The organism is Nocardia sp., assembly GCF_025465275.1.
Classification (GTDB): domain Bacteria; phylum Actinomycetota; class Actinomycetes; order Mycobacteriales; family Mycobacteriaceae; genus Nocardia.
The window spans coordinates 1-43228 of sequence record NZ_JAODNK010000058.1; the positions used below are offsets into that span (position 1 = coordinate 1).

Genomic DNA, 43228 nt, shown 5'->3' on the forward strand with positions numbered 1-43228 from the left:
GACGTCTTCCTGCGCCAGGACACCGGCACCCCCGCCGAGCGCCTCGAAAGCGCCCTCACCCGTTTGCGTCTCGCCGCCGAAGCCGGCGCCGACGTCCTCTACCCGGTGGGCCGCCACGACCCCGAAACCCTCCGCATCCTCTGCACCGACCTCCCCCTCCCGATCAACGCCATCGGCATCCCCGCCGAAGCCAACCGCGCTGCCCTCGCCGAATCCGGCGTAGCCCGAGTAAGTTTCGGCCCCTTCCTGCAGAACGCCCTCACCGAACACGCCAACACCCTCATCGCCCCCTGGCGTTGATCTGCAGCCGGGTCCCTTATGGGCCCGGCACTTTCGGCCCATCGGCCACGCACCTACCTAGCTGGTGCCGCTGTCGGAAGTCGTGCCCGGAACTGGTCTTCTTAACGTCGCCCAGAGCGCGGCATCGAGTAGTCCGGTCATGTCACGTCCGGTGTGATTCGAAGCATCCGCACAACATGACCCGAAGACCAACCGCCCGAGATCATCTCGCGTCGTTCTGGAGGCACCGAAACGTCCGCCACGGCCGAGTGCTGACGGGAATCAGTCCCCGCGGTTGAGCAGTCCCTGAAAGCGCGCCGCATTGTGTGTCAGCTAGGGCCTCAGCACGATTTTGCCGTGGGTGTGTCTGCGTTCGAGTTCGGTGTAGGCCTGACGAACCTGCGTCAACGGGTAGACGTTCGCGATCGGGACTTCGAGGTGTCCGTCGGCGATCAGGCCGGCCAGTTCGGCGAGCACCTCGACGCCCGGCCTGCCGTTGGGCCCGGGTTCGGTTTTGACCCCGTGCTTTGCGGCTGCCGGGAAATCGATGGTGGTGTCGATCCGCTCGATTGCGACGCCGAGAGCGAGGGCCAGTTCGACATAGCCGTCGCCGTAGGTGTCGATGAAGGCGTGGATGCCGCCCGGTGCGACGGCCTTGATCCGGTCCGTGACGCCGTCACCGTATGCGACGGGGACCACGCCGTGGCTTTGCAGCCACTCGTGGTTGCCCTCGCTCGCCAGTCCGATGACCGTCGCTCCGGCGCGGCGGGCGAGCTGAACGGCGATCGAGCCGACTCCTCCGGCCGCTCCGGACACGACGACGCTCTCGCCCCGCTCGAGTTGTACGGAATGCACTGCCCCCCAGGCAGTTACGCCCGCGACGTATAGGCTGCCCGCCACCTCCCATGGGGCGTTCTTCGGTTTGGGGGTGAGGTTGTCGACGTCGACGAGGACCAGCTCGGCCTGGGCGGCCCGCTTCTCGGAGAATCCGATCACCTCGTCGCCGGGCGAGAATCGGTCGGCTCCGGCGCCGATCTCGACGACAACTCCGGCGAGATCGCTGCCCTGCCCGGACGGAAAGGTGGAGGGAAAGATGTCCGCCATCGCGCCGGCGCGTAATGCCGCCTCACCGGGGTTGAGGCCTGCCGCTCTCACCTGCACGAGGACCTGCCCTTCCCCGGGCACGGGGCGGTCGACCTCCTCGATCCGCAGGACGTCGATTCCGCCGAATTCGTCGTACCTGACTGCCTTTGTCATTGCCTTGCTTCTCCTCCGGCGTGCGATGCGCGGCTGGCTTCGGGAACGGGAATGGTTCGCACCGGTGTGCCCGTCACCAGGGCACTGTTCCGGCGTCGTCGAAGAATCCGCCGGTCGGTCCGTCGTCGGGCAGGGTCGCGAGGTGAATCGCGATCGCCGCCCCCTGTTGTGGTGTGCGGACGCCTTGGAAGGCGTTGAGGTCGGTGGCGGTGAAACCGGGGCAGCCGGAGTTGATCAGGATGTTGGTATCACCCAGTTCCTTGACGTACTGGATGGTGACAGCGTTGAGGAAGGTCTTCGAGGCCAAGTAGGCGGCGGGAACCGGGCCCAGGTCGATGCCGGGTGTGGTTTGCAGGGCGAGCGAGCCGACGCTGCTGGACATATTGACGATTCGCGGTGCTGCCGAGCCGCGCAGCATGGGCAGCATCGCGTTGGTGACCCGGATGACCCCGATCACGTTGGTTTCCACGACATCTCGCACGGTCGCGGGATCGACCGTGGTCGGTGTCTGCGGCATACCGCCGACGATCGCGGCATTGTTGACCAGAACATCGAGCCCTCCGGCATGGTCGGCGATCAGCTCGGCCGCCGCGGCCACACTTGCGTCGTCGGTCACGTCGAGCGGCACGCCGAACGCATCGATCCCGGCCGCGCGCAGCTTCTCCACCGCGGTCTCGCGGCGTTGTTGATCCCTCGCGCCCACACCGATTCGCCAGCCGAGGGCGCCCAGCCCCGCCGCGATCTCGTATCCAATTCCCTTGTTCGCGCCGGTCACCAGCGCGATCGTCTGTTCACTCATGCCGTTGATCATGTTGCGGACTCGGGTGGGGCGTCCAAGACCGATCGGGTGGGCGGCGATACCGCACGGGTATCGGTAGTGGTGAGCGCCGGATACCATGACATGGTGGAGACGCGGGAGTTGCGATATTTCGTCGCCGTCGCCGAGGAATTGCACTTCGGGCGGGCGGCACAACGGCTTGCGATGGCGCAACCACCGCTGTCGCGGGCGATCCAGCAGCTGGAACGGCGGCTCGGAGTTGTTCTGCTGCACCGCAATTCTCGCGCGATCACGTTGACCGAGGCCGGGTCGGTGCTGCTGCGTGAGGCCCGGCTCGCTCTCGAAGCGGTCGAAGCCGCCGAGCGCCGCACCCGCCGAGCCGCTGCCGACCTGCCCGGTCTGGTGCTGGCCACCAAGGCAGGAGCGTCCAGCGAACTGTTGTCGAAGCTGCTGGACGCCTACGCCGCCGAACCCTGCGCTGTCGCAGTCGAGGTGATGCTGTGCGGGCCCGGCGAACCGGAAAGGTTGCTACGCAACGGGAGTGCCGACGTTGCTCTGCTCCACCGGCCCTACGACACGACGGCCGGATTCGACACCGAGGACCTGCACACCGAACAGCAGATCGTGGTCCTGCCCGCGGGGCACCCTCTAGCCAACCGACCCCACATGTCGATGGCCGAGGTCAACGCCCTGACAGACCTGCCCCTGCCGCGCTGGCCTCGACCGGATGGAAGTTATCCGGACGGCCCCGGCCCGCAGGTTCGCGACCATACCCAGTTGACCCAGCTGATCATGCTCGGACGGGCCTGTGCGGTCATGCCCGAGTCACTCCGAACCCAACTACGCCACGATCACGCCATCGTGCCGGTGCCGGACGCACCGGCCGTCACGACCGTCATCGCCTGGCCGCCACACAGCAGATCCAAAGCCATCGCCGACCTCGTCCGTACGGCGATACGCCTCTAGCCGACAACATCCGCAAATGCCTGCGGTCTCAGGCGGTCATCGCAACACTTCCCGCGCTGGTGCAAAGACTGATTGATGTGGTTCGGAGCGTGGATGCCGAGGCGGTGATCGTACCGGGCATCGAGCATTTGGGTGGGCAGGCATCGAATGAGCTGCTGGCGGTGGCCGATACGATCATCGTCGATACGCAGGAGACGTTCTCGCGCTGGATCGTTCCGCCGGATACGCCTGCCGATCTGGGCTCCCGCTGATTCTCGGACGGAACGAATCAGCGGTCGCTCGACCCCAGGAACCAGTCGAGGATTTCCTCTCCGGCTCGGATGCCGGCGGCGCTGGTGATGGTGAGGTTGGGGTGGGTCCAGGCGAGTTCTTCGAGTTCGCCGTGGCGTGGACGGATCGCGGCGTCCGAGGCGCGCAGCATTTCGGCGTCGAGTGCGCCATCTCCTGCCGAGAGCAGCCGGGCGGCGGGGTCCAGGTCACCCGAATCCTCCAGGCGGCGGCGGACTTCCGCGACCGTCCGGCTCTTACAGACCGAGAGGGGCATGGTGTAGATCTTGCGGCCCTGTTGGGAGGCAGACCAGCCGCGTGGGCGGCACCAAGCGTCCCATTCCGCGAGGAAGTCGGCGGGTAGCGCTTCGAGATTCACCACCAGGTAGCAGAACAGGTCGTCGGCGACCCGATATTTCAAGACAAAGGAATCGTCTGTGCGCGAATGTAATTCGGCACCGACCTCGGCGAGCGATGCGCTGGTGGCGCGGACGTCGGCGGCCAGGCTCGCACGCCACTGCGGGTCCGGCCGGCCGTTGTCGAGAATATTGCCACCGTTGGTGGTGACGGCGTATCGCCAGGGAGCACCGGGCAGCTGAATTCTGTTGAACTGCTCGATCGTTCGGGTGGTGGTCGGAACGACCACCGCCAGTTCGGTCAGTGCCTTCAGGCTGTCGGCGGCATCGGCGGTCATATAAGACAGCGGTTCGCCGTCCAGATGTTCCACACAGACCGTGGACAGTTCCGGTACCGGACCGAAAGCGTTGCGGGAGTAAATCATGGTGCGATCGAGATCGGTCGCGACCAGGGTTCGCCTCGGCGGTCGATGGTCAGCCACTACTGGTTCACATCCTTGATCAGTCCCATGCAGGCGTAGGCCAGATCGGGAACCACCTCGACCGGTACATCACGGGCGGCGGCCAGCATTCGGATGTGTTCGTGCTCGGGTGCGTCGGCATCGCGCACCAGTACCCGCCACGGGAGTCGGCGCAGCAGCACCCTGGTCGTCTCTCCCACACCGGGTTTCACGAAATTGACACTGGATATGCCGTACGCTTCGCGCACCTTCTCGACCGATGCCCATCCGACCCAGGTGGGTGTCCGATCGGATTGCTGGATCTCGGCGACCCGGTCGGCGACCCAGGGCCGAACCGTATCGAAGCAGGAGCTGACCTCGTCCACCAGTCGACCGGAGACGTCCGCACCCGCCAGCTCCCGGTAGAACTTCGCACCGTGGAAGTCGCGCTGACCGATCAGGGCATCATTCAGTACAGTCCGTGAAACCAGGCCGGAGACAGTGGAATTCAAACAGGCCGAGGCGATCAGGAAGTCGTCACGCGTACCGTACGTGCGGACGCAGCTACCCGGATCGGCGAGTACGACGAGCTCGTCATTGAAACGAGCGCCGCCCGCGCGATGGTAGGCATCGAGGGCTTCGCTGAGTTCCCTGGTGATCGCCCCCTTTCCGGTCCAGCCGTCCACGAATACGATGCTCGCCGGATCGTGCTGCTGGGCAAGATAATCCAGCGCCACCGCGTCGATACCGCGATCCCGCACGATCGATACCGCATAGTGCGGCACATCTATTCCGCGAGTGCGCAGCCACCGGCGCATGAGCAGACCGATCGGCGTTCCTGCCCGTGCCAGCGACACCAGGACGATGTCCCGGCCACGTTCCGCGACAACCAATTCCGCTACGGTGGCCACCGCCAGCGCCAACCGCTGTGCGCTCTCCGCGAGCACCTTGTCGAACAGTTCTCGGTACGCGGCATCCGGTTGGTATTCCACGGGCAGCGACTCCGCATAGTGTGCGGTTCCGGCCTGGATGCGCCGTTCCCGGTCCACCACATCGGCTTCCAGATCCGCCGCCGAAAGATCCTTCAGCAACCACGCCACTTCATCCGGGGCGTATGAGCCGAATTCCGGTCCGCGCAACGCCGGCGGGAGTGGCAGCGTCCTCGATGTGCTCAGGTTCGAGCCACTGGAATAGTCGTGGGCCGCCGCGCGGACCGCCGCTAGTCGGCGCGGGTCGGCGCCCCGGAGCACGGCGAGCACAACATCGGCTCCGGCGGCAGTCAGGACATCCAGCAGTCCACCGTCCACCGTCATCCGATCGGTGTCGGCTGGTTCATCGGCGATCACCAGGATGATCGGGGCGGGCGCACCCGGCTCCGGCCAATGAGCGTTGTACAGGTAGCGGGGCGATTCTTCACCGGATTCCGGCGCCGTGAAACGGAATCCGCGCCGCAGCGGATAACCGGGTTCATCCAGCACATAGGCCGGCGAGCGCGTGGTGGTCTGATAGCGCGTGGGTACGCCGCCATCTGCGAGGGCTCCGGCCAGGCGCAGCGGAAGGTACATGAATTCTTCGTGCCCGAGCACGACCACCGGGCGTTGCTCGAATTCCCGCTCCGAGGCGCTGCTGACCGCGCCATTCCCGGTCCGCGCCACGAGCCCCCAGGGCAGCGTGTCCAGTTCCCGTCGCAGCAGTTCGGCGGCGTTCGAGAGCGCGGTTTCGAATCCCGCGAAATCGGTGTGCAGAATTCCGTGCCGACCGCCCTCGGGAATCGCTTCCGGCCAGGGTAGTTCGATCCGGGCGGTTCGGCCGCGTACCGCAGCGCTGGGATTGAGTTTCGGCTCGGGAAGCGCCGCAACGGATTCGACCAGATCATTGGGAAGAAGCGTCTCACCCGAGGCCAAGCACACAGTGTCGATGCGCACACCCAATTCGCGGGCCCCGGCATCGAATGCCGCCCGGTCGGCCTCGGTGCGCATGTCCACCAGCGAGGCAAGCACATAGTGCGGGCGCGGAGTGAACGCGTGCAGCGCCCTGATCGCATCGAGTGCTGTTGCGCCGGTCGAGATCTCATCGTCCACCAGCACCATCGGCAGCTCGTTGCGGAAGATTTCCGCAGGCATCGGCTGCAGCATGTGCGAGGTGGCGTGTGAGTGCCCCTCCTCGAATCGGGTGAGCGTCTCGGCTCTGGGCACCACACGGCGAGTCGAGTGCAGGTAGCACTCAGCCTGGATGCGCGCAGCCACGCAGTGGCCCAATCCGGTTGCGGTTTCCGCGAAGCCGAGCACGATGACCGGACCATCGAATAGATCGCGGACTCGATCACCGAGCCGGTTTCCGGCCTCGATCACTAGGTGCGGATCGGTCGGCAGGTGCTTGCCGAGAACAGTGGAAACCAGCAGATGGCCGCGCCGTGGGTTACGGCGCAGACCGGGTTCGAGCAACGTCGAGATATGCCACTGGTCGGCCGGCGGATAGGACTCGCCGTGCCGCAGTCCGAGTCCGAGTTCACGCGTCGCCCAGGGCGCGGAAGTCACGATGCCACCAGTACTTTCAGTAGATCCACGAAGGACACACCGGTATTGGTGACCCCGAATACCCGGGCGCGCAGCAGTGTCTGCCGGGCCCAGCTGCGGTGCGGCCGCATCTCGTTCATCTTGTTGCGGTACTCGGAGGCGGCGACGCCACCGGCGTCCTCGCGCAGAATGTCGAGGGCATCCAGGTACTCCTCGTGCGTCACCACCGAAAGCGCGTGCACCACAGCCACATGCGAGGGATGGATGACGGTCTTGCCCTGGATACCGTTGGCGCGGTCCAGCGTGATCTCCCGCAGCAGCCCGTCCAGATCGCGGCTGACCAGGTACTGCCGGAACGGCACCGCGTCGACCTCGGCGAACGGCGAGGTGCGCAGCAGCGGCCGGAACATGCGCTCGTGGTCGGCGAAGTACTCCCATACCGGGCCGGTGATGGTGAATCCCGTTCCGTCCGTGCGCCCGAGGTAGTTCACGATATCGGCGATGACGTCGGCGACCACCCGCACGTCATAGATGGTGAGATCGCGATCGCGGCGAATACCGAAGGTGGAGCACATATCCGTGGCCCCGATGCGCACCGCGAGCACCTGTTCCCGGCATGCGGAGAGCATCGATTGGATGCGGTGCAGTTCGGTATCGCGGGTCTGCCGGTGCACCAGCGACGGCGATTCCAGCACGGGCATGCCGAAGAGCGTGCGGCCCAGGCGTTCCGAGGCGGCGTCGAGCGCGGCGAGGTAGTCCGGGCCGGAGACACTGTCGAATTTCGGGAAGACGAATCCGGTGAGCGCCACGGCCCCGGGTCCGAGGCATTCGATGATTTCGCCGACGGTGGCGGCGTCGCGCACCCGCACGAACAGCAGCGGATACGGATCCACACCCGCGCCCAGCTCCTCGATGGTGAGGGCGGCCTGCTTCTTCGCGAATTCCAGATCGTGGTCGGCGACCGCGTCCTCGAGGTCGATGACCATGGAGCACACGCCGCGTTCGGCACGCCGCACGATGGTGGCGGTGAGATCGGGCCGGGTGGCGGGCACGTACAGCGTGGCCCCGAGCGCCATGGACAGCAGCTCGCGGTCGGTGGAGCCGCCGAAGGGTTCGGGCAGCTGATGGAAGAGCAGTCGCAGCTCAGGCCCGGGGACCTGCCGGAAGTGCCGCATCGGGAACCGTTTTCGGAGCGATATGGGCGCGAATCCCGGGTAAGTGGTGATAACTCCGGTCATCGGCCCTCGTTCCTCCTACTGTTCGGTCGGCTATCTATCGGTTTTTCGCATGCGGTCGACTACACCCGTCAGAAACCCGGAGATGGCATCGAGTTCGGAAATGTAGGCCCAGTAGTCCGGATGTGGTCCGACGAGCCCGCCCGCCGCCCGTTCGAGGCGTTCGGCCTGGGCATCCAGTACCGAACCCCACTGGGTGACAAGTCCGTTGTTCACCGCCAGCATCTGCGCGTCACGCAGTTTGAATCGGACGGTTTTGGCCTTCTCCTGCGGCTGCGCTCGCACCTCGCGCAGCAGGCTCAGCCGGTCGGTGACGGCGTCGGCCTGCTCCTCGGCGGTGGCGAGGAGGCCGCGGGCGGATGTGGTCAACTCAAGCGTTTGCTCCGGGTCGTTGTTCTGCAGGGCGGCCCGGGCTTTGGACAGTTCCGCAGCTGCGGCGTCGATGGCTCGGTGGGCTTGGCGCTCATTGTTCGCCAAATCCGCCGAACTTGCAGCGTTGAACTCTCGGAGCAGCGCAGACCGCGCCGGCGCGAGGCGTTCGGTACGGGTCTGCACGGCGGATAATCGGGTCCCCGCGGAGGCGAGTGCGGTACTTGCCGAATGCTGTTTGCCCGGAGCCTCTTCCAGGGCCCTTGACAGCGATCGGGTATGGGTCTCCAATTCGGTCGCAGCCTGCCGCACCACCCCCACGCCACCACCCGCGACGGCCGCCTCGAGTGTGACGAGAGCCTCATCCACATTCGCCGCATATTGCCGCACCGAGGGGTATCCGGCGTACGGGGAGGCGTCGGCGGCCTGCCGGGCCTGCTGCGCCGCGGACCGCACCTGCGCCACCAGCTGCGGCACCGTCGACAACAGCGCCACCGCATGCTCGAGGTGCGCCTGATTGGCGTGATAGAACTCGTCGACCCCGCGCGCGGCCTCCGCGAGCCTGCGCACCTGGGAGTCGATCTCGGGTTGCGGCACCGTGATTCCGTCACGTTCGGCCTGGTCCAGCCGCTCGTTCAAGGCCAGGTAGGCGCCCGCCGCGTCATAGCAGCGGGCGCGCACCCGCTCCCACTGCGCGGGCATGCCGCGCTCCGGAGCGATCTGCGCGGACGCCGCGACGGCGTTCTCGGCAATGCTCTGCCGGGTGTCCATGTCCAGGAAGGCAGCCGTCAGCGCCTGCCGGGCCTGCTGCACCCATGCCGTGTCCCTCGCCGGGGTCCGGAACCATCCACGCTTACGGCCTGCCACGCCCCGATGTTAGGTGGCCGTTCACATCCTGGGCGACTGTGACGATGAACCCGGTGACATGTCGTGAGACAGGGTTGTCCCCCGCGATGTCCTCGGTTTGTTCGTGCGCTGGGCAGGTGTGAGCTACTAGGGTCGTACTTGCGGACTCCGGCAATTCGGACATGCCGCTGTAAAGCAGCTCTACCACAAGGCTTGAAAGCTTTCGAACGGAAGGGATTCCCGCATGGGTGTCAGTTTGTCCAAGGGCGGCAATGTTTCGCTGACCAAGCAGGCTCCGAACCTGACCGCAGTGGCCGTGGCGCTGGGCTGGGATGTGCGGACCACCACCGGGACCGATTTCGATCTGGACGCGAGCGCCATCGCGACCGGTGCCGACAAGAAGGTGCTGTCGGACAAGCACTTCATCTTCTTCAACAACCTGCAGTCCCCGGAGGGCACCATCGTGCACACCGGCGACAACCTCACCGGCGAGGGCGAAGGTGACGACGAGACCATCAATGTCGATCTCGCCAACACCCCGGCCACCATCGAGTCCATCGTCTTCCCGGTCTCGATCTACGAAGCCGATTCGCGCGGCCAGAGCTTCGGCCAGGTCCGCAATGCCTACATCCGGGTCCTTGACCGGTCCAACGGCGCCGAGCTGGCCCGCTACGACCTCACCGAGGACGCCTCCACCGAGACCGCCATGGTCTTCGGTGAGCTGTACCGCAATGGGGCCGAGTGGAAGTTCCGCGCCATCGGCCAGGGCTACGCCTCCGGGTTGTCGGGCATCGCGCGCGACTTCGGCGTGAACGTCTAACCGAACAAAGTTCCACGCATCAGGGGCTCGGGCACCCGAGCCCCTCCTTGTGCGGGTCATGTTCCGAACCGAATCGATACCGGCACTAAGAAAGGCCCTCAGGGTGCGTATTTTCGGCCTCTCCATGATCGTCTCGGTGGTGGCTCTCATAGCGGCATTCGTCTACGGCGGTGTCACCGGACTGGCTCTGTGCGCCATCCTGGGTGTCCTCGAGGTCTCACTGTCGTTCGACAATGCGGTCATCAATGCCAGTGTGCTGCAACGGATGAGCGAGTTCTGGCAGAAGATCTTCCTGACCATCGGTGTGCTCATCGCCGTCTTCGGCATGCGCCTGGTGTTCCCGCTGGGCATCGTGTGGGTCACCGCCGGCCTGGACCCGAAGCGGGCCTTCGACCTGGCGCTGAACCCGCCCGCCGACGGCGCGCTCACCTTCGCGGACGGCAGCCCCTCCTACGAGAAGCTGCTCACCGACGCGCATCCGCAGATCGCCGCCTTCGGTGGCGCCTTCCTGCTGCTGCTGTTCCTGAACTTCATTCTGGAGGAGCACGAGGTCACCTGGCTCGGCTGGCTGGAACGGCCACTGGCCAAACTCGGCAAGCTGGACATGCTTTCGGTGGTCCTGACCCTCGGCGCGATCATCATCGCCGCGGAATTCATTGCGGACAGCGATGATCGGGGCACCGTACTGCTGTCGGGTGTGCTGGGTGTGATCACCTACATCCTCGTGGACGGGCTCGGCTCCATGTTCCACACCGAGGAAGAAGAGGGTGAATCCTCAGGACCGTCCGAGGCTGTGAAAATTGCGGGCAAGGCAGGCTTCTTCCTGTTCCTCTACCTGGAAGTACTCGACGCCTCGTTCTCCTTCGACGGCGTGATCGGCGCGTTCGCCATCACCTCCGACCCGATCCTGATCGCCTTGGGCCTGGGTCTGATCGGCGCCATGTTCGTCCGTTCCATCACCGTATTCCTGGTCCGCAAGGGCACGCTTTCGGAGTACGTGTACCTGGAGCACGGCGCGCACTGGGCCATCGGCGCACTGTCGATCATCCTGCTGGTCTCGATCGGCGTGCACGTCAACGAGGTCGTCACCGGCCTGGTGGGTGTGGCATTCATCGGAGCGGCGTTCATTACCAGCATCATTCGCAATCGCCGGGCGGACGATGACGACCAGTCCAAAAGTGTGAGCACCACCGAGCCCACACCGGTCGGCTGATACCGGTTCACAGCATGCGGTGCGGTGCGGCCAGATGTCTGGCCCGCCGCACCGAAATGCGTGACCACACCGACTGCTGAATCGCGAGCGTGGCCCAGCCCGCCAGGGCCATTCCGGCCACATTAAGCAGCAACTGCGCGACGCTCCCCCAGATGGTCGAGCCATTGCCGAAGGCCACACCCAGCGCGATATTGCCCGCGGCGGGGACGGTGGTCACCGAGATGAAAACGCCTGCCATGCCTACCGATTTCGACGAGGTCATCGACAGCACGCCGGCCGCGCCGGCGATCACCGCCACGATGAACGACCATTTGTCGGGCGTGTAGATGAATGCGGTGCCGGGGCGGGGGCCGATCACATCGTCGAGAGTGATCCAGCCCAGCGCGCGGCCGATGAGCGCCAGCACGATGGTGAGTGCGATCGAGACCACAAAACCCAGCACCAAAGTGCGAATCGCAAGCTGTAGCAAGACGAAACGCCGGCGCACCAGGGCCACGCCCAGTGCGGCGATGGGACCGAACTCGGGTCCGAGCACCATGGCTCCGACGGTCAGAATCTGCGAATCCGTCACGATGGCAATGCTCGCTATGACGGTCGCCAGCGTCAGGAAGCTCAGGAATGTCCAGTTGAGCTCGGTCTCGTCGTAGGACCGCTGCGTTACCTCGGCCCACACCACGGAATCGGCGCTACTGCCCGGGGTGTGCAGTTCGGCTTCGAATCCGCTGCGCGACAACCAGGTTCCGACCTGTTCGATCTCGATACTGCCCTCTTGATGCACCTGCAGGACGCGCAGCCTGTCCACCACATCATTGGCGGCCTCCCGCGCCACCTGCGCGGTGATCACATCGCCCGGCGGCCGGATCGCGGCGCCGCGGAAAACGGCGAGGCCGGTGACCGCCTCATCGTGCTCCAGGGCGGCCAGCACGCCCTCGGTCATGGTGCCGGGAGCCATAATCCGCAGGTGCAGCATGCGCACAGTCTGCCGTGCGGCCACCTCTGGGAGAGGCCACCGACACGGTCCGCGCATGAATGAGCGCGGCATCCGGGTGGGTGCCGCGCTCGGTCGATCAGGCCCGTGCCAGCTGTGGCAGCGCATCGGGCACCGTGGGTGCGGGCTGCGCCGTGGGTGCGGGCTGCGCGGCCGGTTCGGGCTGAGCAGGCCGAGCCGGGGCCCTGCGGGAGGCCAGCACCATACCGATCACACCCACGCCGAGTCCGGTAATGGTCAAGGGGTGCAGGGGTTGTGCGATGAACAGCCAGGCCAGCACCGCGGTGGTGACGGGGGTGGCGAAGAAGAGCTTGCCGACCCGGGTCGCGTCCCAGCGCCGCAGCATGGCGTTGAGCAGTAGGAACGCGCCCATGGAATTCATCAGCACCATCCAGGTCAGCGATACCCCGAACCGGCCGGGATCGCTGATGTGGAAGTTGCCGCTCAGCAGTACGAGCATTGCCGCGAAGGGGGCACTGGCCAGTTGGTGCACAGCCGTGGCGGCACGGCTGTCCACGGTGGGGGTGAACTTCTTCTGGTACACCGTGCCGAGGCTCAGGCCGAGCAGGCCGATGACGCACAGCAGCAGGCCCATCCACGAGAAGGCCGACTGATCACTGACGGCGAGGGCGACGCCGATGCCACCGATGCCGAAGCCGACCCACTGCCGACGGGTGATGTGCTCACCGAGGACACCCGAGAAGAGCGCGATGACAACAGGATTCAGCCCCTGCATCAGGGCGATCACCACGGCCGGCACATGCTCGCCCATGGCGGTGTAGAAGGCCCCGAACTGCACGATCTGCATAAGCAGTCCGGCGACGATCACATGCCGCAGCTCCCGACCGCGCGGCCAGACCGCATGCACCGCAAGGCCGTACAGCACCAGCAGCGGACCGGCGAAGGCGTACCGGGCGAACAGCACCACCATCGGCGGGGCCGCGCCGACGCCGATGATTCCGACGATGAACGCGCTGCTCCACATGAGAACGAAGGCGGGTTGTGCGACACCGTCCATGAGCCGATTCTTCATCGCGACCTCTCGAGTAACCCCTTGATGTGGTTACTACCTTCCACTCCTTTCGGTAACCAGTCAAGGGGGTTATTGTGGGAAGTATGTTCACCTTCGTCAGCGGCAACCTCGCACTGGACTTCATCGGGACGGTGCAGTCTCGGCGCACCGAGTTCACCGATCTCCTCGAGACCCCCGGCGACCTGGTCGAATGGACTGTCGAGGCCGCCCTCCTCGACAGCGCCCCCGCGGCCGATACCGGCGCGCTGGCCGATGCCACGCGATTGCGCGAAGCCACCTACCGGCTGGCACTGGCCGTCACCCACGGTGAATCACTCGCCGCGGCGGACCGGCAACTGGTCAACAATCTCGCCCGGGGCGCGCTTCCGGAGCTCACGGTCGAGGCCAGCGGCTCGGTAAAACGCAGCGGCACAATCGAAACCGCGCTCGCCGCCATCGCGCGCTCGGCCGTCGAACTGATCGGCGGCGCGGATCGGGGCCGGATCAAGGAGTGCGGGCGCGAGGATTGCACGCGCCTCTACGTCGATACCTCACGCGCGGGTTCACGGCGCTGGTGCGATATGACGGTGTGCGGAAACCGGGCCAAGAGCGCGGCATTCCGGGCCCGGAACACCGAAACCGACACGCATGCCGTGCATTAGAGCGCGGAGTACGCCAGTACCGGCTGCACGGGCTGTTCCAATTCCCTTGTCGCATCGACGATTCCGCGCGATTTCGCACGAATGAAAACGAAGAAGAAAACGACCAGCAATATCGCGCGACCCCACACCCCGAACTGCACGACATTCTCCTGCAGATCAGCGGAATGCCCGGAGCCGAGCGCATAGAAGTAGCGGAACACCCCGATACCGATCGCGGCATCCGCCAGCAGATACACCCCGATCAGCGACCACGGCACCTCGAGCAGCACCAGGAACGGGATCAGCCACAGTGTGTACTGCGGCGAATGCACCTTGTGCAGCAACAGGAATCCGCACAGCATGGCTCCGCTCACGCCGATCCACGGGTACACGCCCGACACCACATAGCGCCGCCAGCCCAGCCACGCCGCCAGCACGAAGGCCGCCAGGATCAGCAGTGGCGACGCGACCGACACCACGTCCTGGAAGGTGGCCTCACTCGCCGGCGAATTGCCGAACAGCGGGCGCAGACCCCAGTACCAGACGGAATTCGTGGTGATATCGGCCTGCCGCAGCTGCTGGAAGGTGATCGACGCCCGCCAGCCCTGGAAACCCGCCAGCGCGAACGGCAGATTGATCAGCACCACCGTGACGACGGCTGTCGAGGCCACCGCCAGTGCGCCGCGCACGTCGAAGTGGCGCGAGTTCACGCCCGGCTGCGTCTCACCACGGCACTCGACCGTCGGCTCGCCGACAAGAACGTGAAGTAGCAAGGGCAGCACGAAGATTCCCGGATACAGCTTCAGGCAGAAACCGATGCCCAGCAGCACCGCGGCCGCAATTCCGCGCGCCCGCAACGAATATCGGGTCATGGTCGTCACCACGTAGACCGCGCCGACCGCCGTGCACACCACCGGTAGCTCCCAATTGTGGAAGGCGTACAGGATCAGCGGCGGTCCGGCGGCCCACAGCAGTGCGGCGCGACCGGCCAGCTTGCCCAGCATGTAGGCGGTAAGCAGCGCGAAAGGCGCGAGCAGCAGCGCCGAATGCAGCAGGAAGGCGGCGTCATTGTCGGCGCCGATCGCGCCGAGCCACATGAAAAGTCCACTGAGCACCGGGTATTCGACGGCGCCGCCGGTCAGCGCGCCGTCCGGGGTGATTCCGCCGGAGAGATAGGGGAAGACGTGCTCGTTGATATCGCGACCCAGCCAGAGGAACTGGATATCCGAATAGCAGACGTGCGAATCCTTGATGGTGTCGAAGATCGTGCTGCGACCCGACTCCTCGAACGGAGCTCCCGCGCACCGCGCCTTGTTGAAGTAGGCGACCAGTAGTGTGACGGCGCACACCATTACGGAGATGATCGCCAGCTGAGAACGCTCCGCGGCCGGCACCCGGCCCGCGCCGCGACCGGCGACCGGCACAGTGGTGGCGGGTCGGTTCGACATGGCCCCCACCCTATGGGCCGCGCCCGGTCAGCGGCCTCCTTTGGTCGGCGAGCAGGTGGATTTCGCAGCTCAGACCAGGTCATGTAGCCTTGGCGGGTTGCTGACGCAACGAACCCTCCTGCCATGGATCGTCCATGGCCGTTTAAGCCCATAGGAGGTGATGAGGTCCGTGCGTCATTATGAAGTGATGGTTATCCTCGATCCGAGCCTGGACGAGCGCACCGTTGGCCCGAACCTGAACACCATGCTCGGCGTGGTTGGTCAGGAAGGCGGCAAGGTCGACAACGTCGACATCTGGGGCAAGCGTCGTCTCGCTTACGAGATCGCCAAGCAGGCCGAAGGCATCTACGCGGTGGTCAAGCTGACCGCCGAGTCCGCCACGGTCAGCGAACTCGATCGCCAGCTGGGACTGAACGAGTCGGTGCTGCGCACCAAGGTGCTGCGGCTCGGCAAGAAGTAGGTCCTGTCCTCCCGCATGTGCGCTCACAAAGCGTCGGTCTGTATCTCTAGGCTGACTGCAACAGGCGAGTGCACTGCGGACTGCACCGGATAGCAGGAGGAACAAATGGCAGCAGGCGACACGGTCATCACCGTCATCGGAAACTTGACGGCTGACCCCGAGCTTCGATTCACGCCCGCGGGAGCGGCCGTCGCGAACTTCACGGTCGCGTCGACTCCCCGTGTGTTCGACCGTAATACCAATGAATGGAAAGACGGCGAAGCGCTTTTCTTGCGCTGCAACATCTGGCGAGAAGCTGCGGAAAATGTTGCCGAGAGCCTGACCCGTGGATCTCGGGTGATCGTGAGTGGACGACTGAAGCAGCGCTCTTATGAAACCCGCGAGGGTGAGAAGCGCACAGTGGTCGAACTCGAGGTCGAAGAGGTCGGTCCGTCCCTGAAGTACGCAACCGCGAAGATCAACAAAACCACCCGTGGCGGTGGCGGCGGAGGTTTCTCCGGCGGCGGCGGCGCAGCTCCCCAAGGGGGCGGCGGCGGTCAGGGCGGCGGCGGAGGTTTCTCCGGCGGTGCAAGCAGTGGCAGTGGCGGAGGTCGTGGCGGCCAGAGTGCCGGCGACGACCCGTGGGGCAGTGCGCCCGCGGCCGGCTCCTTCGGGGGCGGGCAGCAGATGGACGATGAACCGCCGTTCTAGACAACGGCATTCGCAGGGAGCCACCGGCTCCCCCAGGATTACGGAGTAAAACCCATGGCCAAAGCACCGGCACGCGAGAAGGTGCTGAAGAAGAAGGCTTGCGCCTTCTGCAAGGAAGCAAAGACCGGCAGCGTCAACATCGACTACAAGGACACCGCGCTGCTGCGCAAGTACGTGTCCGATCGCGGCAAGATCCGCGCACGTCGTGTGACCGGCAACTGCGTGCAGCACCAGCGCGACATTGCCGTAGCCGTCAAGAACTCCCGTGAGGTGGCTCTGCTGCCTTACGTGTCCACGGCTCGCTGAGAAGGGAAGACACAGCAATGAAGTTGATCCTGACTGCTGATGTTGACAACCTCGGTGCGCCCGGCGACACCGTTGAGGTCAAGGACGGTTACGGCCGTAACTTCCTGCTCCCCCGCGGACTGGCGATTTCCGCCACCCGTGGTGCCGAGAAGCAGGTTGCGGGCATCCGTCGTGCCCAGGACGCGCGCAAGGTGCGCGACCTGGATCACGCCAACGAGCTGAAGCAGGCCATTCAGGGCCTGACGGGCGTGGCGCTGTCGGTGAAGACCGCCGGCACCGGCAAGCTCTTCGGTTCGGTCACCACCGCCGACGTCGCGGCAGCCATCAAGGTTGCCGGTGGCCCGGTCATCGACAAGCGCAGCATCGAACTGCCGAAGGCTCACATCAAGAGCACCGGCAAGCACAATGTCGTGGTGCACCTGCACCCCGATGTGGCTGCCAAGTTCGAACTGCAGGTCAACGGCGCCGAGTAATTCGGCCCGAGAGCGGAGGCCATCTTCGCACCTAGGTGCGTGGGTGGCCTCCGATTCTGTTTACCCGGTATAGGTTTGCCAGGTATTGCCTATTTCGCCTCGCGAGTTGTGCTCGTGAGGCATCGCCATGCGCGCTTCGGGGTGTTCACCCGGGGTGTGGATGACAAAGCAAACCAACCATTCTCGTTGTGTAGCAGGTCACATGCCTGGCGAAGGCTGTTCACCCAACACGCCCGAAGGTGGACGTCCAGCGACACGCCGGACCAATTTGATCCACAGTTGCGATTACCGAGAAATGGCCCACTACCTGGGTGTTGATGAACCCGGCTGATTGTTGTCCCCACGTTATACACAGGGGGTGCACAACGGTTGGTGAACAACACCCACTTTATCCACAGGTGTATCCACAGCTCGGTTTGGCGGGTGCCGTCCGGTCGCCTAGGTTCGCATCATTGTCGTGACCAAAGCCCCGGGGACGGCACGATTCCCGACACCCACCACCCGGCACCACCGGTTTGCCGATATCCACCGGTAGCGACGCGTCGCTGCCCGAAAGTGTCGGTGCACTGGCGTAGAACGGTGAGGGATGTGAATCCGGGCCGGACGAGAGAGGACGGTCGACATGGCAGTCGTCGACGATCGCGGCCACGAGGAACAGAGCCCCGGCTATCGCGAAGCACCTGGTGAGGATTTCGGCCGCCAGCCTCCGCACGATATGGCCGCCGAGCAGTCGGTCCTGGGCGGCATGCTGCTGTCCAAGGACGCCATTGCCGATGTCATCGAGGTCATCCGCCCCGGCGATTTCTACCGCCCCTCACACCAGGCCATCTACGACGCCATCCTGGATCTCTACGGCCGCGGCGAACCCGCCGACCCGGTGACGGTCTCCGCCACCCTCGACCGCCGAGGCGAACTCAAGCGCATCGGTGGCCCCCCTTATCTCGTCACCCTGACCCAAACGGTCCCCACCGCGGCCAATGCCGGCTACTACGCCGAAATCGTTGCGGAGAAGGCGATCCTGCGCCGCCTGGTCGAAGCCGGCACCCGCATCGTCCAGTACGGCTACGCCGGCGCCGACGGCCAGGACGTGGCCGAAGTCGTAGACCGCGCCCAAGCCGAACTCTACGAAGTCACCGAACGCCGCTCCAGCGAAGACTTCCTCCCCCTCGAGGAACTCCTCCAGCCCACCATGGACGAAATCGACTCCATAGCCAGCCGCGGCGGCATCTCCCTCGGCGTCCCAACAGGTTTCACCGAACTCGACGAATTGACGAACGGCCTGCACCCCGGCCAGATGATCATCGTCGCGGCCCGACCTGGTGTTGGTAAGGCGCTGGCGCTGGAAACTCCGCTGCCGACGCCTACCGGCTGGACCACTATGGGTGAGGTCTCGGTCGGCGACGAGCTATTGGACGCCGACGGTCTCCCCACCCGCGTGGTGGCCGCTACCGAAATCATGACCGGCCGACCTTGCTACGAGGTCGAATTCTCCGACGGCGCAGTCATAGTCGCCGACGAGCAGCATCAATGGCTGACAGAGACGCGAGCCTCTCGGCGGTCTGCACAGCAGGCCACCACGGGCTACAACCGCTATCAGAATCAGCGGACTTTCGCGCAGATCCGCACTACCGCAGAGATCGAGGCGACGCTCCGGTGCGCCACCGCGGACCGCCGTATCAACCACTCCGTCGTCAATACCGAACCTCTGCAACTGCCCGAGCGTGATCTGCTGGTACCGCCCTACACCCTCGGTGCATGGCTCGGCGATGGAACCTCCGCCGCGGCCCAGCTGACAACAGCCGACCCCGAGATTCTCAGCCGCATCGAAGACGAAGGCATCATCACGGTGCATTCGGAATCAGCAGCTCTGCGCTATTCCCTGCAGCTGCCTGCCGAGGGCCCCGTTCCACCGCGCAACTGCGTTGTATGCGGCATCGAGTTCGTTCCCTTCACAAGCGAAGTCCGCACCTGCGGACAATCCTGTGGCGGCAAGGCGCGTTTCGTCTCCGCGCCGGTGCCCGCACCAGCCTGCTCCGTGTGCGGCGGGCCGTCGATCGGCCTTCGTATGTGCCAAAACTGCCGCAACACTGTGGGTTCGGTGCAGGCTCGGCTGCGCACGATCGGTGTTCTCAACAACAAGCACATCCCGGTTGATTACTTGCGCGCGTCCGAGACGCAGCGTCGGGCACTGCTGGCCGGCCTGCTCGACACTGACGGCACGGTCACCAAGGGTGGCTCCGTCCAGTTCGCGGTGACCAGTGAGCGGCTCGTCCGTGGTGTCGAAGAACTGATCGTGAGCCTCGGCTACCGCTGCCAGCTCTCGACGAAGCGGGTTCGCGGCCGCACCGAACAGTCGTCGACGGCGTACACGCTGACCTTCGCGACCGAGGACGAGGTTTTCGGCCTGAGCCGAAAAGAACTGCTACACAAGAAACGCCGGGGTGCGAACAACACTGCCCGTTCCGGTTCGCGCTTCATCGTGGATATCCGCCCAGTTGCCAGCGTCCCGGTCCGCTGCGTGGAGGTCGACAACACCGATCACCTCTACCTCGCCGGCCGCGCAATGGTTCCGACGCACAACTCCACGCTCGGAATGGATTTCATGCGGAGTTGCTCGATCAAGCACGGCTTGGCGAGCGTTATTTTCTCTCTGGAAATGAGCCGCACGGAAATCGTCATGCGTCTCCTATCGGCGGAGGCGAAAATCAAACTCGCCGATATGCGTTCGGGTCGCATGAGCGATGACGACTGGACCAGACTGGCCCGCCGAATGAGCGAAATCAGCGAAGCTCCCCTATTCGTGGACGATTCGCCGAACCTCACCATGATGGAGATCCGCGCGAAGGCTCGCCGCCTCAAGCAGCGCAACGACATCCGCCTCATCGTGGTCGACTACCTGCAGCTCATGAGCTCGGGCAAGAAGGTCGAATCGCGCCAGCAAGAAGTCTCGGAATTCTCCCGAAGCCTTAAGCTAATGGCGAAGGAATTGGAAGTTCCGGTTATTGCCATCAGCCAGTTGAACCGTGGTCCAGAACAGCGAACCGATAAGCGACCAATGGTTTCCGACCTTCGTGAATCGGGCTCGCTCGAACAGGATGCGGACATGGTTATCCTATTGCATCGCCCTGATGCATTCGAAAGAGATGACCCTCGCGGCGGCGAAGCAGACCTCATTGTCGGTAAACACCGAAATGGTCCGACTGCCACTATTACCGTGGCACATCAGCTGCATCTCAGCCGGTTCGTCGACATGGCCCGAGGCTGATCGAAATACGTGGTTGTTCCCGCAACCACACAGAGCGTCTTTCAGCGGCACAGGCCCTACACAGCCTGTGGCGCTGAGACACCCGCTGTTCCGTCCACCGCAACTGCGGGTCCGCTCCCCGACATGCCGAGCCTGGCCTCGGTCGTGGGCCGACATCAGGGAAGACATGTCCGAATGTGACAGGGAATCGTCATTGCGGACATGCTGCGGGTTCGCGAGGATCAGGGGTATGTCCACTCCGCATCGCATTGTTATCGCGGTCTTTCCTGATGTCGATCTGCTCGATGTCACTGGCCCAGCTGAGGTGTTTGCGCTGGCCAACAGTGAGAGTGGGGGGCGGGAGCTGTATGAGGTTCGGTTGGCTGGGCCGGTTGCGGGGGCTGTTCGGACTTCGGCGGGGGTTCGGCTGCTGACTGATTTGGCGTTCGATGAGGTTGGTGAGCGGGTGGACACCATGTTGGTTCCGGGAGCTGTTGATCTGACCGAGCATGGGCCCGTTGCTCGGATAGATGCCGACGTTGTGGAGTGGGTGCGGGTTACTGCGCCGCACGCTCGGCGGGTGGCTTCGGTGTGCGTGGGTGCGCATGTGCTCGCGGCGGCGGGGTTGCTGGATGGGAAGACGGCGACGACGCATTGGTCGACGGCGGCCCAGCTTGCTTTCGAGCATCCGGCGGTGACGGTGGATCCGGATCCGATTTTTGTGCGGACCGATCGTGGGCGGTTGTGGACGGGGGCGGGGATCAGTGCCTGTTTGGATTTGGCGCTGGCGCTGGTCGCGGAGGATCACGGGGAGGAGTTGGCGTTGGGGGTGGCCAGGCAGCTGGTGATGTACCTCAAGCGGCAGGGCGGGCAGAGTCAGTTCTCGGTGCCGATGAGCCGGCCTGCTTCTACTCGGCGGGATATCGATGAACTGCGGCTGTGGATCGCCGAGCATCTCGACGAAGACTTGTCCGCGCCTGTGCTGGCTGCTCGAATGTGCTTGAGCGAGCGGCACTTTGCGCGGGTGTTCAAGCAGGAGACCGGTACCTCGTCCACCAACTATGTGGAAGCGGCGCGGGTGGAGACTGCGCGCCGACTTCTGGAAAGCACCGACCTTCCGCTGGATCAGGTTGCGGCGGTTGCGGGTTTCGGCGCTGCCGAGACGCTGCATCGCGCCTTCCAGCGACAACTTGCCACCACCCCGGCCGCCTATCGCCGTCGCTTCCGAACCCAGCCCGCCTGAAATTCCCTGTCCCACCGAACATCCCGCATACACATGCGCGATGTGGCTTTGCTGTACCCGATTTCCCTATGAGAGGACCCCTGATGAGCACAACCAACCCGTCGACGACCCTGCGTGATGTGATCGGCCTGGACAATCAGCCGCCGCGGCTGAGCGAGTCGGCATTGATCCTGATCGATTACCAGAACACCTATCGCACCGGCGTCATGGCCCTGGAGGGCGCCGAGGAGGCGCTCGCGGCGGGCGCTCGACTACTGGAACGCGCTCGGGCCGCGGGCATTCCGGTTATCCACGTCCTCAACGACGGTGGTGTGGACACCCCGTACGACATTCGCGCGCAGATCGGAGCAATCAGCGACGAGGTTGCCCCGCTGCCCGGTGAACCGGTGGTGGTCAAGGAGTTCCCCGACTCGTTCCACTCGACCGAACTGCAGAAAGTGCTGCAGGACTTGGGCATTGCCCCGGACGGCGACCTCCTGCTGGCCGGTTTCATGACCCATATGTGCGTCACATTCACCGCCCAGGGCGCGTTCAATCTCGGTTACCGGCCGACCGTCGTCGCCGAGACCACGGCGACGCGCGCGCTCGCCGCGCCGGGTGGCAGTGTCCTGCCTGCCGCTGCCCTGCAGGCGGCAAGCCTGACAACGATCACCGACCTGTTCGGCACGGTGGTCCCGACAGTCGATGCCCTCCCGAACTGACGGTGGTCAGCCGATATTGGCGGAGAGATCGGGGATCATTCGGTAGGCCTCGTCCTGCCAGTTGTTCCAGGCGTGGATGCCGTATTCGGGGAAGGAGTAGCTGATATTGGCGGCGCCGAGGGTGGCCATGCGGACCTGGAAGGCTCGGGTGTTGGCCAGGGCCAGGGCTTCCAGGGCCATACCGTTCACGGTGCCCATATTGGGACCGTCGTTGGCGGTGGGGCGCCCGCTGGCCGCGGCGACGTAGACGCGGGTGTTGTTGGCGACCAGCTGCGGGGCGAAGACGAAGGGATCCATGCGGAGCCATTGCGGACCCCAGGGCGGAGCCATGGAGTCGACGTTGTAGCCGCCGGCGTCGATCATGGCCAGGCGGATGGCTTCGCGCATGCCGGGGGCGGAGATATTGAGGTAGCCCGAGTACGAGCCGGCGAAGCTGAATTGGTCGGGGTGGTAGGCGGCGAGCGTGAGCGCGGCGCTGCCACCCATCGACAGGCCGAAGACGCCATTGCGATTGGGATTGAAGCCCAGCCGATCTCGCAGTGCCGAGCGCAGGTCCTGGGTCAGGAAGGTTTCCCAGGTGTAGCGGTAGCTCTTACCGGGCCCACCCGAAAGTGCGTCGGTGGCACCGGATCCGGTGTTCGCCGAGCCGGTTCCCGCTGGTATGCCCAAGAATTCGCTGGGTGCGTTCCAGTCGGTGTAAAAGCTGGACTGGCCACCGACCGGCATGACCACATTGATATTCCAGCTCGCCAGGGTTTCGGCGACATTCGTCTCGATCTCCCAGCCGTTGAGGCCTTCACCGGCGCGCATACCGTCGAGTGCGTAGACGACACGGTTGGTATTGCCGTCCGCGGCACGCAGCACGCGGGTCTTGATGGGCCCCATGGTGGGTGAGTCGACCCAGAAGTCGAAGGCGGCCGGATTGAATGCCGCCGAGGCCTTCGCACCGCCGAGGGCGACCATCCCCAGGGGTACGACCAGGGCCAATGCCACCATCAGCACCGCCCGCCGGAGCCAGCCCCGGGTGGACTCGGACGAATTCGATGTACGGCGCAGCGATCTCAACGATCGGTTCCTCTCGTTCGAGCGGTCACAGCCCCGCAGGACCATCCGGAACGGTCCCCGAACCGGATACGAACGGGCGTGAGAACAGCGGCAGTTGCTGTCCTCACGCCTGTTCGAAGTACCTATCGCTCACGAACGAGAAGTCGTTGCTAGAAAATAGCCACAAATAATGTGATGCGGCACACGTCTCGCCGATTGCCGCCGGCGCTCAATGTGCGCGAAGCATGCGACCCGCAGCTTCGACGGCCGGCGTGGAACTGCCTGCGTCGTTGATGAATACGGCAAAGGCGAGATCGCCGGAGATCCCGACGAACCAGCCGTGCGCATGTTTGTCATCGATGAATTCGGCGGTACCGGTCTTGCCGAGCAGACCCGGAATATCAGCCAGCTGAGTCGCGGTCCCGGCGGTAATCGTCTCTCGCATCATGGTTTTCACCTGATCCGCAATCGTCGGCGGCAGCGCGGGCGGCACCTTGCCGGGAACTCCGGGACGCCCCTGGACGAGTGCCGGGTTCGGCGGCGACCCGTGAGCCAGCGCGGCGGCGACCATGGCCATACCGAACGGACTCGCGGTGACCTGACCCTGACCGATGCCTTCTTCGACGCGCAGGGCGGCGGTGTCGGCATTGGGAACCTTGCCGGTCACGGTGGTCAGGGCGGGCGTCGTGTAATCGACGCCCAGGCCGAGTTGCATAGCCGCATTGGTGAGCGCATCGGGAGCGAGATTCACTGCCAGCCGGCCCATGGTGGTGTTGCAGGATTTGGCGAAGGCGGTGTGCAGCGGGACCTGCCCGAGGTCGAAGTTGTTGTCATTGGGAATCTGCCGGCCTTCGATGTTCTCGGTACCGGGGCAGGCGAGCACGGTGTCCGGGGTGACCGCGCCGGATTGCAGCGCCGCCGAAACGGTGACCGTCTTGAAGGTCGACCCCGGCGGGTAGAGCCCGGTGAGCGCGAGCGGGCCCTGATCGTCGGCCGGGCCGTTCTGGGCGATGGCCAGCACGTTTCCGGTGGACGGTTGCAGCGCCACGATCGCCGCGGCCTGCGGGATCGGGACCAGCGCCGCCTCGGCGGCACGCTGCAGCGCCGGGTCCAGCGTGGTGTGAATATCGGTGACGGCCTTGGCGTCCTGTCCGCCGACGCGCTGGGTGCTGCCGTCGGTGCCACGAGCCCGAACGGCCCAGCCGGCGGCGGCATCGGCATCCTGCTGCCAGAGATCGGAGAGCCCGGACCACACCGGGGAGGAGAGGGATTTATCAGTGGTGAGCAGGCGCGTCTGCGGCGCCAGCGTGACATTCGGCAGTGCGGCGAGAGCATCCTGAATGGGCGCGATATCCGCCGGTCGCAGGGTCACGGCCGTAATCGGTTTACCCTGCGCACCAGCCAGTTCCGAGGTCAGCGAGGCGGCGGTGACATCGGGGGCCGCCGCGTGCAGCAGTCCGGCCACCGCGGCGGTATCCGCGCCGGGCGCAATATTCACCAGCGTGACGATCTGCTGACTCATGAATTCGCCGCCGGTGCTGTCGAGCACGCGCGCCGCGGGCGCCGGGTCGACGGAGCCGTAGGACAGCGGCCCGATATCGAGCCCGGGTGCCACGGTGGCCGGGTTCCAGTGCACCTTCCAGCCGTCACCGGTGTTGTCGAGTTTGCCGGTGGTGGAGTAGGTCCACTCGTCGTGCCCGTCCTTGCCGAGTTTCCAGTCCGCCGCGAGCGTGAAGGTGCCCCCGCCGTCCGCCTCCGCGACATTGCCGACCTGGAATTTCACCTGTTTGCCGAGTGCGTCGTAGAGCCCGCCGAGGCTATCGGTGGCCTGTTTCGCATCGGTGGTGGCGCCGGCCGCGGCGGCGACGTCGTCGCGGGTGAGCGCGTCGGCGAAACCGTTCGCCGCCTGCTTCATTCGATCGGCCGTCGAGTCGCCGCTGGAGCAGGCCGTCAGGGCCAGTCCCGATGCGACAACCATTCCGAGGAGTCTGGTTCCCGTCCGCATCGTCTCGACGCTACCCGCCGCAGGAGGCTACCCCGCCGCGACGGGCGGAGCTAGGGTCGCGGGGTGGGTTTCGAGGTGCGGGTGGACAGTGCGGGCGCGGTCGGGATCGTCAAGGCCGCAGTGGGGTTCGGGTGGAGTTGGGATCCGACGGACGTCCGTAGTTTCGCGCGCCGGGTGGGCTGGCAGACGCCGGAACCGGTGGGAACCATGCGACGCGGTGCGGTCTTCTCGCGGACCGGGCTGCGGGTGTGGTGGGACTCGGCCATGTTCTGGGGCAGCGGGCGGCGGCTGCAATATGTGCGGGTGCCGGTGTCCGATTGCCCGGCGCCGGACGGACTCGGCAGCCGGGAATTGCTCGCCGAGGCCTTGATCCGGGTGCGCGATGCCATTACGGAGGTGCTGGGCGAACCCGAGCACGGCGCGGGACCGGAGGAGGGACCGGCGTGGATCCTGCCGAATCTGGTGGTGGGACTGGGCCTCGGCCCCGACACCGTGGACCTCATGCTGGTGAACCCCGTGGATCAGCGGTTCTGGATGGACCGGCGGCACGACGGCGCCCGGCGGCGCACCGCGATGGGTGGGTGGGGCCGGCTCTCGGAAGACCTTGCCGGATATCTGGAGACGCTGCCGACCGATGCGCGAGTGGTCGTCACCGCGGCCGGCGGCCGGTACGTGCAGTTCGCGGTCGAGGAGCGCGAGCTGACCAGCGAGCTGAGCCGCAGTGAATTCATCGACCCCACTTGGCGATACGGCAATGATGTCGGGAAATTGCTTGTGGCACAGGGCTGGTCGCCCACCGAGGATGCGAACTGGTGGCGCAAGCTCCCCCGAAATGCCGGTCGCACCGCGGTGAGTCATTTTGCCGCCGGCACCGTCGAGGCGCTCCGCACGCTGGAGGTGCAGGCGGTCACGGATCTGGTGGTCGATGCCTGGGTGGAGGGCGGCGAGGATCTGGACCTGGCGGCACTGGGAATTCCACCGCATCCGACCTCCCGATCGCAGCGCGCCGAATTCCTGCGCAGCAATGCCCCGTACGGTTTCGATATCGGCCCACTGCGCGTGGATGTCCCCAGCGGAATCGATATCGCCCGTGCCGCAAGGGAATTCGTCTGGACCTGGACACGCGCGGATATCGACGATTTCGCCGAACGGTTCGGCTGGCAACTGGAGGGCGAGCCCGGCCCGGCGGACCGCGTGGTGTGGGTCAAGACCGAGCTGCGCATCGACGGCGCCCGAGCCCGATTCTGTTGCGACGGTGACCGTTTGGAGTCGGTCTGCATCACCCTCAGCGACAGTATCGAATCGCAGCTGTACGAGGAGGGCCCGCCCGCCGAGGTGCGCGAGCAATTGACGGCGGCCGTAACCCGCGCCGTCGACGGCCTGCGCACCGAGTTGGGTGCGCCCGTGCACGGCACGCTCTGGCACGCGCACGGCCCGGTCTGGTCGACCCGGCGGCTCGCGCTCGGGGTGGTGGCGGCGGTCGATACCGTCGAGCTCTACCTGGTGAATCCCGCGGAGCGCGAACGGCAATTGATCCTCGAACAGCAGCAGACAGCGCGCCGTGCCGCCGAGCGCGAGTGGCGGCAGTTCTTCGACGATCTGTCGGCCATAGTCGCCGATCTAGCAGAGACTGCCGAGGTGACCATCGATGCCGGTGATCGCGGCTGCACGACCTTCCTTCGGGATGCGGACGGCGTGCGGGTCACCCTGGATGCGGAGGCGGGCCTCGGCCTGCATCCGCGCACGACCGAACTCATGCGCACCAACGGCTGGCAGCGTCCCGCGACCGGCCGCCCGGTCTGGCGGCACGGCCTCTACCGGCCCGCGCTCTTCCGGGATTTCCGCCGTTTCGTGGAGTTCGCGCTCTGGCCGCTGCGCACCCGTATGGGCCCGTACACCGTGCTGCGGGTGCACGCGCAGGGCGAAGAGCATGCCCTGCGCACCCCGTCGACGGGCGCGACCGGCTTCTGACCGGACCCCTAGAGTCGAGAGATGACCGAGATCGATGATGTCCTTGTCACCCGGGCCGGATACGACGCCGTCGCCGAGCTCTACACCAATCTGGTCGAGCGCCAACTGGATTCGAATCCATTCGATCGAGCCATGCTCGACATTTTCGCCGCGTTGGTGGCCGAAACCGAGCCCGGTATGGTCGCGGAGGTCGGGTGCGGTCCGGGCCGGGTGTCCGCTTATCTGAAGGCCGCGGGCCTCAATGTCTTCGGAATCGATCTGTCCCCCGAAATGATCCGCCAGGCACAGGCCGCCCATCCCGATATCCACTTCGAGGAGGGCTCGATGGAGCAGATGGGCCTGGACGACGCGGTGTTGAGCGGAATCGTGGCCTGGTACTCGATCATTCACACACCGCCGGAGCGGGTGCCCACCGTGCTGACCGAGTTCGCGCGCGTCCTGCGCCCGGAGGGCCATGTCCTGTTCGGCTTCCAGGCGCCCGAGCAAACACAGGGTGTGGAGGCCTTCGATCACAAGGTCGCGCCCGGATACCGCTGGGCCCCGGATACATTGGCGGAGGCGCTGGAACAGGCCGGCTTCCGGGTGACGGCCCGAATGCTGCGCGCACCGCGGCCCGATGATCGCGGCCCGCAGGGCTACGTGCTCGCCGTCCGGAACTGACCGCCGCTCCGGCCGGAATAGAAATCCACCGCTCCGGCTTGCGAAGACCCATGGGTATGAAAGCGATCAGTCAGCGAATCCTCGGTGGTCCGGAAGTGCTGGAGACGGTGGAGGTCGAAAAGCCGCGCCCAGGCCCCGGCCAGGTCCTCGTCCGGGTGGCCGCCACCTCGGTGAACGCGGCCGATTGGAAGCTGCGCGCGGGCATTGTCACCAAGCTGGGCGCACCACCGTTCACCCTGGGACTCGATGTCTCCGGCGTGGTCGAGGAGATCGGCCCGGACGTCACGGCGTTCGCGCCCGGCGACGAGGTGTACGGCGCGGTGTTGAGCCGCAACGGGGCCTACGCTGAATATGTGGTCACCCCAGCGGATTTCCTGGCTCCCAAGCCCGCGACGCTCGATCACGTCCATGCCGCCGCCCTGCCGACCGCGGTGCTCACAGCCTGGCAAGCGCTGACCGAAGTCGAAGCGGGACAACGGGTTCTGGTGCATGCGGCGGCGGGCGGCGTGGGCCATCTGGCGGTGCAGATCGCCAAGGCGCGGGGCGCGTACGTGATCGGCACCGCCCGTGCGGCCAATCACGAATACCTCCTCGAACTCGGTGCTGACGAGGTAATCGACTACACGACAACCGATTTCACCACGATCGCCGCCGTCGACTGGGTCGTCGACCTGGTCGGCGGTGATTACACCGAACGCTCACTGAAGGTGTTGCACCCCACCGGCCGCCTGATCGATGCCCAGGGCGAGGTACCGCTGGACGATCCCCGCTATCACCGCCACTACTTCACCCCCTCCGGCACGGATCTGCGCGCGGTGGCGGCGCTGGTCGATCGCGGGCAGTTGCACAGCACGGTCGAGCGCGTCATGCCGCTCGCCGACGTGGCCGCCGCGCACGAGCTGAGCGCCTCCGGGCGGGTGCGCGGGAAGATCGTACTGGTGCCCTGGGCGGCCGCCTGACCGCAGATTCCTGGCCATCGGGACCATTTGGTGCTTCCCCGCGTCGCTGCGCTTACCGTCGAGCAGAGGCGATAGCAGGGAGTAATGGTGGAGTACTGGGACGAAGAAGTCGATGTGCTGGTCGCCGGTTCCGGCGGCGGTGTGGCCGGGGCCTATACGGCCGCGCGCGAGGGTCTGACGGTGACGCTGGTGGAGGCCACCGACAAATTCGGTGGTACCACGTCGTATTCGGGTGGCGGCGGAATGTGGTTCCCCTGCAATCCGGTGCTGCGGCGGGCTGGTGTCGACGACACGCTCGAGGATGCGCTCACCTACTACCGCGCGGTGGTCGGCGATCGCACTCCGGCCGAGCTGCAGGAAGCGTATGTGCGCGGCGGTTCGGCGGCGATCGAATACTTCGAGAGCGATGAGAGCATCTCGTTCCAGATGTTCCCGTGGCCGGACTATTTCGGCAAAGCGCCCAAGGCGCGGCTGGATGGCAAGCGGCACATCATTCCCACTCCGCTGCGCGCGAGCGAACTGGGTGAGCTGAGCGAATCGATCCGCGGACCCCTCGCCACCGACCGGCACGGCGATCCGCAGCCGGACTACCTCATCGGCGGCCGGGCCCTGGTCGGGCGGTTCCTGCTGGCAATGGCCAAGTACCCCAATGTTTCACTGCAGCTGCACACCGCGCTGGTGGAGCTGGTGGTCGAAGGCGGTGCGGTGGTCGGCGCCATCGTCGAGCGCGAAGGCAATCGGATCGCGATCCGCACCCGCAAGGGAGTGCTACTGGCGGCGGGCGGTTTCGAGGGCAATGACGCGCTGCGCCAGCGCTACGGGGTGCCCGGGGTGGCCCGGGACACCATGGGGCCGTGGGGAAATGTCGGCAAGGCGCACGAGGCGGGCATTGCCGTCGGCGCGGATACCGATCTCATGGATCAGGCGTGGTGGTCGCCGGGCCTGATCCACCCGGACGGCCGCGCGGCATTCGCGCTGTGGTTCACCGGCGGCATTTTCGTGAATCAGGCCGGGGTTCGGTTCGTCAACGAGTCCGCGCCGTACGACCGGCTGGGCCGCGACATCATCGACCGGATGAACGACGGTTCGGTGGAGTTGCCCTTCTGGATGATCTACGACGACACCGAGGGTGCGGTGCCGCCGATCAAGGCCAGCAATGTGCCGATGGTGGAGACCGAGAAGTACGTCGAGGCGGGCCTCTGGCACACCGCCGACACGCTGGAGGAACTGGCCGCGAAGATCGGTGTGGCGGCGGATGCGCTCACTGCGAGCGTGGCCCGCTTCAATGAGCAGGCCGCCGCCGGTGTGGATGCCGACTTCGGGCGCGGCGACGAAGCCTACGACCGCGCCTTCTCCAACGGCGAGTCGCCGCTCGCGCCCATTGTGAAGGGACCGTTCCACGCGGCCGCCTTCGGCATTTCCGATCTGGGCACCAAAGGCGGGTTGCGCACCGACACGGTGGGGCGCGTCCTGAACGAATCCGGCGAAACCATCCCCGGGCTGTATGCGGCGGGCAACACCATGGCCGCGCCGAGTGGCACCACCTACCCGGGCGGTGGCAACCCGATCGGCGCATCGGTACTGTTCAGCCACCTCGCGGCACTAGATATGGCGGCCCGCTAGAGTCGATCCATGAGCCCGGTCGGCGAGGCAGCATCGAGCGCATTATTACGGGCGCGGTACGACGTGGTCGTGGTCGGCGGTGGCCACAATGGTTTGGTGGCCGCCGCCTATCTGGCACGGGCCGGACGCTCGGTACTGGTGGTGGAGCGTGCGGATCACACCGGCGGTGCGGCGGTGTCCGCGCGGGTTTTCCCCGGTGTGGATGCGCGCCTGTCCCGGTACTCGTATCTGGTGAGTCTGCTGCCGCAGCAGATCGTGCGAGATCTGGGGCTGCACTTCGAGACTCGGCGTCGCCGCATCTCCTCCTACACTCCGGTCGGTGCGGGCGGGCTGTTGGTGGACAACGGGTCCGAAGCGGGGACTCGGGAGAGTTTCGCGCGGATCACCGGTTCGGATCGGGATTTCCTTGCCTGGCAACGGTTCTACGCGCAGACCGCCGAACTCGCCCGGCGTGTCTTTCCCACCTTGACGTCGCCGCTGCCGACGCGGGACGAAATGTGCCGCACCGTAGACGATTCCGCGCTCTGGGAGGCGATTTTCGAACGCCCCCTGGGTGAATGGGTCGAAGCGACCTTCGCCGACGACACCGTGCGCGGCGTGGTCCTCACCGATGCGCTGATCGGCACCTTCACACACGCACACGATCCATCGCTGCTGCAGAACCGCTGCTTCCTCTATCACGTGATCGGCGGCGGCACCGGCGACTGGGACGTGCCGGTCGGCGGCATGGGCGCACTGACGGACGCGCTCGCGGCAGCCGCCCGCGCCGCCGGGGCGGAGATCATGACCGGTTGTGCGGTCACCGGTATCGAAACCGATGGCAGCACAGCGCAGGTGGACTTCAGCACGGCTCGCGGCGATACCGGCACGGTCGTGGCCGAACGGGTGCTGGCAAATGCAGCGCCGTACGAACTCGCCAGGCTGCTCGGCGAGACCGCGGAACGCCCGGAGGGCTCCCAGCTCAAGATCAATATGCTGCTGCGCCGGCTACCGCGCCTGCGGGACACCGGGGTCGATCCCGCCGCCGCCTTCGCGGGCACCTTCCACATCGCCGAATCCGGCTCCCAGCTCGAACGGGCCTATCGCGAGGCCGCCGCCGGCCAGCTGCCCTCCGCCCCACCTGCCGAGATCTACTGCCACACCCTGACCGATCCCTCGATCCTCTCCCCCGAGCTGCTGGCGCAGGGCATGCACACCCTCACGCTCTTCGGTTTGCACACCCCTGCAAGGCTTTTCGCCGCCGACCCGGACGGAACCAAAGCCGCGCTCGTCGATGCCACACTCGCCCAACTGGATTCGGTCCTCGCCGAACCCATTCGCGATTGCCTGGCCCTCGACGCCGACGGCCGCCCCTGCCTGGAGGCGAAGTCCCCGATCGATCTGGAACGCGATATCGGCCTCCCCGGCGGCCACATCTTCCACCGAGACCTCGAATTCCCCTATCTCCCAGACGAATCGGATAATTCCGCTGCCGCCCGCTGGGGCGTCGCCACCGCACACCGGAATATCCTGCTGTGCGGCGCGGGTGCAGTCCGCGGTGGTGGTGTCAGCGGCATCGGCGGCCACAATGCCGCCATGGCGGTACTCGAATCCGACAACTGACGCTGCGAAATCACCGCTCTTCGCGGTGCTCGGCATCCCACTTCGCACGGGCCTCGCCTACGGCGTCCATATGGTCGCGCGACCAGTCGGCCAGATCGGCGGCCACCCCGGCCAGGCTGTAGCCGAGATCGGTGAGCCGGTACTCGACCTGCGGCGGAATGGTGGGATACGCGGTGCGCTCGAGGAACCCGTCGCGCCCCAGCCGCTTGGTGGTGAGGGTGAGCATGCGCTGGGATATGCCAGGAATCGCACGCTGCAATTCGCTGAACCGCCGTGTGCCCTTGTGCAGTTCGACCAGCACCAGCACCGTCCACTTGTCACCCAGCCGGTCCAGGGTGTCGCGGATGCCGCAGTTGTCGTCACCACACGGACCCTCCGAGATAGGGTCCGCGACCTGCGCGGTAACACCGGTGTTCGTGAGTGACAGCAAAGTGCCTTCTTCCGGAGTCGGCGCGGGCGTCGGATGCTCGAGCATGTCTTTACATATTTCGATGTATTTCACGATCTGTGCAACGCAAGGAGTGTCCCAATGATTCTGGTGACGGGTGTTTCCGGCAGTCTGGGTGGTTTGGTACTGGCAGGTCTGCGCGCGCAGACCGATCTGGAGGTGGTGGCGGGCAGCAGCTCCGGTGACGGCACAACCGCCCGCCGCTTGGATTTCGACGATCCCGCCACCCTCGCCGACGGTTTCCGCGGCGCGGATGTGCTGGTCTTCGTCTCGGCCGGATACGCCGAGGACGATGTGGTGCTGGCCCGCCACGGCGCGGTCGTGGACGCGGCCACCGCCGCGGGGGTGCGGCACGTGATCTACTCCAGCCTGGCCGGTTCGGCGAGCTCGGCCACCATTGCCGTCCCGCACCGATGGACCGAATCGCGGCTGGCCGCCGCACCTTTCGAAGTGACGGTGCTGCGCAACGGCCTGTACACGGAGGTTCCGGTCGGCCTGGCGCTAGCTGCCGCCGAATCCACCGCCGAGACAGGTGTTTTCGCCGCGGCCTTCGGCGACGGCCGGATCTCGGTGGTCGCCCGGGAGGATCTGGCCGATATCGCGGTACGCGTGGCCGCCGAAGCGGATCGGGACCTGCGCAACGGATCTCGCAACCGGCACGCCGGGCGCACCTATGAACTCGAGGGTGTGGACTCGCTCAGCGGCGCAGATATCGCCGAGGCGCTCGGCGAGGCACTGGGCCGCCCGGTCCGGTACCAGGACATTTCCCTGACCGAGGTGCGCAATGGATTGAGCGGCAGCGGTTTGCAGCCCTATCAGATCGGCCACACCCTCTCGCTCTTCTCCAATCTGAAGGCCGGGTTCCTGCACGGCACCGGCGGCGATCTGCGCACGCTGCTCCCGGCGGCTCCGCGCCGCGTGCACGATCAGATCGCCGCCGCCGTCACGCTCCCCGCGACCATCGGAAACTGAAGCAGCTCAATGGTTCTGGGCGTTCTCGGCGCACACGTCGGCGCAGCAGCGGATGAAATCGCGGACCATGGTATTGCTCTCGGAGGCGGCGGGCCACGCCACCGCCACCCGGCTGGGGCCGATCCCGCGGACCGGTCGGTAGACGATGCCGGGGCGCGGATAGTAGCGGGCCGAGGAAGCCGGAGTGAAACTGACGCCGAAACCATTGGCGATGGCGGTGAGCCATTCATCGGTATTGCGCGCGATGGCCCCGATGACGGCGGTGCCGGCGGGCCGGGCGTCCACACCGATCCAGAAGTCGCGCCACCAGCCATTTTCCGGTGGGGACGCGACAAACGGTTCATCCCACAGGTCGCGGAATTCGATCTCCTCGGACGCGGCGAGGGGATGGTCGGCGGGCAGCGCCAGCCAGCGGGGTTCGGTGAAGAGCTCGTGCCTGCGGTAGTTGTCGTGGCCGGGGAACGGCAGCCGGACCAGCGCGGCATCGACCTCGCCCTCGGCCAGACCGGCGCTGGGGTCGGTCCAGCCGAACTGCCGCATATCGACCCGCCAGCCCGGATGCGCGCGCCGAAAGGCGGCGACGATCTCCGGTGTGAATTCGTTTGCGGCACTGGCGATGAAGCCGACCCGCAGCACCTTGCCGGCCCGGCTGGCGCCGCTCTTGGTGGCATGCAGCATGTGCTCCCAGTCGGCCAGCAGCACCGGCGCGTGTTCGGCGAAAACGCGGCCGGGCTCGGTGAGGGTCATACCGGTGCGGGTGCGGACGAACAATTGCACGCCGAGCTGTTGCTCCAGCTGTTTGATCTGTTTGGTCACCGCGGGCTGGGACACGTACAACCGCTGGGCAGCCCGGGTGACATGCCCTTCCTCGGCGACGGCGACGAAGTAGCGCAGCAGCCGCGTGTCGATGTCCATACCCCAAGGTTATGGCTAGGAGGTGCGGCGTCCGTCGCCCGCCTGCTGGCCCATGATGTCGGTGCAGCACCGAATGAAGTAGCGCACAATGGGATCCGCCTCGGAGGCGTCCGGCCAGACCACCGCGACCCGGGTCTGGGCGATGCCGTGCACCGGCCGGAACACCACGCCCGGATAGGGATTGGTGCGGGAGGTGGAGGCGGGTGTGAAGCTGACGCCGTACCCGCTGGCAATGGCCCGCAGCCATTCGTCGGTATTGCGGGCGATGGCGCCGATGATGGCGGTGTCCGCGGGACGGGAGTCCAGGCCCATCCAATAGTCACGCCACCAGCCGGTTTCCGCGGGCGAGGCGACATAGGGCTCATCCCATAACTCCCGGAAGGCGATATCGTCGCGTTCGGCGAGCGGATGATTGTCCGGCAGTGCGATCCAGCGCGGTTCGGTGAACAGTTCCCGCACGTGATACCCGTCCTGGCCAGGGAAGGGTAGTCGGAGCAGGGCGACATCCACATCGCCCTCGTCCAGTCCGGCGGTGGGGTCGGTCCAGCCACCCTGGTGAATATCGACCTGCCAGTCCGGATGCAGCCGGTGGAAGACCTGGATGATCTCCGGAATGTGCGCATCGGCCGCGCTGTTCACGCAGCCCAGCCGCAGGACGCGGGCCGCGCGACTGGCATCACTCTTGGTATCGCGCAGAATGCGATCCCAGGCGCCCAGCAGTTCGGGTACCTGTGCGGCCAGCACTTTTCCGGCGGCGGTCAGCGTCCAGCCGGCCCGGGAGCGGATGAAAAGTTCCACTCCCATCTGCTGTTCCAGCTGTTTGATCTGGGTGGCGAGCGCAGGCTGCGCGACATGCAGGCGCTGCGCCGCCAGCGGAGGGGACTCGGTCTCCGCGACCGCCAGGAAGTAACGCAGCAGTCGCGTGTCGATATCCATCAGCGTCTATTTTGCAGTGTCTAATTTGCCTCCGCTCCGCTCCGGCCGATTCGCGGCCCTGAAAGTCTCATTCTTCCCTCCTCCGCTCCTCCGCTTCGCTCCCCCGCTCCGTCAGTCCAGAATGAGACGGGCCGCGAATCACCAGGGGGTTTGAGGGGACGGTTGTTAGGGCTGATTCACCCGAAAGTCGAGATCGTCACAGTCCGCGAGGGCCACTCGAGAGGTCACGAGGATCACACCCTGGCGAGGGTCTCGGAGTCGGATATCTCCGGGACCACCGACGGGACGCGCGCAAAACCCATTGCGGCACCGACCGGTTGGTTGCTTGCGCGCTAGGGTGAATTTGCCACAAAGTTGCTGTTCCGCGGGCGCTGATTCGGCCACCGAGCGAGGCAGGAGGCGTGTGAACCCGACCGAACCCGAACACCATCAACCGCAGCACCGGCTCACCCCGGCCCCGCGCCCGATGAGCGGCCGCCTCTACGGGGTGACCCGGCGCGCCGCCGGATCCGTGGACCGCTGGCTGCGCCGCGTCAGCGCCAGTCCCCTGGACCCGGCCGAGGACGCACCCCAGCCCGTAGAGCCGCCCGTCTCCGCGGATCTGCTCGATCTGCTGCGGCATCTCGGCGTCGCTCTCATCTCTTCGGGCGAGACCACCAATCAGGTGCAGCGCATCCTCGACGATATGGCCCGGCGCTACGACGTCGACGAGGTGCACTTCTTCGTCCTGCCCACCGGAATCTTCGTGCGCGTGCACGACTCCCGGGGCACGGCCGTCGACCTGCTCGAGGCCAATGGGGAATCCCTGCGCCTGGATCAGATCGCGGCGCTGTACAAGCTGATCGACGAAATCAAACGCACCGTGCCGCCGCCCGCCCACGCCACTCTCGAACTCGCGAAGATCCTCGCCTCGCCGCCGCCCACGCCGGTATGGCTCATGCTGCTCGGCAATGTGGTGCTGACGACGGGCCTGGGCCTCATGCTCAATCCGACGGCCAATGCCCTGCCCGGATACATCGTCATAGGGCTGGTGGTGCAGTTGCTGATCATGCTCGCCGACCGGATGCCGCTGCTCTCGCTGGGCCTGCCGGTGGTCGCCGGCGCCTCGGTCACCCTGCTGGCCTTCGGTTTTCCGCATGCGATCGGCGGCGGTAATCCGCAGCAGCTGCTGGTGCCGGGCGTCTCCTCGCTGCTGCCGGGCGCGACGCTCACCAATGGTTCCATCGAACTGGCCACCGGATCGATGGTGGCGGGCGCCAGTCGCACCATCTACGGCCTGAACAAGCTGATCCTGCTGGCGTTCGGTGTTCTCATCGGCCTGCAATTGCTAGGACCGAACCCGTCGCTCACCCCCGAGACCATGCATCAATTGGGCTGGTGGGCACCGTTTCTCGGCGTGCTGCTGATCGGAATCGGGCATTCGTGGCGGGCCAGCGCGCCGCCGAAATCGCTGCCCTGGCTGCTGGTGGTGCTGTACGCGGCCTTCCTGGCGCAGAAGTTCGGGGTGCAGATCGGCGGCGGCCTGCTCGGTTCGTTCCTGGGCGGCATGGTGGCGGTGCCCGCCGCATATCTGGTGCAGCGCAATCGGAATGCGCCGCCCACGCAGGTGGCGTTCCTGCCCGCCTTCTGGATGCTGGTGCCCGGCGGCATCGGTCTCACCGGAGTGTCACAGCTGGTGGCCGAATCCGATGCGAACGGGCTGCACGTGCTGGTCACCACCACGCTCACGGTGCTGGCCATCGCCATGGGCGTACTGGTCGGCTCCGGTCTGGCCACCAGGCGGCCGCCGCAGATCTCGCCGATGGTGGAACAGTTCCTCGGCCCGGACAGCGGGAAGCATTCAGCGGACCGTCGAGAGCCCTGAGTCCGGATCGATCAGCCACAGCAGCCAGTGCGGTGCGAGCAGGGCCGCGAATTCGTCATAGCCGGGCGCATCGGGGTGATAGCCGTCGACGGCGGCGACCTCACGCATCCAGACGGGGTTGTCCCGCAACGGCTGATGCACCCGCAGATAGGGGACGCCGACACTGTCGCAGAGTGCGGCGAAGCGGGCGTCGAGCGCCCGGAGCCGGTCGTTGTGGTCCTCGTCGACATTCGGCGGCGGTGCGACGACCAGTGCCGTCCAGCCCTTTTCCCGGGTTCTGCGCAGCACGGCCGCGAGATTGGCCACAGAATCATCGGGATCGACGCGTGGGCGGCCGTTCTCGTACTGGCTGTCATTGACACCCGTGGAGATCACCACCCGGCAGTCCGCGCCGGCGGGGAGTCGCGGCGCGCACTCAGCTTCCCAGCGGGCGCGGAGCTCCGTGCTGTTTTCCCGGCGAATACCCAGGTTGTAGTAGGTGAGCGGCTGCCCGGCGGCAATGGCGCGGGCCGCGATACGGCCCGCCCAGCCCAAGCATTTCCGGTCGCCGACCCCCGCTACGAAAGATTCACCGATAAAGCAGACACGAAGATCGGATACCACAGGGCAATACTCGCACGCAGGGAAAACAGACACGCCGGGCGGGGATCGGCGGCGGCGTCGTGCCGCGACCGGCCCGCGACGGGTTACGGTAACCGGCGGATTGGAAAGTCGGCGAGGTCGCCGACGGCCGCAACCCACCCCGAGCCGACCATGGGACCACAGTCGTTCCCACGATCCGAAAGCGCGTATAGGACATGCGAGTCGACGGGCGGGACATTCCCGTCTCCGGCAGCCTGCTGCAGCCGCGGATCCGGCGGACCAGCGACATTCTGCGCGTCGTGCTGTCCGCGCTACTGACCGCTGTTGTCATTACCGGCTCGCTCATTACGCGGCCGCAGTGGGAGGCCCTGGAACGGTCGGTCTCCGACATCATCGGATTCCTGACGCCGGAACAGTCCAATCTGATCTATGTCGTGTACGGCATCGCGATTCTGGCGCTGCCACAGGCCATTCTGGTGCGCCTGGTGTGGGATCGCCAGTGGAAGCTGCTGGCGGGCTTCCTGTCCGCGGGTCTGATCGCCGTATTGCTGTTCTCCATCACCGGTACCGGGTTCACCGCGCCGCGCTGGCATCTGTCCGAAGCGCAGCAGGTCAATACGTTCCTCTCGCAGTTCCTCGACGATCCGCGCTGGATCGCCATGCTGGCGGCGGGGCTGACGGTGTCGAGCCCGTGGCTGCCGCCGACTTGGCGACGCTGGTGGTGGACACTGCTGCTGGCGTTCGTGCCGATTCACCTGGTGGTCAGTCTCGTGGTGCCCGCGCGGGCGCTGCTCGGCCTGGCCGTCGGCTGGCTGGTGGGTGCGGTCATCGTGCTCGTGGTGGGCACCCCGGCGCTGGAGGTCCCCCTCGATGCGGCCGTTCGGGTGCTGGCGCAGCGCGGTTTCCGGGTGACGGCGTTCAAGGTCGTGCGCCCCGCCGGGCGTGGTCCGCTGGTGCTGTCGGCCGCCAGCACACAGGTGGACCCGACACCGCACGAATCGGATACTGCGGCGAGCGGCGGATCGAAACCCAAGGCAGGCGGCGGATCGAAACCCAAAGCGGGCGAAGCGCTTGCCGCACTGGTCGACAAACCCCCCGACGGTCCCGCTCAAACGCTGACCGTCGAGCTGTACGGGCAGAATCAGCGCAGCCGCAGCGCATTACGGCAGCTGCGCCGCTGGCTCACGATTCGCAGCAGCGAATATCCGACCCTGTTCGCCTCGATGCGGCGTGCGGTGGAGCATCGGGCGCTCATGGGGATCGCCATCGGTGATCTGGGGCTGGGCAGCAATAAACCGCTCACGGTGGCGGCACTGGATCGCAAGTGGATGCTCTACGCGCACACCGTCCCTCGCGGCCGGCCGATGACCGCCGAGGACGGCGAGCCGATGCTCACCAAGGTGTGGCAGGCGCTCGACACCCTGCATCAGGCGCAGATCTCGCACGGTGATCTGCGGGCCGAGGATATTCGGATCGTCGAGGGGCAGGTCCGATTCGGCGGTTTCATGGCCTCCGAATTCGGCGCCTACCAGGTGCGCTTCGAATCGGATATCGCGCAGCTGCTGCTGTCCACCTCGGCGCTGTTCGGCACCGAGACCGCGGTGCGCACCGCCCTCACGGTCATGGGCACGCAACCGGTACTCAATGCCTCCAGACGTTTGAGCAAAACCGCGCTGCCGGAACAGGTTCGCAAGGCGGTACCGGATGCGGGCCAGCTCATGAAGGAGACCCGCGAGGAGGTGGCGTCGCAGACCGGCGAGGACAAGATCGAGGCCGCGAAGATCACCCGGTTCTCGCGCAATCAGATCATCCAGCTGGTGCTGCTCATCGGCCTGGTCTACGTGGCCTACCCATACATCAGCGCCTCGCCGACCTTCTTTTCCGAACTCCGCCAAGCTAATTGGGCCTGGGCCGCCCTGGGACTCACGGTGTCCGGGCTGACCTATATCGGTGCGGCGATGGCATTGTGGGCGTGCGCCTCCGAGGCGGTGAAGTTCAGCAAGCTGCTGCTCATGCAGATCGCGAATACCTTTGCCGCGACCACCACCCCGGCGGGTGTGGGTGGTCTCGCGCTGAGTGTGCGGTTCCTGCAGAAGGGCGGGCTCGGCGCGGTGCGCGCCACCGCGGCGGTCGCGCTGCAGCAGACGGTGCAGGTCATCACGCACCTGGTGCTGCTGGTGTTCTTCAGTGTGGCGGCGGGTGCTTCGACAAATCTGTCGCACTTCGTGCCGAGTGCGACGGTGCTGTATTTCGTGGCGGGCGCACTGCTCGGCCTGCTCGGCGTGACCATGTTCGTGCCGACGGTGCGGCGCTGGATTCGCACCGAGGTGCGGCCGCAGCTCAAGGAGGTTGTCGCGCAACTGGGCGATCTGGCGCGGCGGCCGGGGCGGCTGCTGATGATCGTGGGCGGTTCTGCGACAACAACTCTCGGCGGGGCGCTGGCGCTGTGGGCGAGCATCGAAGCGTTCGGCGGCAGTACCGGGTTCGTGACGGTCACCATCGTCACCATGATCGGTGGCACCCTGGCCTCCGCCGCCCCCACACCGGGCGGCGTCGGCGCGGTCGAGGCCGCCCTCATCGGTGGACTGGCGGCCTTCGGTGTCCCCGCCACCATCGCGGTCCCCGCCGTCCTGCTCTATCGGGTCCTCACCTGCTGGCTCCCGGTGTTCTGCGGCTGGCCGATCATGCGCTGGCTGACCGCCAACGACATGATCTAGCCGCCGCTGTGGATCCCGGCCAAAAGCACGCCGAGGATGACGGGGTGAGTTCTACTTGCGGAGTTCGACTTTCAGCACCTTGCCGCTGGCATTGCGGGGGAGTTCGGCGACGATGACGAGATCCTTGGGGTGCTTGTAGCGGGCCAGGGATTCGTTGAGGAACGGGGTGAGTTCCTCGAGGGTGAGGTCATCGACGCCTTCGACGAGTGCGACCACCGCGACCGGCACCTCGCCCCACTTCTCGTGCGCGCGGCCGATAACCGCGGCCTCGTGGATCTTCGGATGCGCGAAGAGCACGTTCTCCACCTCGGCGCAGTAGATGTTCTCACCGCCGGAGATGATCATGTCCTTCTTACGGTCGACCACGTAGATGAAGCCCTCGGGATCCTCCCGGACCAGGTCACCGGAGTGGAACCAGCCGCCGTGGAAGGCTTCCGCGGTCGCCTCGGGCTTGTTCCAGTAGCCCTGCATCATGGTCGGGCCGCGGTAGACGATCTCGCCGACCTCGCCGGGGGCGACATCGTTCATCTCGTCGTCGACCACGCGGGCCTGAATGGTGGGGATGGGCTTACCGACCGAACCGAGCTTGGTCAGCGCGTCCCTGCCTTCGAGCACGCAGGTGATGGGCGACATTTCGGTCTGACCGAAGACTGCCACGCTGAAGGCGTCCGGGAAGCAGTCGGACATGGCCTGCAGCACCGTATTCGAGGCGGGGGCCGCACCCCAGCAGAGCGAGCGCAGGGCGAGCTTGCGTTCCCGGACGGTCGGCTCCTCACAGATGAGCTGCCACTGCACCGGTACGCAGAACGCCGTGGTGGCCTGCTCGGCCTCGAGGGCGTCCAGATATTCGGTGGCATTGAACGCGCCCAGCGGATGCAGCACGGTCTTGCCGCCCAGCATGAAATACGGCGTGAGACTGCCCAATCCGGCGATGTGGAAGAGCGGAGAGGTACAGAAGCCGATGGACTCCGGCGTGATCTCCATGGCCCGGATGCAGGTGAGCGCCTGTGCGTTCAGGTTCGCATGCGACAGCACCGCACCCTTGGGGCTGCCGGTGGTGCCCGAGGTGTACATGATCAGCGCCGGGGTGTCCTCCGGGATATCCAGTGGCGCATGGGATTCGCCCGCCTCGGCGAGGAAATCGTCGTAGCCGACGGCGCTCTCGCTGCTCTGACCGTTGATGACAACACAGGTCGCCAGGTCCGGTGCCTGCGCCTGAACGGCGACCGCGAGCGGCTGCAGCAGCGAATCGGTGACGATCGCCTTCGCCCCGGAGTCGCCCACGATGTAGGCGACCTCCGGCGGGGTCAGCCGGAAGTTCACCGGTACCGCGATGGCGCCGATGGCATTGATGCCGATGACCGCCTCGAGGTACTCGGTGTAGTTCAGGGCGAGAAGAAGTACGCGATCGCCGAACCCGACCCCTCGACGGGCCAGCGCGTCGGCGAACCGCTCCGAGCGCTCGTGCAGCTGCAGCCAGGTGGTGTCCACACCCTTGAACCGGAAGGCGACATTCGCCGGTCGCATCGCGGCATGCGTGGCGATCTGGTTGACCCAGTGGTTGCGCCGCGACCGGATGGGCTCGTCGAGTGGCTGGAAACCTGTGGTCATGCCACGTACTCCTCTCGCACCGTCATGAGACGCCGCCGGCTGTTCCGGCGGCATCGACGGCTGATCGTTCGCGAGAATACCAACTAACTTTTCAGCGTGACAAGGGTTACAGAGAAGGTTCCGGCACTTTTTTGTCATCGTTTCAATCAGCAGATCAGGGCATGTGAACTGATCTCTGAGGCGGCGTAGACTGCACCGGGTTATCCCCAGGCTCTTGATGAAACCGGTGCCGTAATTGCAAACTCCGACTCACATCGGGGTTGAACCACCATATGCAACTATGCGAGTATCAAGCGGTTCGCGAGAGGCTAGAGAGGACAGCGCCGATGCTGCGTACCAGGTTCACCGAGACCTTCGGAGTCGAGCACCCGATCGTGCAGGGCGGCATGATGTGGGTCGGCCGCGCCGAGCTCGCCGCCGCCGTGTCCGAGGCGGGCGGTCTCGGCATCATCACCGCGCTCACCCAGCCCACGCCGGCGGATCTGCTGAAGGAGATCGAGAAGGCGCGGTCGCTGACCGATAAGCCGTTCGGCGTGAACGTGACGATCCTGCCGTCGATCAATCCGCCGCCGTACCAGGAGTACATGCAGGCGATCATCGATTCCGGCGTGAAGATCGTCGAGACCGCCGGCTCCAATCCCGAGCCCTTCCTGCCGTACTACAAGGAAGCCGGGATCAAGGTGCTGCACAAGTGCACCAGCGTCCGGCACGCCCTGAAGGCGCAGAAGATCGGCGTCGACGGCGTCAGCATCGACGGCTTCGAATGCGCCG

Annotated in this window: 38 protein-coding genes; 22 read left to right on the forward strand and 16 right to left on the reverse strand. The window is 65.9% G+C overall.

Features of this window, described 5'->3' with window-relative positions; all coding sequences use genetic code 11:
• A partial coding sequence (locus JWN03_RS12715) for an isocitrate lyase/phosphoenolpyruvate mutase family protein (RefSeq protein ID WP_297613988.1) occupies positions 1-300 on the forward strand: 300 nt, incomplete at its 5' end.
• Between the two features lie 312 nt (positions 301-612).
• On the opposite strand, the gene JWN03_RS12720 is transcribed toward JWN03_RS12715, so the two are convergent.
• Together JWN03_RS12720 and JWN03_RS12725 are read right to left on the reverse strand one after the other, a co-directional pair.
• Positions 613-1536 carry an NADP-dependent oxidoreductase gene (locus JWN03_RS12720; RefSeq protein ID WP_297613990.1) on the reverse strand — a complete coding sequence of 308 codons (924 nt, stop codon included), beginning with the start codon at positions 1534-1536 and terminating at the stop codon, positions 613-615.
• A gap of 73 nt (positions 1537-1609) precedes the next feature.
• Positions 1610-2335: an SDR family oxidoreductase gene (locus JWN03_RS12725; protein ID WP_297613992.1), complete on the reverse strand. Its 726-nt coding sequence runs from the start codon at positions 2333-2335 to the stop codon at positions 1610-1612.
• Between the two features lie 102 nt (positions 2336-2437).
• Here JWN03_RS12725 and JWN03_RS12730 point away from each other — a divergent pair, with 102 nt between their 5' ends.
• Positions 2438-3280, forward strand: a complete 843-nt coding sequence (locus JWN03_RS12730) for a LysR family transcriptional regulator (RefSeq protein ID WP_297613994.1) — start codon at positions 2438-2440, stop codon at positions 3278-3280.
• Between the two features lie 89 nt (positions 3281-3369).
• Positions 3370-3531, forward strand: coding sequence for a hypothetical protein (locus JWN03_RS12735; RefSeq protein WP_297613996.1), 162 nt, complete (start codon positions 3370-3372; stop codon positions 3529-3531).
• Between the two features lie 17 nt (positions 3532-3548).
• Here the strand turns inward: JWN03_RS12735 and JWN03_RS12740 are convergent, their stop codons facing one another.
• The 4 genes from JWN03_RS12740 to JWN03_RS12755 form a co-directional block, all read right to left on the reverse strand.
• The gene (locus tag JWN03_RS12740) at positions 3549-4328 is read right to left on the reverse strand and encodes an HAD family hydrolase (protein ID WP_297614055.1); all 780 of its coding nucleotides are present in this window, start codon (positions 4326-4328) and stop codon (positions 3549-3551) included.
• A gap of 56 nt (positions 4329-4384) precedes the next feature.
• Positions 4385-6880, reverse strand: coding sequence for a phosphoribosyltransferase (locus tag JWN03_RS12745; protein WP_297613998.1), 2496 nt, complete (start codon positions 6878-6880; stop codon positions 4385-4387).
• Positions 6877-8034 carry an HpcH/HpaI aldolase/citrate lyase family protein gene (locus JWN03_RS12750; RefSeq protein WP_297614057.1) on the reverse strand — a complete coding sequence of 386 codons (1158 nt, stop codon included), beginning with the start codon at positions 8032-8034 and terminating at the stop codon, positions 6877-6879. Before JWN03_RS12750 ends, JWN03_RS12745 begins: the two co-directional genes overlap by 4 nt.
• Before the next feature lie 93 nt (positions 8035-8127).
• Positions 8128-9330, reverse strand: coding sequence for a hypothetical protein (locus tag JWN03_RS12755; RefSeq protein WP_297614000.1), 1203 nt, complete (start codon positions 9328-9330; stop codon positions 8128-8130).
• Between the two features lie 223 nt (positions 9331-9553).
• On the opposite strand from JWN03_RS12755, the gene JWN03_RS12760 reads away from it, so the two are divergent.
• Positions 9554-10129, forward strand: a complete 576-nt coding sequence (locus JWN03_RS12760) for a TerD family protein (protein ID WP_297614002.1) — start codon at positions 9554-9556, stop codon at positions 10127-10129.
• 58 nt (positions 10130-10187) lie between these two features.
• Positions 10188-11342 (forward strand): DUF475 domain-containing protein, encoded by a 1155-nt coding sequence (locus JWN03_RS12765; RefSeq protein ID WP_297614004.1) that lies wholly within the window; start codon positions 10188-10190, stop codon positions 11340-11342.
• A gap of 7 nt (positions 11343-11349) precedes the next feature.
• On the opposite strand, the gene JWN03_RS12770 is transcribed toward JWN03_RS12765, so the two are convergent.
• Positions 11350-12312: a DUF389 domain-containing protein gene (locus tag JWN03_RS12770; RefSeq protein WP_297614006.1), complete on the reverse strand. Its 963-nt coding sequence runs from the start codon at positions 12310-12312 to the stop codon at positions 11350-11352.
• A 97-nt stretch (positions 12313-12409) separates the two neighbouring features.
• On the reverse strand, positions 12410-13348 hold the full coding sequence (locus tag JWN03_RS12775; protein WP_297614008.1) for a DMT family transporter: 939 nt from the start codon (positions 13346-13348) through the stop codon (positions 12410-12412).
• Positions 13349-13446: 98 nt separating this feature from the next.
• On the opposite strand from JWN03_RS12775, the gene JWN03_RS12780 reads away from it, so the two are divergent.
• Positions 13447-14004 (forward strand): CGNR zinc finger domain-containing protein, encoded by a 558-nt coding sequence (locus tag JWN03_RS12780; protein WP_297614010.1) that lies wholly within the window; start codon positions 13447-13449, stop codon positions 14002-14004.
• Here the strand turns inward: JWN03_RS12780 and JWN03_RS12785 are convergent.
• Positions 14001-15335: a hypothetical protein gene (locus tag JWN03_RS12785; protein ID WP_297614058.1), complete on the reverse strand. Its 1335-nt coding sequence runs from the start codon at positions 15333-15335 to the stop codon at positions 14001-14003. The genes JWN03_RS12780 and JWN03_RS12785 overlap by 4 nt on opposite strands.
• 265 nt (positions 15336-15600) lie before the next feature.
• Here JWN03_RS12785 and rpsF point away from each other — a divergent pair, with 265 nt between their 5' ends.
• From rpsF to JWN03_RS12820, 7 genes are all read left to right on the forward strand, one after another.
• Positions 15601-15891, forward strand: a complete 291-nt coding sequence (gene rpsF / locus JWN03_RS12790) for a 30S ribosomal protein S6 (RefSeq protein WP_297614012.1) — start codon at positions 15601-15603, stop codon at positions 15889-15891.
• Between the two features lie 105 nt (positions 15892-15996).
• The gene (locus tag JWN03_RS12795; protein WP_297614013.1) at positions 15997-16581 is read left to right on the forward strand and encodes a single-stranded DNA-binding protein; all 585 of its coding nucleotides are present in this window, start codon (positions 15997-15999) and stop codon (positions 16579-16581) included.
• 54 nt (positions 16582-16635) lie between these two features.
• On the forward strand, positions 16636-16887 hold the full coding sequence (gene rpsR / locus JWN03_RS12800) for a 30S ribosomal protein S18 (protein WP_297614015.1): 252 nt from the start codon (positions 16636-16638) through the stop codon (positions 16885-16887).
• Between the two features lie 17 nt (positions 16888-16904).
• Complete coding sequence (gene rplI, locus JWN03_RS12805) at positions 16905-17360, forward strand: 50S ribosomal protein L9 (RefSeq protein WP_297614017.1); 456 nt, start codon at positions 16905-16907, stop codon at positions 17358-17360.
• Positions 17361-17982: 622 nt separating this feature from the next.
• Positions 17983-20625, forward strand: coding sequence for a replicative DNA helicase (dnaB, locus tag JWN03_RS12810; protein ID WP_297614019.1), 2643 nt, complete (start codon positions 17983-17985; stop codon positions 20623-20625).
• A 229-nt stretch (positions 20626-20854) separates the two neighbouring features.
• Complete coding sequence (locus JWN03_RS12815) at positions 20855-21847, forward strand: GlxA family transcriptional regulator (protein WP_297614021.1); 993 nt, start codon at positions 20855-20857, stop codon at positions 21845-21847.
• Between the two features lie 83 nt (positions 21848-21930).
• Positions 21931-22548, forward strand: coding sequence for a cysteine hydrolase family protein (locus JWN03_RS12820; protein WP_297614023.1), 618 nt, complete (start codon positions 21931-21933; stop codon positions 22546-22548).
• A 6-nt stretch (positions 22549-22554) separates the two neighbouring features.
• Here the strand turns inward: JWN03_RS12820 and JWN03_RS12825 are convergent, their stop codons facing one another.
• Both JWN03_RS12825 and JWN03_RS12830 read right to left on the reverse strand, forming a co-directional pair.
• The gene (locus tag JWN03_RS12825) at positions 22555-23544 is read right to left on the reverse strand and encodes an alpha/beta hydrolase (protein ID WP_297614060.1); all 990 of its coding nucleotides are present in this window, start codon (positions 23542-23544) and stop codon (positions 22555-22557) included.
• Between the two features lie 277 nt (positions 23545-23821).
• Positions 23822-25570, reverse strand: coding sequence for a penicillin-binding transpeptidase domain-containing protein (locus JWN03_RS12830; protein WP_297614025.1), 1749 nt, complete (start codon positions 25568-25570; stop codon positions 23822-23824).
• Positions 25571-25660: 90 nt separating this feature from the next.
• Here JWN03_RS12830 and JWN03_RS12835 point away from each other — a divergent pair, with 90 nt between their 5' ends.
• From JWN03_RS12835 to JWN03_RS12855, 5 genes are all read left to right on the forward strand, one after another.
• Positions 25661-27568 (forward strand): DUF6301 family protein, encoded by a 1908-nt coding sequence (locus tag JWN03_RS12835; protein ID WP_297614027.1) that lies wholly within the window; start codon positions 25661-25663, stop codon positions 27566-27568.
• Between the two features lie 21 nt (positions 27569-27589).
• On the forward strand, positions 27590-28228 hold the full coding sequence (locus JWN03_RS12840; RefSeq protein WP_297614029.1) for a class I SAM-dependent methyltransferase: 639 nt from the start codon (positions 27590-27592) through the stop codon (positions 28226-28228).
• A 56-nt stretch (positions 28229-28284) separates the two neighbouring features.
• Entirely contained in the window at positions 28285-29187 is a 903-nt protein-coding gene (locus tag JWN03_RS12845; RefSeq protein ID WP_297614031.1) for an NADP-dependent oxidoreductase, read from the forward strand.
• Between the two features lie 84 nt (positions 29188-29271).
• Complete coding sequence (locus JWN03_RS12850) at positions 29272-30810, forward strand: FAD-binding protein (protein WP_297614033.1); 1539 nt, start codon at positions 29272-29274, stop codon at positions 30808-30810.
• Positions 30811-30819: 9 nt separating this feature from the next.
• Positions 30820-32412, forward strand: coding sequence for a phytoene desaturase family protein (locus JWN03_RS12855; RefSeq protein ID WP_297614035.1), 1593 nt, complete (start codon positions 30820-30822; stop codon positions 32410-32412).
• Positions 32413-32422: 10 nt separating this feature from the next.
• On the opposite strand, the gene JWN03_RS12860 is transcribed toward JWN03_RS12855, so the two are convergent.
• On the reverse strand, positions 32423-32887 hold the full coding sequence (locus JWN03_RS12860; protein ID WP_297614037.1) for a winged helix-turn-helix transcriptional regulator: 465 nt from the start codon (positions 32885-32887) through the stop codon (positions 32423-32425).
• A gap of 54 nt (positions 32888-32941) precedes the next feature.
• On the opposite strand from JWN03_RS12860, the gene JWN03_RS12865 reads away from it, so the two are divergent.
• Positions 32942-33832, forward strand: a complete 891-nt coding sequence (locus JWN03_RS12865) for an NmrA family NAD(P)-binding protein (RefSeq protein ID WP_297614039.1) — start codon at positions 32942-32944, stop codon at positions 33830-33832.
• Positions 33833-33838: 6 nt separating this feature from the next.
• On the opposite strand, the gene JWN03_RS12870 is transcribed toward JWN03_RS12865, so the two are convergent.
• On the reverse strand, positions 33839-34747 hold the full coding sequence (locus JWN03_RS12870; protein WP_297614041.1) for a LysR family transcriptional regulator: 909 nt from the start codon (positions 34745-34747) through the stop codon (positions 33839-33841).
• A gap of 15 nt (positions 34748-34762) precedes the next feature.
• On the reverse strand, positions 34763-35683 hold the full coding sequence (locus tag JWN03_RS12875; protein ID WP_297614043.1) for a LysR family transcriptional regulator: 921 nt from the start codon (positions 35681-35683) through the stop codon (positions 34763-34765).
• A 403-nt stretch (positions 35684-36086) separates the two neighbouring features.
• Between JWN03_RS12875 and JWN03_RS12880 the strand changes: the two genes are divergently transcribed.
• Positions 36087-37547, forward strand: coding sequence for a threonine/serine ThrE exporter family protein (locus JWN03_RS12880; RefSeq protein WP_297614045.1), 1461 nt, complete (start codon positions 36087-36089; stop codon positions 37545-37547).
• Here JWN03_RS12880 and JWN03_RS12885 read toward each other — a convergent pair.
• Positions 37524-38150, reverse strand: a complete 627-nt coding sequence (locus JWN03_RS12885) for a GDSL-type esterase/lipase family protein (protein WP_297614047.1) — start codon at positions 38148-38150, stop codon at positions 37524-37526. The two genes, JWN03_RS12880 and JWN03_RS12885, sit on opposite strands and share 24 nt — an antisense overlap.
• Before the next feature lie 194 nt (positions 38151-38344).
• On the opposite strand from JWN03_RS12885, the gene JWN03_RS12890 reads away from it, so the two are divergent.
• On the forward strand, positions 38345-40846 hold the full coding sequence (locus tag JWN03_RS12890; protein ID WP_297614049.1) for a lysylphosphatidylglycerol synthase transmembrane domain-containing protein: 2502 nt from the start codon (positions 38345-38347) through the stop codon (positions 40844-40846).
• 51 nt (positions 40847-40897) lie between these two features.
• On the opposite strand, the gene fadD5 is transcribed toward JWN03_RS12890, so the two are convergent.
• Complete coding sequence (gene fadD5, locus JWN03_RS12895) at positions 40898-42457, reverse strand: fatty-acid--CoA ligase FadD5 (RefSeq protein ID WP_297614051.1); 1560 nt, start codon at positions 42455-42457, stop codon at positions 40898-40900.
• Between the two features lie 326 nt (positions 42458-42783).
• Here fadD5 and JWN03_RS12900 point away from each other — a divergent pair.
• On the forward strand, positions 42784-43228 hold a 445-nt coding region (locus tag JWN03_RS12900), incomplete at its 3' end, for an NAD(P)H-dependent flavin oxidoreductase (RefSeq protein WP_297614053.1).

Excerpts from the sequence above, each read along its gene's own strand:
- JWN03_RS12785 (WP_297614058.1), bottom strand. The coding sequence starts at position 15,335 with ATGGTGTGCGCCGTCACACTACTGGTCGCCTACTTCAACAAGGCGCGG.
- JWN03_RS12890 (WP_297614049.1), top strand. The coding sequence starts at position 38,345 with ATGCGAGTCGACGGGCGGGACATTCCCGTCTCCGGCAGCCTGCTGCAG.
- JWN03_RS12840 (WP_297614029.1), top strand. The coding sequence starts at position 27,590 with ATGACCGAGATCGATGATGTCCTTGTCACCCGGGCCGGATACGACGCC.
- rplI (WP_297614017.1), top strand. The coding sequence starts at position 16,905 with ATGAAGTTGATCCTGACTGCTGATGTTGACAACCTCGGTGCGCCCGGC.
- JWN03_RS12795 (WP_297614013.1), top strand. The coding sequence starts at position 15,997 with ATGGCAGCAGGCGACACGGTCATCACCGTCATCGGAAACTTGACGGCT.
- JWN03_RS12760 (WP_297614002.1), top strand. The coding sequence starts at position 9,554 with ATGGGTGTCAGTTTGTCCAAGGGCGGCAATGTTTCGCTGACCAAGCAG.
- rpsR (WP_297614015.1), top strand. The coding sequence starts at position 16,636 with ATGGCCAAAGCACCGGCACGCGAGAAGGTGCTGAAGAAGAAGGCTTGC.
- JWN03_RS12780 (WP_297614010.1), top strand. The coding sequence starts at position 13,447 with ATGTTCACCTTCGTCAGCGGCAACCTCGCACTGGACTTCATCGGGACG.
- JWN03_RS12875 (WP_297614043.1), bottom strand. The coding sequence starts at position 35,683 with ATGGATATCGACACGCGACTGCTGCGTTACTTCCTGGCGGTCGCGGAG.
- JWN03_RS12770 (WP_297614006.1), bottom strand. The coding sequence starts at position 12,312 with ATGCTGCACCTGCGGATTATGGCTCCCGGCACCATGACCGAGGGCGTG.
- JWN03_RS12850 (WP_297614033.1), top strand. The coding sequence starts at position 29,272 with ATGGTGGAGTACTGGGACGAAGAAGTCGATGTGCTGGTCGCCGGTTCC.
- JWN03_RS12720 (WP_297613990.1), bottom strand. The coding sequence starts at position 1,536 with ATGACAAAGGCAGTCAGGTACGACGAATTCGGCGGAATCGACGTCCTG.
- JWN03_RS12855 (WP_297614035.1), top strand. The coding sequence starts at position 30,820 with ATGAGCCCGGTCGGCGAGGCAGCATCGAGCGCATTATTACGGGCGCGG.
- JWN03_RS12825 (WP_297614060.1), bottom strand. The coding sequence starts at position 23,544 with ATGGTGGCATTGGCCCTGGTCGTACCCCTGGGGATGGTCGCCCTCGGC.
- JWN03_RS12815 (WP_297614021.1), top strand. The coding sequence starts at position 20,855 with ATGTCCACTCCGCATCGCATTGTTATCGCGGTCTTTCCTGATGTCGAT.
- dnaB (WP_297614019.1), top strand. The coding sequence starts at position 17,983 with ATGGCAGTCGTCGACGATCGCGGCCACGAGGAACAGAGCCCCGGCTAT.
- JWN03_RS12870 (WP_297614041.1), bottom strand. The coding sequence starts at position 34,747 with ATGGACATCGACACGCGGCTGCTGCGCTACTTCGTCGCCGTCGCCGAG.
- JWN03_RS12865 (WP_297614039.1), top strand. The coding sequence starts at position 32,942 with ATGATTCTGGTGACGGGTGTTTCCGGCAGTCTGGGTGGTTTGGTACTG.
- JWN03_RS12725 (WP_297613992.1), bottom strand. The coding sequence starts at position 2,335 with ATGAGTGAACAGACGATCGCGCTGGTGACCGGCGCGAACAAGGGAATT.
- JWN03_RS12765 (WP_297614004.1), top strand. The coding sequence starts at position 10,188 with ATGTTCCGAACCGAATCGATACCGGCACTAAGAAAGGCCCTCAGGGTG.
- JWN03_RS12830 (WP_297614025.1), bottom strand. The coding sequence starts at position 25,570 with ATGGTTGTCGCATCGGGACTGGCCCTGACGGCCTGCTCCAGCGGCGAC.
- JWN03_RS12820 (WP_297614023.1), top strand. The coding sequence starts at position 21,931 with ATGAGCACAACCAACCCGTCGACGACCCTGCGTGATGTGATCGGCCTG.
- fadD5 (WP_297614051.1), bottom strand. The coding sequence starts at position 42,457 with ATGACCACAGGTTTCCAGCCACTCGACGAGCCCATCCGGTCGCGGCGC.
- JWN03_RS12860 (WP_297614037.1), bottom strand. The coding sequence starts at position 32,887 with ATGCTCGAGCATCCGACGCCCGCGCCGACTCCGGAAGAAGGCACTTTG.
- JWN03_RS12845 (WP_297614031.1), top strand. The coding sequence starts at position 28,285 with ATGAAAGCGATCAGTCAGCGAATCCTCGGTGGTCCGGAAGTGCTGGAG.
- JWN03_RS12740 (WP_297614055.1), bottom strand. The coding sequence starts at position 4,328 with ATGATTTACTCCCGCAACGCTTTCGGTCCGGTACCGGAACTGTCCACG.
- JWN03_RS12750 (WP_297614057.1), bottom strand. The coding sequence starts at position 8,034 with ATGCGGCACTTCCGGCAGGTCCCCGGGCCTGAGCTGCGACTGCTCTTC.
- JWN03_RS12775 (WP_297614008.1), bottom strand. The coding sequence starts at position 13,348 with ATGGACGGTGTCGCACAACCCGCCTTCGTTCTCATGTGGAGCAGCGCG.
- JWN03_RS12730 (WP_297613994.1), top strand. The coding sequence starts at position 2,438 with ATGGTGGAGACGCGGGAGTTGCGATATTTCGTCGCCGTCGCCGAGGAA.